Origin of the sequence: Actimicrobium sp. CCC2.4 (genome assembly GCF_034347385.1) — a bacterium.
In the GTDB taxonomy this organism is placed as follows: Bacteria; Pseudomonadota; Gammaproteobacteria; order Burkholderiales; family Burkholderiaceae_D; genus Actimicrobium.
In genome coordinates, this window is the sequence record NZ_CP133777.1 from 230,687 (window position 1) to 288,217 (window position 57,531).

Consider the following 57,531-nt stretch of genomic DNA (forward strand, 5'->3'; position numbering starts at 1 on the left):
GGACAGCCCGACGCAACTTGCCCGCGAATTCAATGTGCGTTTTACCGGCGGACCGATCACCGTGCATGCAGCCCGCAAATGGCTGGGCGGTGAAGCGATTCCGACGCAGGAAAAACTGCGTACGCTGGCACAGTGGCTTGGCGTACCTGCCGAGTGGCTGCGCTTCGGTGGCGGCGAAACGGTCAACGGCGAAACCGCCGACCCGAGCGCGCGCTTTGAATCGGCCGACGTCAAGCTGATTGCCGATTTGCAGCGGCTCGATGAAACACACCGTGCCATTGCGCGCGAAATCGTCCGCCTGCTGGTACGCATCAACCGCCCGGCCTGACGATCCTGTTGCCGGATCAGGCCTGTTGCCGCAGCTGATCCAGGTAACGCATGCCGGCGATGGCGCGACTGCCGTACCATGACAGCATCTCGCCATCGACCAGCAATACCGGCTTGCCGATCTGCTGTTCCAGACTATCGACATGCGCGTCAGTGAAACGATAAGGTTCGCTCGACAGCAGCACCAGATCGATGTCGCGGACCAGTTGATCTGACCACGAGAACACCGGATACCGCGCGCCATCCGTTTCGGGCGTCGCCACCCACTGCTGCCAGCCAATGCGCTCGAGCATGCGCGCAATGTAGGTATCGCGCGACACCGTCATCCACGGATCCTTCCAGATGCAATACAGCACCCGCTGAGGCCGCCCCCGGCCCAGCGCCGCGATGGCGCAATTGAATTGCGTGCAAAGGTCTTCGGCAGTTTCGCTACGACCGAAAATCGTCCCCAGCAATCGATACAAGGCCAGGTTGTCATGCGGTCCGAGCGGATGGGTGACGATCACGTGAGGCACGAAGCCGGCCAGCGTGTCGACCGTCGGTTTTTCGTTTTCGTCGATGTTGACGATCAGATGAGTCGGTGCCAGCGCACGTAGCTTGCCGATGTTGACATCCTTGGTGCCCCCGACCTTCGGTATGTCCCGCACCAGTTCCGCCGGGTGGATGCAAAAACCGGTACGCCCGACGATCCACGGTGCCAGCCCGAGCTCACACAGCAATTCGGTCACCGACGGCACCAGCGACACGATGCGCGGCGGCTGCGCGGCATCGACCACCGGATGCACGACGCCCATCGCATCACGGGTGCTGTTTTCCATTTCCATGCTTGTCTCCTGTTGACGCCGGCGCCATGCCGCAGTCCAAAAAAAAGCCCGCGCTCTTACGAGCTGCGGGCCGGACCGGACACGCTAACGTGCGGTTTATTTTTTTGCGGCGCGCTCGGCCAGGGCCTTGGCCACCAGCGCATCCATCACTTGCACGGTCGACGCAGCGAGCACCGGCTCGGGCTGGCGTCCGCCCATCGCGGTACCGACGATCGATGGCGAAGTGATGTACTTGCCATCGATGGCGATGGTGGGTACGCCGTCAATTTTGTAGGCTTCCTGCAAAACCAGGGCGCGCTTGACCTTGCTCTGCATGCCGAACGAATTGTAGGTCGCGGTAAATTTCTGCTTGTCGATGCCTTGCTTGCCGACGAAATCAAGAATGCTTGCATCGGTATCGATAGCCTGACGTTCAACGTGGATGGCATTGAAAATCTTGCGCTGCATTTCTTCGGATTTGCCCATGGCTTCGAGCGCGTAATACAGCTTTTGCTGCGGAATGAACGATTCGCGGAAATTGATCGGTACGCGCTTGAACTCGATCTTGTCGCCTTGCTTCTTGACCCATTCGGCCAGCGTCGGCTCGAACACGAAACAGTGCGGGCATGAGTACCAGAAAAATTCAGTGACTTCGATCTTGTTGCCGCTATCGGTCGGCTGGGCGCGCTCCAGCGTGCGGTATTCAGCGCCGCTTTGGGGTGCTGCCGGACTGGCGATCGCACTGGCCATGGTAAGACCAAGGCCAAGGCCAAGCGTGGCCAGCAAACGGGGAATGAATCGGATTAAACGCATACAACTCCTCAAGGGGTTTTGGGGGAACGTACGACAGCCACATCGACACCGCTATCGGTGAGCTTGCTGCGGGCGCGGTTCATGGTGTCGAGCTGGCTGAACGGGCCGATACGGACCCGGTAAAAAGTCCCATTGTCGCTCAGCCTTTCGGTAATACGGGCTTCAACACCAAGTAGTGCCAGTTTGGCGCGCGCGCTTTCGGCATCCGCCTGTTCACGGAAAGCACCTGCCTGCAGAAAATAAGTCCACTTGTCGTCGACTTCGGTCTTGGCTTCTGCAGGCTTGGGCGCGTCGGTCATGCGCGATTTTTCAGCCGCACCCGGCAGGCTGGCTTCCTTGGCCGCCGCATTCTTTTCGGCTTGTGGATCAGCGCTGTTTGGCGGAACCGGTTCGGCCACGGGCGGGTTGGCCAGCTCGCGCGCGGCTTCCCTGGCGGCGGCCTTGTTGCCGTACATCGGCTTGTTCGGGTCGCTGACCTGACCGGGAGTCAGCTCAGCCCGGTCCGGCTTGCCGGTCTTGTTGAGAAACGGCAGCGTGGTCTTGTTGATGGTCATGGCGACGGCGACAGCAATGCCGAGTCCGACGATCAGGCCGATGATCAAGCCGAGCAGCGTGCCGCCGGCTTGCCGGAAAAGGGAGGGATGACGGTGCGGGTTGGAATGTTTTTGCATGCTAGTCAGGTTACATCCTCATGGGTGCAGAAACGCCGATCAGTGACAGACCGTTACGCAATACCTGGCGCGTGGCCAGCAGCAGGGCCAGGCGCGCCATGCGGGTTGGCATATCGTCGACCAGTACGCGTTCGGCATTGTAATAACTGTGCAGTTCGCCGGCCAGGTCGCGCAAATAAAACGCCACCTGATGCGGGCCGAGTTCTTCCAGTGCATGCTCGAGCGCTTCCGGATAATCGGCCAGACGCGCCAGCAGCGACGCTTCGCGCGGGGCCGTCAGCGGCGACAGGTCGACGCCATCGAGCACGCTTTCATCGCCGCCCCATTGCGCCAGCACCGAGCAGATCCGGGCATGCGCGTACTGGACGTAGTAGACCGGATTTTCATCGGACTGGGCCCGTGCGAGATCGACATCGAAAATGAATTCGGTATCGGCCTTGCGCGAGATCAGGAAAAACCGCACGGCATCGCGGCCGCGGGTCAGGTCACGTGGCGCATCGTTCGCGGCGTCCGTGTCGGTGACTACCTCGACCTCGCCGCTGGACCATTCGATCAGGTCGCGCAAGGTCACATACGACCCGGCGCGCTTGGAAATCTTGACCTCTTCGCCATCCTTCATGACCGTGACCATCTTGTGCAGCACGTAGTCGGGATAGCCTTTCGGGATGCCGAGGTCGACGGCTTGCAGGCCGGCCCGCACGCGGGCGATGGTGCCATGGTGATCGCTGCCCTGGATGTTGATGGCGTTGCCGAAACCGCGCTGCCATTTGACGATGTGATAGGCCACGTCCGGCACGAAGTACGTGTAAGTACCGTCGGATTTTTTCATGACGCGATCCTTGTCGTCGCCATAATCGGTGGTGCGCAACCACAGCGCGCCATCGAGTTCATAGGTCTTGCCGGCCTTGATCAGCGCATCGACGGCGGCATGGACCTTGCCGTCGCCGTACAGCGAGGATTCGAGATAGTAGTTGTCGAACTTCACGCCGAAGGCCTGCAAATCGAGGTCCTGTTCGCGCCGCAAATACGCGACGCCAAACTGGCGGATCGATTCAAGGTCATCGACATCGCCGCTGGCGACCACGGGTGCGCAGTCAGCCGCCGAGACGGTGTTTCCGGCCAAAAAGTCGCGTGCGATGTCACCGATGTAGTCGCCGTTGTAGGCCGGTTCCGGCCAGTCGGCGTCGCCCGGTTTGAAGCCGCGCGCACGGGCCTGGACCGACGCCGCCAGCGTGGCGATCTGCACGCCGGCGTCGTTGTAGTAGAACTCGCGCATGACGTCGTAGCCCTGCACGGCGAACAGCGCCGAGAGCGCATCGCCCAGTGCGGCCTGACGACCATGGCCGACATGCAGCGGACCGGTCGGGTTGGCGGAGACAAATTCGAGCAGGACTTTACGGCCGGTGCCGAGCGTGCCACGACCGTAACCGGCGGCTTCCTGCAGCACCGTGTGCACGACTTCCTGCCGTGCTGCCAGCGCCAGGCGCAGGTTGATGAAACCCGGTCCGGCGATCTCGACCGCATCGACCAGACCGGTGCGGGCCGGGTCGGCCAGCAGCGCAGCGACCAGTTGCTGCGCCAGTTCGCGCGGATTTTTTTTCAGTGGCTTGGCCAGCTGCATCGCAATATTGCAGGACACATCGCCGTGGGCAGGGTCGCGCGGACGCTCGAGGACCACCGTCGGCTGCAGGTCCGTACCGGCAATCAGGGAGGCCAGGGCGGAATTGAAAAGGGCGACGACGCGTTGTTTCTGGAGAGCGAGCATGAGTGTGTGCGGGGGCGGAGAAGACGGAAACCGATTATACCGACGCCACTGTCAGCTGCCTAACTTGTCGCGGCAGTAGCTGCCAAGAAAGCGTTGCAGCTGAAACTCGTGCGGCAGCCAGGACTGGCCGGACAAGCCCGCAGGATCGCGAAACAGATAGGTCTGCACCGCGATCAACTCACCGTCGCCGGTGGTCGCCTGCACGCCGATGCGGTGATAGCCGTCGCCTTCGAAATGGTCGAGTGCCGCCAGGTCGGCCGCATCGATATCGCGATAGATCAGCCCGGTCACGCTGCCGCCGGCCTCGATCACGATGCCGGGGTAGGTGTCACCGCTGACTGCATAGCGCTGGTGACCGTCAATGCGGGCCGGCTGCGACACATAGGTGCCGCGCACCACGCGCTGCCAGACTTCGGGAAACATCAGCGAACCGTAAGTGAAAACGTGAATGGGCATCGTGCAGGCCAGGTCAATGTCGGGGCCTCATTCTGCCATGCCGGTACGGGGTGCAACGCGGCCCTATTTGCGCGCCACCACATTGAGTCCCGGCCGGAGGTCGACCGCGTCGATGTAGCCGATGCCGCCCGGCGTACCCTGCACGTAGCTGATGACATCGGCCGCAGTCGCCATTTCGGCAGGCGGCGTGCCCTTGCCGATGTAGCGCCGCACGGTCCAGTAGGCGTCGTATTTTTCGTCGTCCTGATCGAGAAATTCGTGCAGGAACCGGGTGCGCACCAGCGAGCCCTGCTTCATCGCCACCGGCGTGACGCTGACCCCGGCCACCGCAATGAATTTTCCGGTATAGATTTTTTGTACGGTCAGCGTATCCATCTTCGGCACATTGCTGTTGCCGATGACGACGATGTCAGCCGCCCATGCAGGCAGCGCCAGCAGCGCCACGCAGAGTACAACAATACGAAATATGAGTGTCATGGTCGTCTTCTCAGAATACGAAGCTGTAGGACAAGGACAGTACATTGACCACCTGGTTGCCGGATTCACCGCCGGGGGGCGCATCGATCAGGCCGGAAGCGAGTCCGACACGGGTACGCGCCCATTCCGCCTTGAGCTTGCTGGAGGGACTGAGCCGGTACGAGGTGCCGGCCGCCCAGGTGGTCTGGTCGTATGGCGAGAGGCCATCGGCACCGGCGCGCTGCGACGCATTGATCCGGGCCGCTCCGGGGATGAAGGCCGGTACGCGGTTGGTATTGACCTTGCCATATAAATCGCGCACTTCCGGCTTGGACAGCAAACGGCCGACGCTGACGTACGGCGTCCATGCACCGACTGGCCGCAACACGGCGAGGTAAGCGCCCTGGGTATTGGACCCTGTATTCACGCCGAGCACATTGCGCCGCACATATTCGCCGACTAACCGGAAATCTGCGCCGACAGCCACGTCGGCTCCCAGCGTGTAGGTCGGGCTATGGATTTCGCCAACAGCGCTCAGTCCCGGTCCCGGCATTTGCGACGACACCTGGTAGTAGCCAATGCCGGGCGCGATCGTCACGAACGGATACGTCACCGGAAAAAACTGCCCGTCGGTAGTCTTGACGCGCACGTCGTGCGCACCGATGCGAAACAGGTTGTCGTCCTGCTGGAAAGTCAGTACCAGCCCGCGCGCGTTGACCCTGACCGGCGTGGACGCCCTACCAGACAAACCGGCGGCCGGATTGTCGCGCAGGTAAGTACGAAAAGTGGTGTTGGTCGATCCGACATAGCCATCAAGCGTCCATTCGCCAACTGCCGAGTTCCAGGTCTTGCTCACCGCCAGTCCATCAACATCGGTTGTCGGCGAGGTCGAATACACCTCGGTGGGCAGCTGGGCAAAATCGAAGGTGGTGCCGACATCGGTACTTTCGCTGCGCAGGTACAGCGGCACGCGCAGGCGGCCGGCACGCACCAGCCAGTCGTTGCTCGGACGCCAGGACAGGAAGGCCCAGCTGATCGTGGCATCGGTGGCGCTATCGCTTTTGAGCGATGCCGCGACCTTGCCTTGCACGGTGGCGCTGAACTGGTCATTGATGCGGGCATCGACTTGCAAGCCCAGCACGCTGTCGCGCCTGAAGGTGCCGTCGTTATCGACGAAACGCTGGTAGTGGTAAGGCTGGTCAGAACGGCTATAGCCGACCGTGCCGAAACCCGAATAGGACAGGTCGACGGCAACCGCAGGCCAGGCCATGAAGACTCCCGCGACCAGCACGACCGGAGCACGAAGCACGAGACGGAGATTTTTCATGGCGAATTCTTTTCGGGACAGGCCGGTGGCAAAGTAGAGGTTCATGCGTGATCCATCCATTCAGCGGCGATACGCTCGAATTCCGGGCGGATGGCGAGGAAAGCATCGACCACCTCCGGATCAAAATGCAGGCCACGGCCAGCGACGATGATGGCAGCGGCCTGGTCGCTGTGCATCGGCTCCTTGTACGGACGACGCGAGCGCAGCGCATCGAAGACATCGGCCAGTGCCATCAGCCGCGCCGCCAGCGGAATAGCCTGCCCGGCCAGGCCGTCGGGATAGCCGGAGCCGTCCCATTTTTCGTGGTGCGAACCGGCGATGTCCTTGGCCACGTCGAGGAAATGTCCCCGCTCGCCCATGTGCACGCCAGCGCGCACCAGCATGTCGTAGCCGCAGCGTGCATGGGTTTTCATGATGGTGAATTCGTCGGTGGTGAGCTTGCCGGGCTTGAGCAGGATATGGTCGGGGATGGCGATCTTGCCGATATCGTGCAGGGGTGCCGACTTGCTCATCTGCTCGATAAGACCCGGCGTCAGGCGCTCGCGATAGTGCGGCAGGCGGGCCAGTTCGACACCGAGCAGGCGCACGTATTCCTGGGTGCGGCGGATGTGATTGCCGGTGGTTTCGTCGCGAAACTCGGCCAGCGAAACCATCACGCAAATGGCCGCGTCCTGCAGGTGATTGATCTCCGACAGACGCTGGTCGACCTGTCGCTGCAGCCAGGCATTGCGGTCTTGCAGGAAGGCTTGCCATGACTGGATGTCGAGGTGGGTCTTGACGCGGGCGGCGACGATGGGCGGACTGATCGGCTTGTGGATGAAGTCGACGGCACCGGCGGCGAAACCTTCTTCCTCGGCGGCGATATCGGTGCGCGCCGTCAGAAAAATCACCGGGATGTGTCGCGTCACCGGGTTTTCCTTGAGACGCCGGCATACCTCGAAGCCATCCATCTCCGGCATCATGATGTCGAGCAAGATCATGTCCGGCGGCGACGCGGCGGCCAGCGCCAGCGCCTTGGCTCCGTTGCTGGCCACCTTGACGCGATACCGGTCCTTGAGCATATGGGTCAGCAGGCTCAGATTGAGCGGGGTGTCATCGACGACAAGAATGGTCGCGCGTTGCTTGTCGGAGGGGCTCATGCGGCATCCTGCTCAGGGTTGGTCTCGGCCAATAGGGCCAGTGCGGTATCAAACTCGAAATTCTGCAGTGCCGTGTCGATGCGCTGGCGTCGTGCCGGCGAAAGCATGCCGGCGAGTTCCCGGCCCTGCTGCTGCCACAGGTCGATGGCATCGCTATCGCCTTCATCAAGCAACTTGCACAACTGGCGCAGGGTGTCCGCTGCCGGCATCGGCAGCGCAGCACGGACGCTGTCAGCAGCCTGCACCGCGAAAAACGTATGCAGTCCGGCCAGCAGCGGCGTGATTACCTGGGCCAGCCGCGCCTGCGCGCGGGCGGCCTCATCGACATCCCGTGCAGCGCACGCCAGCTCCAGAGCACTGGCCGGTTGCCGTAAGTCGGCCATGCCCAGCGTACCGGCCAGTCCCTTGATCGTATGCGCCAGCATTTCAACTTGCTGCCACTGCGCATCGGCCAGCAATTGCACCAGACGCGCATTGCAGTCCGTGTAGCTGTCGGCGAACATTGACAGCAGTTGCCGGTACATCGATGCCGAATCCGCCGAGAAGCGCACGCCCTCCATCGTGTCGAGTCCGGCAATACGTGGCAGCGTCGTCCGGCCATCCGCCGCACGGACCACCGGCACGGCATCGGTCGGCGATGCCAACCGCGGTATCGGGTAGTGCCGCGCCAGCATCGCACACAGCATCGCCGGCTCGACCGGTTTGCTGAGATGGCCATTCATGCCGGCGGCGGTGCAGCGTTCGCGCTCTTCGAGCATCGCGTGCGCGGTCATTGCAATGAGCGGCAAGGCTGCGTAGCGCGGGTCGGCACGCACCTGCGAACTCGCTGCGTAACCATCCATCACCGGCATCTGCAAGTCCATCAGCACGACATCGAAATGATCCGCGGCAACCGTCGCCAGCAGGTCAAGCGCTTCCTGTCCATTGGTCGCCAGCGTCACGCAGGCTCCCCGGCTTTCGATCAGTTCGATGGCCAGTTGCTGATTGATCGGATTGTCTTCGGCCAGCAGCACACGCATGCCGCTCAGGTCATTGCCCGGCCGGTCGTCGGCGTCCGGCGGGCGCAGCACCTCATCGCCGCTGGCCAGCGGGAAGCGCGCGGTGCAATGAAAACGCGCGCCCTGTCCGTCACGACTTTCGGCCCAGACCTGACCGCCCATCAGCTCGATGAATTTTTTAGAGATGCTCAGCCCGAGCCCGGTACCACCATATTTGCGGGTGGTCGATCCATCGGCCTGGGTGAACTCCAAGAACAGGTACGTGAGCTGCTCTGCCGACAAGCCGATACCGGTATCGGTCACGATGAAATGCAGCAGTACGTCGTCGTCGCCGCGTTCGTCGATGCGGGCGTCCAGCGTGACGCTGCCGTGATCGGTGAACTTCACTGCATTCGACAGCAAGTTGGTCAGCACCTGCGACAGGCGCAGCGGATCGCCGCGCAGTGCGCCTTGCCGCCCCAGCAGTTGCGGCTCGGTGATGACCGAGGACAGCACCAGACCTTTGTCCAGCGCGGGCTGGCTCAGGAGCCCCAGCACATTGCCGATCACGTCCTCGAGCAGGAACGGCACGTGTTCGAGTTCCAGCTTGCCGGCTTCGACCTTGGAAAAATCGAGGATATCGTTGAGCAGGCGCAGCAGCGACTTGGCAGCCAGATGGGCCTTGCTGACGTAATCATGCTGGCGCGCCGTCAGGTCCGAGCGCAGTGCCAGATAGGTCATGCCGATGACGGCATTCATCGGGGTCCGGATTTCGTGGCTCATGTTGGCCAGGAACATGGATTTGGCCCGCGTCGCGTCTTCGGCTTTCTGGTTGGCCGCCTCGAGCGCATGCTGGGCTTCCTGGCGCAGCTGGATATCGCGCTCGATCGATGCGGCCATGCCATCAAACGTCGCGCCCAGCGACACCAGTTCGCGCACACCTTGCGCCCGATGCCCGCCCGGCATACCGTCGGCCGTGATGCGCGCCGAATAATCGCCGTTAGCCAGGCGTCTGGCCGCTGTCGACAGCACGGCGATCGGACGCAGTACCTGCCGGCGGATGACTTCCGACGCCGCCAGGATCATCAGAAACGTGAAACCGACGCTGCAGGACATCAGCAGGATCCAGCGCTCGAGGTCGTGCGTGGCCAGCGAGACCGACTCGTTGGTGCGCGCGTTGGTCAGCGCACCGAGCGTTAGCACCGACCTGGCCAGATCCGCCTTGAGCACGTTGTAAGGGGTGCTGTAGACCAGCTGGTTGGCGTAGCTCAGGTGCGCTTCGCCGTCCGACACGAATTGCTGCGTGGCCGGATCGAACAATCCCTGGGTCGCGGCAAAAGCGGTTTGCTCCATCTGCTTCATCGCGTCGGTGGCGGCATAAACGACGTTGAGCGCCTTGAATTCGTCGGGACTGAAACCGAGCGATTTCATGCGCCCGGAAAACGATATGCGCAGCCCCTGGACTGGCATCTTGTGCACTGTTGTGCCGGCAATCACCGAATCCCAGTAGGCACCGGAGTCATAGCTGGCCGGCTGCGGTTTGTCGCCTTCGCGGATCGCCAGGATGTCGTAGTAGTAGGTTAGGTAGCGTGCTTCGCCGGTGCTGGTATAGGTACGCACCAGGCTGGTCAGCTGTTCGGTATCTTCCTTGAGTTTTTCGGCCAGCGATATCGCATCCTGGCGATGGGCTTGCGCCGTCACGACGCTGTCGTACGACTGCTTGATCATGACCAGAAAGACGGCATTGGCAGCCAGTGCCAACATCACCACCAGCGAGAACCAGAAGGATAGTTTTTTGAGTTTCACGATTTCTGCTTTTCGGTGCACGCCAGAGTCCCCTGTTCCGGCCGTCAGCGGTGGCTCCACCGCTTGTCAATCAAGCGGAAGTACCAGTCAGCAAGCGGTCAAGCGCCGACATGGCCGTACATGTCGAAGCACTTGAAACGAATTCATTACGGGCAGAGAACAGGACAGCGCGAGCATACCAAACAAGCGTAGAAATTTCTTTAAAACAATTGTGCGCTGGCAATACTTTTAGTAACTACAATTTTGCTCTTGCTAAGTGCCGGGAGTGCAAAACGTCGCATTGGCGATCGCAAGCACCGCCGGCCACATCGTAGCGTGGGCACGATGAGGCCGTGCCCCATATGCATCAACTTAACGTGATAAGCATCGTAGGGTGCAATAACCGCAGGGCATTGCACCGAATGCACTGCTTGCGGTTGATGAAATTGCAGGTGCTCCGCCACGACCAAGCCGGGAGCGGCGGAGCACAGACAGTTTTATCAACCGCAATCGGTCCATTCGGTCCATTCGGTGCTACGGCTTGGCGATACGGAGTGGCATCCGTTTAGGCAACCGCACCGCGTGGGCACGATGAGGCCGTGCCCACCCTACGCTACCTCGCCTCCGGTGGAGGCCGCCAGAATGGCAAACCATTCTTCGCGCGTCAGCACCAGCTGCGTCGCCGCGACTGCTTCGGTGATCGCGGCGATGCGGCCGGAACCGGTCAGCACCAGTGGTCGCGACGGATGGCGCAGCACCCAGGCAGTGGCGATGACGGCCGGCGTGACGGCGTGGGTCTCTGCGATCCGGGCCAGCACGGCACGCACCCGCAAGCCTTGCGCATCCGCTGCGCCAAACAAGCGCCCGCCCGCCAGCGCCGACCAGATCATCGGTGCGCAACGCAAGCGCTGGGCCTGATCGAGGGTGCCGTCGTCGAGTGCCGGCACGTGCAGCACCGATAGTTCGATCTGATTGGTCACCAGCGCATGGCGCGACGCCAGCAGCTCAAATTGCGCCGGCGTGAAATTGGATGCGCCGAAGTAGCGCACCTTGCCGGCTCGCTGCAAGCAGCCAAACGCTTCGGCGACTTCATCGGCCTCCATCAGCGGATCGGGTCGATGGATCAGCAGCAGGTCCAGATAATCGGTACCGAGGTTGTTGAGTGACTGCTCGACCGACGCGATCAGGTGCGCGCGGCCGGTATCGTAGTGCTTGATGGTGTGCGACGGACGGTTCGGATGGACCAGCCGGATACCGCATTTGCTGACAATCTGCAGCCGCTGGCGCAAGCCGGCCGCCAGCGCCAGCGCTTCGCCAAATAGCGCTTCGGAAGTGTAGCCGCCGTAGATATCGGCCTGGTCCATCGTCGTGATTCCCAGAGCGACGGCTTGCTCGACCAGTGCCAGCCGCTGCGCAGGCGTCAGTTGCCATTCACCCAATCGCCACAGCCCCAGCACGATCCGCGATAACTCGGGACCGTCGGGTGCCAGCACGATGCGGGGTGCCAGCATCACCACGCTTTCAGGATGTCAGCCCGCTTGGCCTGGTATTCCTGTTCGGTGATCAGGTCTTGCGCACGCAGGCGCTTGAGGCTTTTCAGGCGTTCTTCCTGCGCGGCATAGTATTTATCGTCCTGAACTACCGGGGCCGCCATCATCTGCACGGGCAACGCCGGTGCCATCAGCACGGCCGGCGTGCCGGTCTGCACCGGCGTCATCAAGGGCACCACGACCCAGTCACTGCGCACATGGTGCATGCCATCGGCGGCCAGACGCACCGGCGAGGCCGCAGTCCGGCTGCCGAAGTCGAAGGCGCGGCGCATGCGGGTGGCGCGATAGCGGCCAATGAAATCAACGCGCGCCTCGCCGAAGATGATGTTCAGTCCGTGCTGGTCGATGAAGGCACGGCCACTGTTGCCGAGCTTGCTGCCAAACAATCCGCTGTTGCCGCTGCTGACAATGAAGAACAACACATCCTGCTGCGGACCGGCCTTGGCCAGTGCCGCCGCGAGGCCGCGCGCGAGGTTGCGGGCACTGTCGTCGCCGAACACGGCCACGGGCTTGTTCTTGCCCTCGACCTTGAGCAAGGCCAACGCGCGGCTGACGCTATCGACGGCCAGCACATGCGGCTGCAGGTTGGCCGGCGCATTGCCGGTGGACAAATAGATCTGGTCGAATTCGCCATCATTCCAGGCCAGATCGCCCGGCACGCACGAGGGACACGCCTCGTAACTGGAGCCTTCGACCGCGGCCAGCGCAAACGGCATGGGCACTGTTAGCGCCAGGCCCAGCAACACGGGTAAACAACGCGAGGACATCGAGGAAAGCAAAGGGCGCATGACTACTCCGTTAGCAGGTAAAGCATTTCAGGAAAATTCGAAAGGAAGCCGGATCTGGCGCTACGACTACAGGAAGTTTGTTTTCCGTGACGATTGCCAGCAAAAATTATGTACTTGAGTTACCTGTAGTATTAATACACTAATTTTACAACACGCAGTTGATCAAGTCGCCATCATCCAGGCGTAATAGCGTTTTCTCCTATGAAAATTGACCGCGGTTACCCCATGCTCGCCGCATAACAGGCTCCCCTTCAGCAAAAATTCCCAAAAGATAATGCTTAAACTTTAGCAAAACTACAAAGAACTGCTAGAATAATCCACAGCGAACTACAAAAACAGTTGGGCAAAGCACAATTCCTTGCTTTTCAGCACTGCAGTGCTTTTGTAGTTTCACTAGATTTTGTGCGATAGCCTCTGCTGCCTCACACGATCTGACGACAAGAATCCGGACTGATACCGGTGCACAAGGCGCTGCAAAGCATCGCCACATGTTTACAACAAAACCAATCTGGAGACGAGATGACACGCATTCTGAAGACCTTGCCGGTGGCAGCCGCTTTGGCACTGACCGCATCGCTGGCACAAGCCGCACTACCGATTGATTTCGGTGGTTATTTCCGTTCCGGTTTCGGAACCAGCAGCGAGGGTGGCAAGGAAGCTTGCTTCGGGCTGGCTGGTGCCGGTTCCAAATATCGCCTCGGTAACGAGTGCGAAACTTACGGCGAGCTGGCGTTCGGCGGCGAAGCCTTCAAGGGCGAAAACGGTTTCAATATCCGCATCAATACCCGGCTGGCATTCGTGCTGCAGCAAAACAAGGATTTCGAGCAGTACAGCCCGGCCTGGCGCGAAGCCAATGCGATCGCTGAAAACATCGGTACCGGTGCGTTCTCGAAAGCCAAGGCCTGGGTCGGCAAGCGTTTCTATGATCGCCAGGACGTGCACATCACCGATTACTACTACTGGGATAACAGCGGTCCGGGTGCCGGCCTGGAGAACATCGACCTGGGCGGTGCCAAACTGGCCTACGCAATCGTGCGCAATGCGTACACCAACGATGCCGCGCCTACTGCCAACGACAACAAGCGCACGGTCCTGACCCACGATATCCGCTTCTCGGAAATCAAAACCAACAAGGATGGCGCACTGACCGTCGGTGTCGAGTTCATGCAAAAGCGCGATGCCGCCGGCGCTACCGTCTCCACGCCTAGCGGCAACCTGCTCACGCTGCTGCACACCCAGACCGGCCTGTTCGGCGGCTACAACAAGATCGCGCTGCAGCACGGTACCGGCAGCGGTGCCGGCACGGGTGGCGTCAACTTCGGTGCCAACAAGGATGACAAGGTCACCCGCATCACCGAACAGATCATGTTCCAGCCAGCCGGCACCAAATGGTCGGGCATGGGCACCTTCGTCTACGAGAAGGCCGAAACCCTCACCGGCGACAAGACCTGGATGTCGGCCGGCGTACGTCCGGTCTATCACTTTGCCGACAACATGAGCATCGCCACCGAACTCGGCTACGACCAGGTCAAGCCGGATGGCCAGGCCACCCGCAAGCTGACCAAGCTGACGATTGCGCCGCAACTGACGGCCGGCAATGGTTTCTGGTCACGTCCGGCGCTGCGTGCGTTCTACACGTACGCGAAATGGAATGATGCGGCACAGGCGGCGGCCGGCGCAGGGTCATCCCTGTCCAACACCGGCGTGTTCGGGGCGACGACCAACGGCAGCACGGTAGGCTTCCAGGTCGAAACCTGGTGGTAAGTTGATCAAGAGCCGCAGCGATAACACGCTGCGGCTTTTTTGCTTTTCGGGCTAGCAAAAATAGCCTCGAAGCAACAATCAGGCGTGCCGCGCCACCGTGGCGGCACGCCGTTTCAAGAAGGCGTTCCATGTCCAATCCCCTCATTGCACCCCGTCCTTCCGGGTGGTGGCGCAGCGCCGTCATTTATCAGGTCTATCCGCGCAGTTTTTCCGACAGCAATGGCGATGGCATCGGCGACTTGCCGGGCATTACGGCGCGGCTCGATTACATTGCCGGCCTGGGTGTTGATGTGCTCTGGATTTCCCCCTTTTTTACGTCGCCGATGAAAGACTTCGGCTACGACGTCAGTGATTACTGCGATGTCGATCCGCTGTTCGGTACCCTCGCTGATCTCGATGCGCTGATCGCCCGCGCGCATCAGCTTGGCCTGCGCGTGATGATCGATCAGGTCCTGTCGCATTCATCGGACGCCCATCCGTGGTTTGCCGAAAGCCGCGCCAGTCGCGATAACCCGAAAGCCGACTGGTATGTCTGGGCCGATCCGCAGGCCGATGGCACGCCGCCGAATAACTGGATGGCGGTCTTCGGCGGTTCGTCCTGGCAGTGGGATACGCAGCGCCGCCAGTACTACCTGCATAACTTCCTGAGCTCGCAGCCGGACCTCAATTTCCATTGCGTGGCGGTGCAGGATGCGCATCTGGCCAGCCTGCGTTTCTGGCTCGAGCGCGGCGTCGATGACTTCCGGCTTGATGCCTGCAATTTCCATTTCCATGACCAGCAATTGCGCAGCAATCCGCCGGCCACAAGGCGCGATACCAGCACCGTCACCGACGTCAATCCGTACGGCATGCAAGCCCACGTCTACGACAAGACCCGCCCGGAAAACCTGGCCTTCCTGGTGCGCCTGCGCGCGCTGCTCGACGAGTTCGGCGCGACCGCCGTCGGCGAAGTCGGGGCCGACGATTCGCTCGCCGTGATGGCCCAATACACCGCCGGCGACGACAAGCTGCAACTGGCCTACAGCTTCAATTTGCTGACACCGGAATGTTCGGCCGCGCACATCCGCGCGCAGATCACGCAGTTCGGCGAACGCGTTGCCGATGGCTGGGCGGCCTGGCCGATCGGCAACCATGACAGCATCCGCGTGATGACCCGCTGGGGTGGCACGCAGCCGTCGCCGGCACTGGCCAAGGTCTTGCTGGCGATGCAGTTGTCGCTGCGCGGCACGCCCTGTTTGTATCAAGGCGACGAGCTGGCACTGACCGAGGCCGATGTCCCGTTCGCGCAATTGCAGGACCCGTACGGCATCACGTTCTGGCCTGCATTCAAGGGCCGTGACGGCTGCCGTACGCCGATGCCGTGGCAGGCCGATGCGGCGCATGCGGGCTTCAGCACCGGACAACCGTGGCTGCCGGTGGCACCCGAACATGCGCGCTGCGCGGTCGATGTGCAGGATGCCGATCCGGCCTCGCCGCTCAATTTTGCCCGCAACATCCTGGCGTGGCGGCGCACCCAGCCGCAACTGGCGCTGGGCGCGATCGCCTTTTTTGATGCGCCGGAACCGGTGCTGGCATTGCGCCGCGCGCTGGCGGGTTCACCCACGATCATTGCCGCATTCAACCTCGGTGATACGCCGGTCACGTTCGACTGGCCTGCGCTGCACGGTGCCCGCGTGCTCGACGGGCACGGCCTGACAGGTGCGGTCAATGGCACCACGATGACCTTGCCGGCCTTCGGCGGCTGGTTCGGCACGCTCGACGGCGAGGCCGGCTGATGGCCACCCTGACCCTGGCGGGCATCCGCAAATCCTACGGCGCTGTCGAAACCCTGCACGGCATCGACCTCAGCATCGCCGATGGCGAATTCATTGTTTTCGTCGGCCCCAGCGGCTGCGGCAAGTCGACGCTGCTGCGCGCGATTTGCGGCCTCGAAGACATCAGCGCCGGCGACCTGCATATCGGCGAGCGCCGCGTCAACGATATCGCGCCGGCCCAGCGCGGCATCGCGATGGTGTTCCAGAGTTATGCGCTGTATCCGCACATGAGCGTGTTCGAGAACATGGCGTTCGGCCTGAAGCTGGCCGGCCACGACAAGACCGCCGCGCGCGACGCAGTCCTGCGCGCAGCGCAAATCCTGTGCATCGAACCGCTGCTCGAACGCAAACCGAAAGAGCTGTCGGGCGGCCAGCGCCAGCGTGTGGCGATCGGTCGCGCCATCGTGCGCAAGCCCGACGTGTTCCTGTTCGACGAGCCGCTGTCTAACCTCGATGCCTCGCTGCGAGTGCAGATGCGTATCGAGCTGGCCAACCTGCATCGCGAACTCGGCGCGACGATGATTTATGTCACCCATGACCAGGTCGAGGCGATGACGCTGGCTGATCGCATCGTGGTGCTCAATGCCGGTCGCATCGAACAGGTCGGTGCGCCGCTGGCGCTATACCACCAGCCCGACAACCTGTTCGTGGCCGGCTTCATGGGTTCGCCGCGGATGAATTTTTTCAAGGGCCGGGTGCAGGCGTCGAGCCCTGCCGGAATGACGCTGGCAGTCGGCGAACGGGCACTGCTCGAGAGCACGTCCAGCCGCAACTTGCCGGTTGGTGCGGCTGTCACGATCGGGGCGCGACCGGAACACATCACGCTGGGCGATAACCCGGACGGTATCCCGACGCGTATTCATGCGATCGAACACCTCGGCGATGTCAGCTATCTGTACGTGATGGTGGCCGGCAGCGACGAGCCGCTGGTGGTGCGCTGTGCGCCGGAGCAGGACTGGCAAGTGGACCAGCACACGGCGATGACGATCACGCCGACGCGACTGCACGTGTTCGATACCGACGGCAAGGCCTGCCGCTAAACGGGCAGCCAACGAATAAACAGGCCGGATGCGTCACGCGGGCCGCATCCGGTGGTGGTACTAACAGCCTCGACTTTCCTGGAGAAGACTTTGCCTATTTCAATTACCAAACGAACATTCGTTGTTGCCGGCCTGATGCTGGCAACCGTGGCCGGCACCGGCAATGTGTTTGCGGCCGAACCCGGCAAGCTGCTGATCTGGATCAATGGCGACAAGGGTTACAAGGGCGTGGCCGCCCTCGGTGCAGAGTTCACCAAAAAGACCGGCATCGTCGTCACCGTCGAGCATCCCGAAGATGCGCCCAACAAGTTCCAGCAAGCGGCCGCTGCCGGCAAGGGTCCGGACATCTGGATCTGGCCGCACGACCGGCTGGGCGAATGGATCGCCGGCGGTCTGCTGCAATCGATCGAGCCATCGAAAGCAATGCGCGACGGCATCGACCCGCTCGGCTGGAAAGCCTTCACGGTAGGCGGTAAGACCTGGGGTTATCCGATGTCGCTGGAAGCGGTTGGCCTGATCTACAACAAGGACCTGGTAAAGACACCGCCAAAGACCTTCGAGGAAATCGTCGCACTCGACAAAAAGCTCGCCGCCAGCGGCAAGAAAGCCATCCTGTGGGATTACACGAATACCTATTTTAGCTGGCCCCTGATGGCGGCCGGCGGCGGCTTTGCGTTCAAGCCGAAGGCCGATGGCAGCTTCGATGCCAGCCAGACCGGCGTCAATAATGCTGGTGCCATCGCCGGCACCAACGCGATCATGGCGCTGATCAATGGCGGCGTGATGCCGACCGGTGCCGGCTATGCCGACATGGAAGCCGGCTTCAATCAGGGCAAGATAGCGATGATGATCAACGGCCCGTGGGCCTGGGATAACGTGCGCAAATCGAAGATCAACTTCGGTGTCGCTGCCATCCCGACCGTCGCCGGCAAGAAGGCTGCCCCGTTCGTCGGCGTGCTCGGCGCGATGATTTCAAAAGCCAGCCCGAACAAGGAAGTCGCCACCGAATTCCTGGAAGCGCAGTTGCTGACCGTGGCCGGCCTGAAGGTCGTCAACGCCGATGTGCCGCTGGGCACGCCGGCCAACAAGGCGCTGTTCAACGAGCTCAAGGGCGACCCGAACATCCAGGCCACGATGGCCAGCGCGCAGGCCGGTGTGCCGATGCCGAACAATCCGGAGATGGGGCGTTTCTGGTCCTCAATGAAGTCGGCGCTGGAGAACATCACGCAGGGACGGCAAAGCACGAAGGAGGGACTGGACGCGGCGGCCAAGCGGATTCTGAGCGGCAGCTGATTTGCTGCGGTTCATCCACGTACCGCAGGAATTTGACCAGCACGCCGGCCATTGCGGCGCTGCTGGCACCTGCCTCCACCACCACTATTGCAAAGAGTCCTTTCGATGACAGGTCGCACCGCCCTACGGCACGCACTCGGCCCCGCCCTGCTCGTGTTGATCCTGCTGATCGGCCTCTACCTGGCCACGCTGCTGTACACGACCGGCCAGACCGTGCTCGCGCTGGTTTTTCTTGGCGCGCTGGCGCTGACCGGTTTCATTTACACCTCGCCGCGCGCGTATGCGTATCGCTATCTGTTCCCCGGGATTGGCGCTGCAGTCGTGTTCGTGCTGTTCCCGCTGATCTACACAGTAGCGATCGGCTTTACCAATTTCAGTTCGACCAACCTGCTTAGTTTCGAGCGCGCAACCCAGTACCTGCTTGACGAAACCCGTCGCGGCGAAGGCAGCAACTATGCGATGACGCTGCACGCCGATGGCAATGCCTTCCGCGTACGCTTGCAACAGGCCGACAGCGAACTGGTCTACGTGACGCCGGCGCTGGCGCTACACAAGAAACCGCCTGTCACGGTGGCGCTGGAACCGCTCGCGCAAACATTGCTGAGCGCGCCGCTCGGTATCCGCGACCTGATTGCCCAACAGCCCGGTCTGAAGGTGCTAACCCTGACCTTGCCGGATGGAAGCGCGCTGCGCAGCACCGGCCTGCGCCAGTTCGCCGCCACTGAAAAAGTCTGGCAGCGACAGCCTGACCGCACCCTGAAAAACAGCGCCAGCGGTGCGCTGCTGATACCCGACTTCAAGAGCGGTTTTTACCGCGACAGCGCCGGTGTCGCAGTCCAGCCCGGCTTCAAGGTCAACGTCGGTTTCGATAATTTCACACGCGTATTCACCGACCAGGCCTTTCGCGGACCGTTCCTGCGCATCTTCGTCTGGACCGTCGTGTTCGCCGCGATCACGGTACTGACCACGCTCAGCCTGGGCATGGTGCTGGCGGTCCTGCTGAACTGGGAATCGCTGCGCTTTCGCGGGCTGTACCGCACGCTGCTGTTCCTGCCGTATGCAGTGCCGGGCTTCATTTCCATCCTGGTATTTCGCGGCCTGTTCAATAATAATTTCGGCGAGATCAACCTGATCCTCAATGCGCTGTTCGGCATCCAGCCGGCCTGGTTTTCGGATACCACGCTGGCCAAGGTGATGATCCTGATCGTCAATACCTGGCTCGGCTATCCGTACATGATGGTGCTGTGCATGGGGCTGATCAAGGCGATTCCGGCCGACCTGTACGAAGCCTCGGCGCTGGCCGGGGCCGGACCGCTGACCAACTTTTTCCGCATTACGCTACCGCTGATCATCAAGCCGCTCACGCCATTGCTGGTGGCGTCGTTCGCCTTCAACTTCAATAATTTCGTGCTGGTCAGCCTGCTCACCGGCGGACGGCCGGACTTCCTCGACACGACGGTTCCGGCCGGCACCACCGACTTGCTGGTGTCGTACACCTACCGGATCGCATTCGAGGATTCCGGCCAGAACTTCGGCCTGGCGGCGGCGATTTCGACGCTGATTTTCCTGCTGGTGGCAGCGCTGTCGGTGGTCAACATGAAGCTGGCGCGGGTCGACAAGCCGTGATGCATCGCTCACTGCAACGTACTTCGAGGAGTTTTTCATGGCTGTCGTAACCGACCGTTCCAATCGCTGGCGCGTGGTGCTCGCGCATCTGGCCGTGATCACGCTGATCTGCCTGGTGCTGTTTCCGTTTTTGATGATCTTGTCGATCTCGCTGCGACCGGGCAACTTCGCCAGCGGCAGCCTGATCCCGACCGAGATCAGTCTGGATCACTGGCGCCTGGCGCTCGGGATGTCGTACCAGGGACCGAACGGGGTGCTGGTCGAACCGGATTTTCCGGTGCTGCGCTGGCTGTGGAATTCAGTGAAGATCGCGACGATGACAGCCACCATCACACTGCTGCTATCGACCACTTGCGCGTATGCCTTTGCGCGCATGAAGTTCAAGTTCAAGTCGACCGCGCTGGCCGGCCTGCTGTTGCTGCAGATGTTCCCGGCGGTGCTGGCGCTGATTGCGATCTATACGATCTTCGACATGATAGGCACCTATGTGCCGTGGCTTGGCATCGATAGCCACGGTAGCCTGGTGCTGGCTTACACCGGCGGCATCGCGATGCATATCTGGACCATCAAGGGTTACTACGACACCATCCCCGTCGAGATCGAAGAAGCCGCCAAGGTCGATGGTGCGACCCCGTGGCAGGCCTTTCTGTATGTGCTGCTGCCGATGGCGGTGCCGATCCTGATGGTGGTTTTCCTGCTCGCATTCATCGGCGCGATCATCGAATATCCGGTCGCCTCGGTACTGCTGCACGAACAGAACAACCTGACGCTGGCGGTCGGCTCCAAGCTGTTCCTGTATGAACAAAAATACCTGTGGGGCGACTTTGCCGCAGCGGCCATCCTGTCCGGCCTGCCGATCACGGTGGTGTTCCTGCTGGCGCAGAAATGGATGATTTCAGGGCTGACCGCCGGCGGCGTCAAGGGATGACGGCGCTGATCGGGGAAACCGGAATTGCGTCGATGTCCGCACCGGCTGTCAAGAAAAGTTTCCCTTAAAGAAAAAGTGTCGCATCTGCCCAAAACCGGCCTGAAACACTTTCTCTGCGGCGATCGCGTCGCTATCATCACGGCTACAAAAAGATTCCATTCCTAGTTTCCATTAAACGGGAATGGAGCCATAACACTAGAACCCTCCCCCAGGAGAAACGCATGAAGAAGCCCGCCTTCGTCGCGGCCGGTCTGTTGGCCGCGCTACTCGTCTCTACCACTGCCGGCGCCACTGACCTGGCCCTGACTGCCGACCTGGGCACTACCGGTGTCGGTCTGCACATGAGCATACCGCTGCAAAAAAGCCTGAATGCGCGCGTCGGTTTCAATGCCCTGAATTACTCGTATGCCGGCAGTACCAGTAACGTGAATTACGATTTCAAGCTCAAACTCAATACGGTCGATGCACTGATCGATTACTTTCCGAGCGAAGGCAGCTTCCGCCTGACAGGCGGTCTGACTTACAACGGTAACAAAGTTGATGCGATCGGCAAGCCGAGCGCCTCCGGCACCTATATCCTCAACGGCAATACCTACACTACCGCCAATGCCGGCCAGCTTGACGGCAAGATCGACTTCCGCAAAATCGCACCATATCTCGGCATCGGCTGGGGCAATCCGACACGCAAGGAGAGCGGCTGGGGCTTCTCAGCGGACGCTGGTGTATTGTTTCAGGGCACTCCGAATACGTCGCTGACCAGCAGCGGCTGCACCGCACCAAGCAATATCTGCAATCAGCTCAATGGCGATCTCGAGGCTGAAAACGTCCGCCTGCATGACAAGGTCAATGACCTGAAGCTGTATCCGGTCTTGCGCGTCGGTGCCAGCTACCGCTTCTGATTGTTGCATCGCCCGGTATCATCGGCTGCGGTTGATGGAACCGGACAGCATGGAATGTGACTGATGTGGCTTCGGCATCCGCCGAACTCATCAAGGACTTCATGCATGGACGCCATCACGAACCGGATACGTCAGTACCGGCAACAATCAAGCAATCAATCTTCCTCCGGTGCGGCCGAGCCGCTATTGCCGACGACGCCGTCGGGTCAGGGCACCCTCGCTGCCCATACGGGCGGCGGACTGCGCAACCGGCTGCAAAACCTCATTGCCGGCCGAACCAGCCGCATCACCAACTTGCTATCGACCTATGGCCTCGCGACCCCGGCGCTGCGGCGCTTCTCTGACCAGGATGTGAGCGCTCTGACCGGCGCGCTGGGCATACTGGCACCACCACCGCAGAGCGCGCGCGCCACCACACAGCACATCCTTAATGCCTGTGCCATCGGCTCTGCGAACCAGTTTTCGGCAGTGGTCACGCTGATCAGGCACAAGGTTATCGACCCGAACCGGATAGGCACTGCGCGCACCAGCCTGCTCTGCCATCTGGCAGCGCACGGTGCGCAGGACGCCAGCGAGCGAGGCATACCATTGACCGAACGCATTTTCCTGCTGGTCGTTCACGGGGCCAGCCTGTACCAGCTAAACCATCGCCGCCGGCTACCGCTGGAAGTGGCGTGGTCGAGGCCGGACAGCGACGGCATTGCGGCGGGATTGGCATTGATCGCGGCCGGCTTCACGCCGCTGATCCGCGATAGCGCAGGCAAGACCATCTTGCATCGTGCTGCCGCGCAAAACAATTTGCCGCTACTGCGCGCCTGGTGCCAGTCAAGGCTGGCGACCAATCTGCGCGACGACTACGGCCAGACGCCGCTGATGGATGCCGCCGAACAGAACCGCAGCGAGAGCATTGAAGTTTTACTCGGCCGGCGTGGCACAGAGCTCAACGCGACCGACAGGGATGGCATGACTGCGCTGCACCTGGCGACAGCATCCGCTAGTGTCGCGGCTGCCGGAATGCTGTTGCGGCATGGTGCCGATCCGTTTAGCCAGACCGGTATGACAATCACGCCATTTGAGGTGGCCGGAATACTGGCGACGCAGTACCGGGAACCGCAGATGCTGAATCTGATGTCGCAATACCAGTAAATTTTTTGCGCGAGAGGGAACCGGTTGAAAAAAGTCTCCACTTACGGTCAGTTCCGGCGTGGGCCGGACATCTTTGAAAGAGGCGTAGTGTGTTTCCACAAGTTGATCGATCCCAACCCGTTTCCCCGCGAGCAAACAGCAGGCCTGCCCCGACCAGTTCCACGATGGCCGCATCACCGCCAGTGGCAGGCACGGCCGCTGCCACAGAGCGCCGACCGGCGATGCACGAATCAGCAACGCGAGCCGGGCTCTGCTGCTGCTGGGGCACGCCGGCCACCCGCGATGCCACACCCGCAACGGCACCCTTTGCCGTCCGCAACACCACCGCAACAGGCGACATCCAGGATGCGCTCGCGATACTCAACGCCCCCTCCCGGAACGGCGATGCCACCGGCCTCTTGCTGGCCCGGGCCATCATCGACGGCAATGCAATAAAGTTCGCTGCGGCCATGACGCTGGCAAAACATGGCGTGATCGACCTGAATCAACCGTTCCTGACAAGCAGCCGGGCCAGCATGTTGCTCGAACTCGTCAACAAACCCAATGCATCACGTGCCGGCGTTGAATTTCCTGCCAGCGAATTCATTACGCCCCGCAATCGCATCACGGCGATGGTGGCACACGGTGCCGATCCCGATCATCCGCATTTCAGTGGCGCACGACCTTTGGAAGTCGCATGGCGCCAGGGCACCCCCGAAGGCAACGAGGTGGCACAAGCACTGCTCGATGCCGGTGCTAACCCGCTCAAGCACGACGGCGATGGCCTGACCATGCTGCACCGCGCAGTGCTCGGCGACAACATGAATCTGATTAACAACTGGCATGCCGCCGGGCTGCCTTCAGATGCGGTTTCCCGTGAGCACCGCGTCACACCGCTGATGCTCGCCGCCAGCGAAAACAACCTGCCGGCCACCCGCGCACTGCTCGCCGGTGGTGCCAACGTCATCGCCCCCTGCGAAGGTGGCCAGACACCCTACAGCCTGGCGCTGGATCATGCGATGAACAGCGGCGACGACCGCATGGCAAGACTGCTGCAGCAGCATGCCCTCGCCAGCGGCATCCCGGAAGCAGTACTTGAGCTGGTCGTCAACCGCGCCCGCTGAACCTCACACCGTATGTGAAATTACCGGTGCAACCGGACCGCCGTCTTCATTGAGGCGATCCGATTCGAGGCCACTGGCTGACGCGATGTGATTGAGAATGCCACGCTTGGCCTGGCGCTGCAGTTCGGCAAACGGGCTGGTGCGGTTGAGTGATACGCCGACGGCCAGCATGTCGATGAGCAGCAGCAACAGGATGCGCGAGACCATCGGAATATGCGCGGCGCTGCCTTCGTCATGCTCGACGGCCAGCGTCAGATGGGCCCGCCGCGCCAGTTGCGAATTGGCCGGTGCCAGTGCGATCACGGTGGCACCGCTGGCCATCGCCGCTTCGACCGTCGCAGCCAGATGGCGCAATTTTCCCGAGTTTGAAATGATCACCGCCACATCGCGTGGCCGCAGCATCGAGGCGGACACTTCCTGCACTTGCGGGTCGGTCGCCGCCGAAGTCGGGATGCCAAGCCGGAAGAACTTTTGCTGCGCATCTTCGGCCACCAGACCGCAACTGCCGAAGCCGTAAAAATCGATCCGGCTGGCCTGGCTGAGCGCCTCGATGACCGCCGTCAGCGACTCGGCATTGAGGTTATCGCGCACTTCCAGCATCGCAGTAATCGTGTTGTCGACCACCTTCACGCCCAGATCCAGCGCCGAATCCCCGACATGCACCTGGCTGTGCGCCACCGGCACCGTGCCGGTCACGCCCGAGGCCAGCTTGAGCTTGAAGTCGGCCAGACCCTGGCAACCGAGCGAGCGACAAAAGCGAATCACGGTCGGCTGGCTGACTTCGGCGCGACGCGCGATTTCGGAAATCGGTTCGTTCATCACCACGCGCGGATGCGCGAGGATCAGGCTGGCGACTTTCTGTTCGGCCGGCGAAAAACTCGAGCGTGACTTGCGGATGCGTTCCAGGATAGGAATCGCATTGCCGCCGCCGAGATGCTCGGACAGGATCGCCGCCACGCCCACGAAGGCCGGATACGGCGCGGTGATGACGAAGGTCGGGATCTGGCCCAGGTAATCGCCGAAGCGGCCCTTGTCTTCAAAACGGGTGCGGAATGACGAGCGCGCAAAGTACTCGCCCAGATGCGGCACCACGCCGCCGCCGATGTAGATACCACCCAGCGTGCCGAGCGTGACGGCGACGTTCGAGGCGACGGTGCCGAGCATGCCGCAAAAGCAATCGACCACTTCGAGACACAAGGCATCGGTCCCCGCGAGGGCGCGCTGGATGATCTCCGGCGTGCCGAGCGGTGCCGCAGCGACCCCGTTGCGGGCGGCCAGTGCCTGATAAATCAGGACGATACCGGGCCCGGACACCAGCCGTTCGGCCGATACGTGTGGCCAGGTTTTCCAGCAATACTGCAGCACCGCGAGCTCGCGCTCGTCGGCCGGCGAAAACGTCACGTGACCGCCTTCGCTGCCCAGCGCCAGCCAGCGTCCGGCCGTCGGTATCAGGCCGCCAACGCCGAGACCCGTGCCGGCGCCGACCAGACCAATCACGCCGCCCGGACGGCTGGTGCCCTGGCCGACCGGCGACAGGTGGGTTTGCTCCAGATGCGGCAGCGACATCGCCAGTGCGGTGAAGTCATTGACGATCAGCAGCGTGTCGAAATTGAGCCGGCGCCGGGTGGCTTCGATCGAAAACGCCCAGTGATGATTGGTCATCTTGATCTCGTCGCCCTGTACCGGGTTGGCGATCGCGATGGCGGCATGGCGCACGGTCGGCTGGCCGATTTCGACCAGATAGGCTTCGACCGCGATGGCGAATTCGGCATGGTCGGCGCAGCGCAGCACGCGGATCGCCTCGATCTGGCCGGGCGCACGTTCCAGCGCAAAGCGGGCATTGGTGCCACCGATATCGGCGAGCAGACGCGGACCGTCGAGATACATCGCGCTTTGCGCGTCACGGGAATTAGCAGGCACTGTGGAAGACATGAAGAATCACTTTCGGATGGGCGATCAGCAGTGCCAGCGGGCCTGCATCGTTGAGGGTATCGGGGAGGTGGTCAGGGGTGCCCTGGACCAGCGCAACAAGACGTTCGAGTGTGGCCAGCTTGTCGGCACCGCTGGACCAGACATAACAATGGTGCTGGCCGATCAGCGCCTGCAGCGACAGGCCGACGCGGGCATGGGCAGCGGCTTGCGGTTGCAGCGCCACATAGCGCGCGCTGGTCTGACGTGCGTCATTCCATTGCGGCGCATCCGCAAACAGCGAAGCGGTATGGCCATCGTTGCCGAGGCCGAGAATGACGACGGCGGCCTGCGCCAGCACGGGGTTGGCGTTGGCCGTGATGGCCGATTGCTGCGCGACCGGCCATTCAGCGGTGGCCGCAGCGGCCAGCGTGTCGTCGACCAGCGGCACCCAGCGTGCGGCGGCGGCGGCGTTCACCAGCAGATGGCGCGCCACCAGCGCCGAGTTCGAATCGGCATCGGTCAGCGGCACGCAGCGTTCATCGACCAGCGATACATCGATCTGCGCCCACGGCCATGGTTGCGCGGCCAGAAGCCCAAATAGCGGCAGCGGACTGCGCCCGCCGGACACTAGCAACAGCGCGCGCGGCGAGTTCACCAGCGCGTGCTCCAGATCAGCGCGAACGGCTTCGGTGAGCGCTTGCGCGGCAGCGGCGGCTTCGTCAAATAAGTGAAATTGAATGGTCATCAGCGTTCCTCAGGCCAGGCAAAACCGGCACGATAAAGTAAAGCGCTGGACGACGCCGGACCCCAGGTGCCGGCCGCATACGACTTCGGCGGCTGGCTGCTGTTGTCCCACGCGCTCAGCAAGGGTTCGACCCATTTCCAGGCGGCTTCCTGTTCATCGCGACGTACGAACAGCGCAAGATTGCCGCGTATCGCGTCGAGCAGCAGGCGCTCGTAGGCTTCGGCGCGCGGACGCTTCGAGGCTTTGTCCAGCGCCAGGTCCAGCACCACCGGTTCGAGGTACATGCCGTCGCCGGGCTGCTTGCCCAGGCAATGCAGCTGTATCGATTCTTCGGGTTGCAACTTGATCACCAGCCGGTTCGAGACTTCGCTGGTCAGCCCGATCGGCAGCGGCAGGATGGCGTGCGGTACCGGCCGGAAGGTAATGACGATTTCGGCCATGCGTTGCGGCAGCCGTTTGCCGGTGCGCAAAAAGAAGGGCACGCCGGCCCAGCGCCAGTTGTTGATTTCTGCCTGCAGTGCGACGAAGGTTTCGGCACACGAATCGGCTTCGATACCGGCCTCGTCGAGATAGCCGGCCACGGCATTGCCGCGGATCGCACCCGAACCATATTGACCGCGCACGGCCTTCTGTTCGACGTCGGCCGGCGAGAGCGGCTTGAGCGAGCGCAGCACACGCAGTTTTTCATCGCGCACGGCATCGGCATCGAACGAGGTCGGCGGCTCCATCGCGACGATGCACAGCAATTGCAGCAGATGGTTTTGCACCATGTCGCGCAGCGCGCCGGTGTCATCGTAAAACCCGCCGCGTCCTTCGACACCGAGTTCTTCGGCAATCGTCAGTTGCACGTGGGCGATCGATTCGCGCCGCCAGAGCGGTTCGAACAGCGAATTGGCAAAGCGCAGCGCCATCAGGTTTTGCACCGACTCCTTGCCGAGGTAATGGTCGATCCGGTAGATCTGGTTTTCGGCGAAGACGCGGGCGACCGCATCATTGATCTTGCGCGACGACGCCAGGTCGGTGCCCAGCGGTTTTTCGAGCACCACGCGGGCTTGCGTCAGGTCGATGCCGCTGGCGGCCAGGTGGGCGCAAATCGGTTCGAACAAGGCTGGCGCGGTGGCCAGATAAAACACCCGCACACCGCTGGCTTGTTGCAGCCGCTCTGCCAATGACTGATAGGAGGCGGCATCGAAAGCATCGATGGCCAGGTAATCAATCCGCTCCAGAAAACTTTCCCAGCCGGCATCGTCCGCCGCCAGGTGGGCACCAACGCGCTGGCGCACGCTGGCAATAAAAGCCGCCCGGTCCATCGCTTGCTGCGCCACGCACAGGATCTTGCCATCGGCGTGCAGCTTGTCACCACGGTGCGCGGACAGCAGCGCCGGCAGTATCTTGCGCATCGAGAGATCGCCGGTACCGCCAAACAGGACAAAGGTAAATGCGGGATCGTGTTGCATCGGGTCGGCTCCAGCTGGCTGTAATAAATAAAAACTTATATTGCAATCTTAATGTAGCATTACTACAATTACAAGGCGCAAGCGGCTCTTTGGGGCAAAGTTTGAAATAAAATTCAGCTTCCCATGTAGTTTTACTAGCTAACGACCTTGATGGTAACAAACCATTGTTACCACAAGGTGGCGTAATTTCAGGTTTTTCGGACAGCGGCACTCAGACCGCCTTTGCATCACCACACAGGAGACACCGCATGAAACTGAACCACCTCGTCACATCCCTTCTCGCTGCCACCGCCCTGATGTCTGCGACCACGGTCGCGCAGGCCGCCGAAGTCGAAGTACTGCATTACTGGACTTCGGGCGGTGAAGCCAAGTCGGTCGCCGAACTGAAAAAAATGATGGAAGCCAAGGGCATCAGCTGGAAGGATTTTGCGGTGGCCGGCGGCGGCGGTGAAAACGCCACGACCGCACTGAAAGCCCGCGTCATCGCCGGCAGTGCGCCGACCGCGGCACAGATCAAGGGACCGTCGATCCAGGAGTGGGGCCGCGAAAACGTGCTGGCCAATATCGATGCGGTAGCCGTCACCGAAAAATGGGATGCCCTGCTGCCGAAAGTGGTCTCCGACGTGATGAAGTACAAGGGACATTATGTTGCTGCACCTATCAATGTGCATCGGGTCAACTGGCTCTGGATCAACCCTGAAGTCCTGAAAAAAGCCGGTGCCACGACGCCGGCCAACTTCGATGAATTCTTTGTCGCCGCCGACAAGATCAAGGCCGCCGGCATGATCGCCGTAGCGCATGGCGGCCAGCCCTGGCAGGATGCCACCGTGTTCGAATCCGTCGCCCTTGGTGTCGGCGGTGCCGAGTTCTACAAGAAGGCGCTGGTAAACATGGATCAGGCGGCACTGACCGGCCCGACCATGATCAAGACCTTCGATACGCTCGGCAAGATCAAGACCTACATCGACAAGAATTCCCCGGGCCGCGACTGGAATCTGGCCACCGCGATGATCATCAACGGCCAGGCCGGCATGCAATTCATGGGTGACTGGGCCAAAGGCGAATTCACGGCGGCAGGCAAGGTCGCCGGCAAGGATTACCTGTGCGTCGCTGCACCCGGTACCGCGAAAGCCTTCACCTTCAATATCGATTCGCTGGCGATGTTCCAGGTTAAGGACCCGGCCACCCAGAAAGCCCAGCTGGTGCTGGCCAGCACCATCATGAGCCCCGAGTTCCAGGAAGTCTTCAACCTGAACAAGGGTTCGATCCCGGCCCGTGCCGGTGTCCCGCCTGCCAAGTTCGATGCCTGTGCGCTCAAATCGATGGCTGATCTGGACATCGCCAACAAAGCCGGCGGACTGGTGCCGAGCATGGCGCATGGCATGGCGGTGAACGCCGCCACGCAAGGTGCGATCACCGACGTGATTGCCCGCTTCATGAATTCGACGATGAGTTCGCAAGACGCCGTGGCTGCACTGGCCAGAGCCGCAAAAACCAAGTAAGCCCCGCTGCGGGCACGAGAACCTCGTGCCCGCGCTGACATCGATGATTTCCCCCATTCCTTATCCGTGACAACTTTGCAGGAGCCCTTCATGACGACCCTCGCCGCGCCCCGGCCAGCGCCCCCCAAGCCCCATGGCAGCAGCCGCATCGCGGCCATTGCCGACGCGTGGTTGCCGCGACTCGTGCTGGGCCCGACCGTGCTGGCATCGCTGGTCTTCGTGTACGGCTTCATTTTTCTGACCGGCTATCTGTCGCTGACTGAATCGCGCCTGATGCCGAACTTCGAGTACGCCGGTTTCGGCCAGTACGCGGCGCTGTTCGAGATCGATCGCTGGTGGGTATCGGCCGCCAACCTCGGCATTTTCGGTGGCCTGTTCATTGTGTTCTGCCTGGCCATCGGTCTCGGCATGGCAGTCTTGCTGGACCAGAAAATCCGTGCCGAAGGCGCCCTGCGCGCGATCTACATGTACCCGATGGCGCTGTCGTTCGTCGTCACCGGCACCGCCTGGAAATGGATACTGAACCCCGGCCTGGGCCTCGAAAAAATGGTTCGCGACTGGGGCTTCACCAACTTTACGTTCGACTGGCTGGTCAACTCCGAGATGGCGATTTATACGATCGTCATTGCCGGCGTCTGGCAGTCCTCGGGTTTCGTGATGGCGCTGTTTCTGGCCGGCCTGCGCGGCGTTGACGACAGCATCATCAAGGCCGCGATGGTCGATGGCGCGAGCTTGCCGACGATCTATCTGCGCATCGTGATCCCTGCCTTGCGGCCGGTGTTTTTCAGCGTGTTGTTGGTGCTCGCACACATCGCCATCAAGAGCTTCGACCTGGTCATGGCGCTGACTTCCGGCGGCCCCGGCAACGCGTCGGATGTGCCGGCGATCTTCATGTACCAGTTTTCGTTTACGCGCGGCCAGCTGGGTCTTGGTGCGGCTTCCGCGATGATGATGCTGGCCACCGTGCTGGCGGTGCTGGTGCCGCTGATGTACATGGAAACCAAAGGAGCGCGCCATGCACGCTGAACAAAAAGGCTTCCCCGGCATCGGCCGCATCGTGATCTATCTCCTGCTCGCTCTGGTGGCGCTGTATTACCTGATTCCGCTGTATGTGATGCTGACCACGTCGGTCAAGACGCTAGCCGAAATCCGCAGCGGCAATTTGCTTGATCTGCCGATGTCACCATCCGGCGCGGCCTGGGCCAAGGCCTGGAGTGGTGCGTGCACCGGCGTGCGCTGCGACGGACTGCAGCCGTTTTTCTGGAATTCGGTCCTGATGGCAGTACCCGCCGTGCTGCTGTCGACACTGATCGGCTCGCTCAATGGCTATGTGCTGGCGCACTGGCGTTTCCGTTATTCAGAGATCGTGTTCACGGCGCTGATGGTCGGTTGCTTCATTCCGTTCCAGGTCGTGATCCTGCCGATGGCGCGCCTGCTCGGGATGTTCGGTTTATCGAACACGACGACGGGACTGGTGATGGTCCATATCATTTATGGCGTGGCCTTCACGACGCTGTTCTTCCGCAATTATTACGTGTCGGTGCCGGAAGAACTGGTCAAGGCGGCGCGGATTGATGGCGCGGGGTTTTTCATGATTTACCGCCGCATCATTTTCCCGCTGTCGCTGCCGATTTTCATGGTCTGCTTCATCTGGCAATTCACGCAGATCTGGAATGACTTCCTGTTCGGCGTGGTGTTCGGCGGCTCGGATGCGCAACCGGTCACGGTGGCACTGAACAACCTGGTCAACACCACGACCGGCGTCAGGGAATACAACGTCAACATGGCCGCGGCAATCATTGCTGCGCTGCCGACCCTGGTGATCTACCTGATCGCCGGTAAATATTTCGTGCGCGGCCTGACGGCCGGCGCAGTCAAAGGTTAAGGAACAAGATGGCTAGCTTATCGATCCGCAATGTGCGCAAGGTGTACCCGAACGGCGCTGAAGTGTTGAAGGGCATCAACCTCGATATCGAGGATGGCCAGTTCGTCATCCTGGTCGGCGGTTCCGGCTGCGGCAAGTCGACGCTGCTCAACATGATCGCCGGCCTTGAGACCGTCTCCGAAGGCGAGATCCTGATCGCCGACAAGGTGGTCAACGACGTCCCGCCGAAGTCGCGCGATATCGCGATGGTGTTCCAGTCGTATGCGCTGTATCCGACCATGACGGTGCGCGAGAATATCTCGTTCGGCCTGGGCATCCGCAAGGTGCCGAAAGACGAGCAGAAGAAGATCGTCGAGCGCGTCGCCGAAACCCTGCAGATGACGCATTTGCTAGACCGCAAACCGGCCCTGCTGTCGGGTGGACAACGCCAGCGCGTGGCGATGGGCCGGGCGATTGCGCGCGACCCGGCGCTGTTTTTGTTTGATGAGCCGCTATCGAATCTCGATGCCAAATTGCGCGTCGAGATGCGTGCCGAAATCAAGCTGATGCACCAGCGCCTGGGCACCACCATCGTCTACGTCACGCATGACCAGATCGAGGCAATGACCCTGGGCGACCGTATCGCCGTGATGAAAGATGGCGTGGTGCAGCAGTACGGCAGCCCGCAAGAAATTTACGACCAGCCGCAAAACCTGTTCGTGGCCGGCTTCATCGGTTCGCCATCGATGAACTTCCTGCGCGGCAAACTGGCGGCACAAGGTGCCGGTGCGGTATTCGAACTCGAGCATGGCGGCACCATCACCGCGTTGCCCTTGCCGGATAGTTTGCTGCAATCGCCGGGGCTGATGACACGCATCGGCCACGAAGTCATTCTCGGCATCCGTCCGGAACACGTCACCGATGCCGAGAGTGCCCGCAACAACGTCGCCAGCGATGCGTACTGTCCGACCGAAGTCAGCTGCACGGTAGAGATGGTCGAACCGACCGGGCCGGACACGATGGTGTTCGTCTGGTTCAACCAGACCCGCGCCACCTGCCGCACCCATCCGCGCGCCGGAGCGATGCCGCGCGGGGTGATTACGCTGGCGTTTGATTTGTCGAAGGCGGTGTTGTTTGATCCGGTGAGTGAGGAGCGGATTGCTTGAGGGGGGCGTGCTAGGGTGACGCTTGCCGGAATGGTCCGGCGTCACTGCAATGCATGCCTGTATCGGATGCGATGTATCGAAAGTCCCCGTCCCATGCGCCTGCCGACTCTGTTTTCTGTTTGTGTGATGTTACTAGCCAGCGGTGGCAATGCCGCCGCCGATGCACCACCCGCGGTACTGAAATCGCACATCGACCGCGCAATCACGCCATTGATGCAGCAGTACGGCATTCCGGGCATGGCGGTTGCCGTGACCATCAACCACCGGCACTACTTTTTTAATTACGGCATCGCCTCGCGGCAGACCCGGCAGCCGGTCACCGGCGACACGCTGTTCGAGATCGGCTCGATCAGCAAGACGCTGACCGCGACGCTGGCTGCGTATGCCGAAGATCAGGGCCATCTTGCCTTGTCCGATAGCGCCAGCAAGTATTACCCGTCATTGCGCAGGAGCGCCTTCGACAAGATCCGCCTGCTCGACCTTGGCACCCACACCTCCGGCGGACTGCCGCTGCAAGTGCCTGACGGGATCGCCACGACGGATCAGCTGATGACGTACTTCAGGAACTGGCAACCGGACCATGCTGCCGGAACGCATCGGACGTACTCGAATCCCGGCATCGGCCTGCTCGGCATGATTGCTGCCAAGAGCATGAATATGTCGTTCGCTAACGCGCTACAAAAGCGGCTGTTTCCGCTGCTGGGTATGACGCACAGTTACCTCGACGTACCCGCTGCACACCTGCCCGATTACGCGCAGGGCTATACGAAACAGGACGCACCGATCCGGGTCTCACCCGGCGTGCTGGATGCAGAAGCCTATGGCGTGAAATCGACCAGCGCCGACATGCTGCGGTTTCTCGACGCTAACCTGCAGACTGGCGTGACGGACACGGCCTTGCAGCGCGCGCTGGCCCGTACCCACACTGGCTATTTCAAGGCCGGTGACCTCACGCAGGATCTGATCTGGGAACAGTATGCGTATCCGGTTGAGCTGGAGACGCTGCTGTCGGGGAATACCAATGCCATGGCTTACGAATCAGTGAGCGCTACTCCCATCGATCCGCCGCTGCCACCTCAGGCGGCAAGCTGGATCAACAAGACCGGATCGACGAACGGGTTTGCCGCTTATGTCGCCTTTGTCTCGGCTGCAAACATCGGGATTGTGATGCTGGCAAATAAGAATTATCCGGTGGCGGCGCGGGTAGAGGTGGGTTATCGGGTGATGGAGGGATTGGCGGGATTGGGGTTGGCGGAGACACGATTTACGGAGTGATTCTCGAAGAGTCTGTCTGTAATGGTTGTTGTCGAGGGTATTCGTACATCAGTAAGAGAAGGTCTGAACGATCTCTTGGCAGGCTTGGAATATGTCACCCTTAGCTTGCTCCAAATAACCTTGCATCTCAACATCTATGCGCCGCAAGTATTCCGGAGTGTAATTCAATCGCACTCGACCAACCGGATAAGTATCCGTCTCTGATTCGATTCCACGAATCGCCAAGAACACCTCATTTTCCGGATCTCCTACCGAAAACCGGAGCTTACATATACGGCGAATACCTTTGATCAAATTCATATCGCCAACCAACATGGCGTTGGCTACATTTACCAACTCATGCCGCGGCAAATGTAAATGCTCAATTTGAAACACGTTTAATCGCCTCCCAGGGGAAATGGTGCAATGCCCTTCGGTTATTGCACCCTACGACCTAGGCAGTCGATGTAGGTCTTGGTTTAAAACTGAATTCGGCAATCTGTGATCTCGCGTTGACGAGAGAATCGTTCGTACACCTCGCGAACTTTTTCTGTCGTACTTGCCTGACCGAAAAAAAATGAAATTTCTTGGGCTTGTAACGCTACTTTAAACGGAACGAAGCACTGCTCAGTCAGGAAGTCTTCGAACTCGTCTGCGGCTTCCAAATCAGAGCATTTGAGAACCGTACCGAACTCTGTCGTTTCTGTGATCTCAACATCAATCTTTTTCATTATCAGATCATTGGAATACATTTGGAATTTTCATCCTGAGTTAAATCCAAATATATTCTCCAGTTATAAAATAAACGAATAATGTTTTCGTTTATAGTGTGCTGGGCTGGATCGTAATCACCGGAAACCGGCATATATCTAACAAAATGCTCAATCTCATGAGGATAATTAAAATCAGCATATATTTTCTCCACACCTCCTAATGGTCTTCAATTTTTTCTTTATGTTCGAAGAGCCAGTACAAATTTAAAAATAACCATTTTTTATTGATATTATTTCTGATTGTTCGTGCTCAACAGACACTAAGCTGTGAAGCAACTCGCCAACTTTCCAAGCTTCTGATTTTCTTAATTGAGATAACTCAACTATTAGTTGATCTAATTCACAGCATAATCGGTCCTTCGCTAATTCAACGATCCCATACCAGCCTATCATTTGATGCTCGTATCCCCAAAGAGCATCATGCCATGACAATGACGTATGCCTTCGGATAAACGCATATGATATTGGCATTAAATTCAATTTAGGGCCTCTTCATAATTCGTTGATTTGGAAATCCTGTAATGATGCCACCCTCAATAAACCGTTGATGTGTTATCACGCCTGCCGGATCACGAATATATTTATAAATACCATTTTTACAATTAAGTACACTAACCACTTGCGGTAATATTCGATCAACACAATCTCCGCCACTGATTTTTATAGAAAATATTTATGCCTTAACAAGACAATTATTTTTGATTTTTTAGATAATCTTTTTTGTAAATATTGCGATCGTGGTGAGTCATTTACATAAAATAAAATTGGGTGTTTAGGGAAGGCAACTTCTGCAGGCTCATCATCAAAAGGATCCAGATTGCGCTTCAAAACAAAATGTTCACCGGGTGAATTTCCATTTTTGAAATAACTTCCTGCTTGATATGAACTTTCATGATCTTCGAATTTTATATCGAGGAGATCTTCCAGAAGATCTTTTGCTTCGCATAAATTAGTTGATAATAATCCATAGAGATCGTAATTCGCCATGTTATAGAATTATTTTTTATCACTTATTCGAAAATTACTCAGCTGATCATTTTGCTCAAAAATGATCCTTAAAAAGTCTCTGCTTTTGACTCACTGGTTAAACAAAACTAACAAGTTTTTCAGCAATTTTCTGTGTTCGCTGTCGATCAGCCGTTAGTCCCATATGTTCAGTCTCAAGCTATAGTAGATACTCAAGAACTTGGCTACTTGGCTCACGAGCGATTAGCATTAAATAAATTGCAGGAACATAAGCATTGAAGGACATAATAATTCAACCTTTTTTACGTTAGATAAAAAAATCGTTAGTTTTATCGATGTAGGATTTATAAAATTATTTAAATCGAGTGATCTCTAAAGAACATCAAAGAATGGTTGGAATTGTGTCGATAATTGCGCCTCAGGTCCAAATTTTCCGTACTGGGAATAAATCTGTTTCTCTGAATCGAGATCAATCACCTCCGCTTCAAAGTCATTACTGTCCCAGTATGTAATTCTAGCCACTGAAAATGGCGTATCCACATCAAGGCGAGCAGAAGGATTTTCAGAGTTACTGCCAACTGTCAAACGTACCGTTATGAGTTCTCGACAAGGTGTTGCAACAACAGATTTTGCCCAATCAATAAAATCATTCAACATAAATTTCTCCTTGTTAAATCTACTTGATAGCTTGCGATATAATTTCAGTCGCATTTGGCATTTGAGGAACAGATTGCCCTTTTCTGAGCGCCAAACGTCCTTCTAATGAATTTGGCCCAATTATTTTAGACCAACCCTGGCTGGTCTCTTTTAAAGATGAAGTTGGCACATTGAACTCAACATAGACGCTTCCCGGCCTAGCCTGATTAACAAAAGCAGAGGGATTTGCCGGCACAGCTACATGCGTGGTGCCAGAGAAGCTTTCTTGCACTTTTCCGGATACGCTCATTGAGGCGGCTTCCGCCGGTGACATCCATCGCCCAACTCGCGTAGTACCTACATTTACAGCACTGCTACCCCAATTGGTAATTCCCCCATTTTGCCGCCCGCCACCAGCCCCCGCACTCCCACCCGGCGTCGTCCCCGACGGATTCATCACCATACCGCCAAGAATGGCCGCATCCTCGTCCGACATCCCCGCCGTGGTTCCTTGCAGCGTACAGGCTGCCACCGCGTTTTGCACGTCGAGCGCACGACGCAAGTACGCATACGCGGCGTCGACATCCCCATCGACCCGCGCTTGCGTCGAGAGTTCGCGCAGCGCTGCCGAGCTTTGTGCGGGACTGCAAGTGGCCGGGCATTGCGCTGCCAGTCCGAGTACGTCGATCGCGCCTAGCGGGTTGCCGTTGACGTAGCCGTAGGTATTGAATCCGCCGTCCAGCCCGATCGGATCGGATTGCAGATAGCGTCCGGTAGCCGGGTCGTAATCCCTGAAAATATTGTAGTGGCGATCGGTTTCAGCATCGGCGTAATGGCCCGGCAAGCGCAGGTTCAGCGTGATTTTTTGCGTTGTGATGGTGGCTAGTCCGAAGGCGCTGTAGCGGGCTTGCCATACCACCTGCTGATGCTCGTCGGTGGCCAGTTGCGGTGTGCCGAGGTGGTCGGTGTGGAGCGCGTACAGCCGGCTGTCGGTGGCCTCGTCATGCCAGCCGATCCAGCTACGCAAGGCGGCCAGTACACCGGTCGGGGCGGGCGCGTAGGCCAGTTGTGCGACGGGCATCTGGTTCAGGTAGACGGTGTGCGCCGTGACGCGACCACTGTCGTCGATTTCGCTGGCGAACTGCTTGCCCTGATAGAGGAAGTAGGTGGTGCGCGCTTTGCCGTGGGCATCGAAGGTAGTTTTGCTGACGCGCTCGCCGGTCGCGTTGTAGGCGTAGCGGGCAACCGGGCCGGCGGCCGTGTCGACATCGCGCAAGCGTCCGGTGACGTCATAGCGCAGCTGCTGCAAGCCGATGGTCAGCGGATTGCCGGCGGCGTCGTAGTCGTAACGACTATCCCGGTCGCCCTGGCGGATCGATGCGAGGCGGTTACTCGCGGGCTGGTAGGCAAGCGTTTGCCGGTCCGCCCCGGTGAGGCGGTTGCCGACGGCGTCGTAGGTCCAGCGGGCTTTTTCGAATGGCGTGTCGACCTGGTCCAGTCGGTCAAGGGCGTCGTAACCGTAGCGTTCGTCGTGCTGTGTGGCGCTGGCCGCTGTGCTGCGCGTGATACTGGTAATCCGCCCGACGCGGTCGTAGCGCACCTGCTGCGCATACAGCGGGTGCTTGCCGGCCACCGTCACACCGATGCGCTGACCAGTTGCCGGAGCGCTCTGGTATCGCGTTGCCACGCCGTTGCCATGCGTAAAGCCGGTTAGTCCGGTGAACGGATTGAGGCTGATACCGGTGGCCAGCGCTCGCGTGCGGTGGCCATCAGCACTGACGAGGTCGAGGCGCTGCGGGCGGCTGGCGTGATCGAAGGTCAGCGCCAGCGTTTCGCCCGATGGCAACGCCGCGCGGTCGAGGCGGTTGAGGCTGTCGTAGTGATAGCTGGTACTGAACCGCAACGGCGCACTGCGCTCGCGTGTGAGCCAGTCGGTGCGGACAGTCACGCGGCCATTGTCGTCATGCTGGAACCGGGTGCTTTGCTGCGGATGGGCGATCTCGATCAGGCGGTCGCCGTGATAGCGGTACGCGGTGCGAACGGCACCGGCGCGACCGGCGCTGGCCTCCAGGATGAGCCGGCCGGCGGCATCGTATTGATAGCGCCTCGAGTTGCCGTTGGCGTCGGTGCGCAGGATCAGCTGGTCTGCGGCGTCGTAGCGGGCTGTACGGGTGCCGCTGTCGGGACTGTCGACACGCACCGTCCGGCCAAAATCATCGACGATGCGGTGCGTGGACGCGCCGTTCGCATCGGTGAGCCGGTCGACCAGCGACGTGCCGGGCAGGTAGCCCGGGCGGGTCACCGCCGGTGCAGGTCCGTCGGCGTTCTGCAGCACTGCTGCGATCCGGCCGGCTGCATCGACCTCGTAAGCCGTCTTGCGGCCGAGTGTATCGGTATGGCTGGCCAGCTGGCCGGTGACGGCGTCGTAGGCGAATTGCGTGACCGCCTGCGCAGGATCGGTCAGTTGCGCGAGGCGGTGCTGATCGTCGTAACTGTAGCTGCTGACGATGTTGGCATCACTACCGAGCAGGCGGGTTTGCAGCAACTGACTTTCGGTGTCGCTGACTTCGCTGGAGGTATTGCCGTCCTGATCGCGCAGTCCGCGCTGGCGACCGGCAGCATCCCGCAAGGCGTCGACCCACGAGCCATCGGGACGGATCAGCCGTTGCGGCAGACCGGCAGCGTTGTAGTTGATCTGCGTGACGAGCTCGACCGGCGATGCGGCCGCGTCGAACCAGCGCGGCGGCGCGGGATGCAAAAACTGCGTCAGCCGGATCAGCTGGCCGCGGGCATTGCGGGCGACACCAGTGACGACAGGCGGATGGATACCGTCGCTGACCGTAACCTGATCCGGATGGCCGGTGGCCGCGTGCCGCAGCGGCGTGCGACGGTTACCCGGTGCAATCGTCTCGACCAGAAAATCGCCGCGCGCGTCGTAGCGCCATTGCGTGACATCCGAATCGGTCGGACTGCCGGTGGGACCGTTCGGCAGCGGCCCATCGATGGCGGTGGGCAGGCTGCGGCCATTGATGACGGTGTAGCGGAAGCTGGTCGTGCGACTGATCGCCGTGGCGGATGTCCCGGGTTCCCAGCCGCTTTCAGTCACCTCCAGCGGCTGGCCGGCGGCGTTGTAACTGATCTGCGTGACGACTTCCTGTCCCGGCACCACGCTCGGGCGCGCGACTTGCGTCGGGCCGAAGCCGGTATCGCTGTGGTACTGGAACCGCGCTTGCCTTTGGGCCGGTTGCGGCTGGCCATTTAGGTAGACGATCCGATCGATCGCCAGCGTACGGCCGACATGGTCTAGCATCAGGTGCACGCCGGACAGCGGCTGACCCGCGGCATTGAGCCGCGTCGTTGCGGTCAGCTGGCCGAGCGCATTGTAGGCATAGCGGATATTGCCTTCGCTGCACAGGCGGCAGCCCGGACCGCGCACTTCCAGCACCTGATGCCGGTCGCCGACGACCGCGTGGCGGTAAGTGGTGCGCTGGCCGAGGCTGTTGGTCAGGACCGTTTCGGTGCTGCTGGGGTAATCGAGCGTGACCTTGTCGACGTCGCCGGCATGGGTGCTCAGGACCGCCTTGCCGTCGACGTTGTAGGCGTAGCTCGAGAACCGTTCGCTGCCGATGCTGATGCCGGTCAGCAGGGTCGGATGCTGCGGGTCTTCGTAGTGATAAGCGCGTTGCTGGTCGGGGCCGGTGACGCCGGTGAGGTTGGCCAGCGTGGTGGAAGGATTGACGGTCGCCCCTGCCGGTAGCGCGCTGCCGTAGGCGTAGGCGAAGGTGCCGACCGGGCTGAGTATGGTCTGTACGCCGCGGAAACGGTGCCGGTCCTTGCGCAGCGTTTGCCGGTCCGGATACCCCAGCCGCAATTGCCGCCCTTGCGGGTCCGTCACCGTTTGCAACAGGCCGTCGTCGTCGTGCGTCATGCTGACGAACTGCCCGCCGGGCACCCGGATCATCTCCAGCCGTCCACGCGCCGTGAAGGTCAGCTGGCGGCCATCGACTTGCGTCCACAGATAGTCGTTGCCGCGCGCGCCGCGCCGGATGACGACGGTGCCATGGGCCGGATTGCCGGTGCTGCAGCGGCTCGGGTCGAGCGGATCGCGGCTGAAGCTCAGATGGGTGCCGTCGGCCAGGACGATTTGCAGCGTCTTGCCGGCGACGTAGAGCTCGGTTTCATACGACAGTTTCCAGCCGCGACCGAGGATGCCATTGGGGATGCGCGGGCCGCTGAAATCGCTGTTGTAGTAGCGCACCAGCTCAAGACCGAGCACGCCGGGCAAGGCCGGCATGTCGACTTCGCGCTGGAACTTGTTGCCGGTGGTGAGGTTGATCGGATTGCCGGCGCAGCCTGTGCCGGGGTCGCCGGTGGTGCCGGCGAGGTTGGTGCATTGAGGAGTCGCGAAAGCCGCATGAACAGCACCGGAGAACAAGGCGCACAGCAACAGGAAAATGACATTGAGGTGCTTCATTGCGGGAACTCCACGACGACACGGCGATTCGCTTTCAGGCATTCCTGCTGCGCGGCCAGCGCCATGCCTGTACAGCGGGTCGGGTCAATGACCGGATTGCTGGCACCGAGACCTTCGGACTTGATGGCAACGCCGGCCAGTCCGTGCACAAGAAAATACCTGCGCACCGCATCGGCCCGCGCTTGCGACAAGGCCTGATTGATCCCGTCCGGACCGATCTGGTCGGTGTAGCCGAGCACGTTGATGGCACTGACGCCAGCGTCGCGGGCATAGGCCACAAGCGCATCGAGGCTGGCCATGCCGGCTGCAGACAAGTTGCTGCTGCCGAAGGCAAACAGCACGTCGGCCGGCAAGGTCGTGCGCGCCGCTACCGGACAATCACGCACCGGACAATGTCCATCGATGCAATCACTGCCACCGCCGCTGCCGGTGCCGGTTCCCGGCGTGACGCTGGTGCATCCGGTGGCCGGGCAATCCGGTGCGGGTGACGGGTTGGCTGGAGGATCGACCGGTCGGCCGTTATTGCCGGCACCAGGCAGCAAAACCGGGTCCTGCTCGTATGCGTCGGATTGCATCTGCAGCGTGATCTGGCTGACCATCGGGATACGGCCGGCGGCAATCAGCTGCGTTGCAAACGTATCGGTGCCGGCATCCTGCGCGGCCAGATACGCCGCATAGAGCGAGCGCACCAGCGGGATGCTTGGCGTGTAGCCGTGCGTGATCTACAGCTTGATGAGGTTGGCATCCTGGATGCTCTGGCCGGAAGTCGTGCCGATGGCCGCGCCCTTGAAGGCCTGGCCGCTATTGGGAATGACGCGCTTGCCGTTCGGATTGGTGCTGGCTAGACGATCGTCGTGCCAATCGGCAAAGCTCTCGCGGGTGGGATTTTGCAGCGTGATGCGGACGTTGGCGTCGACGTCGCCGCTGGCTTTGACGAGCGCCGCAGCGAGTTTGTCGGCGCTGGTGCCGCCACCGTACATCGGCACCAGCGCCTTCGCGTAGGCATCACGGATAGCGCTCAGATCGGCATGCTGCACGCTGCCGGCACGCGCCGCCATGAAGGCCGCATGGTGCATCTGGTTGCGGACGAAATACACCATGCCGTATTGCAGGATGGCCAGGCCAAGCAAGGTGATCAGCGGCCCGATCACGGTGAACTCGATCATCGACAGGCCGCGTTGGCGGGAGGCGGAATAAAAAGGAAAGGGCATGACAGGCTAGGCACTAAACGAATGGACAGGAAGCTCCATTTGCCATGCCATCCAGTGCCCGCACAATGACTTCCGGCAGCGTTAGTTCTGGCCACCATTGACGCTGATTACCTGGGGCAAAAACCGCAACAAGATGTTGTGTGGCCGCCCCGCTACTAGCCGATCAGAAAATTCGTCGGCCGCGTTCCCGGCAGCGCGGCACCACCGGTCTCGTCCTTCAAGGCGACGCCCGACAGCCGTCGCCGGAAAGCTTGCGCCAGCAGATAGTGCAACTTGTCGGCTGCCTCGGCATGACGCAAACCGGCTGGCCGGACATTCGAAATGCAGTTGCGGCTGGCATCGGTCAAGCCCGCACGCGGTTGCCAGGTCAGGTACAAACCCATGCTGTCCGGTGCACTCAGCCCTGGCCGCTCGCCGATCAGCACGACCACCATCTGCGCACCCAGCCGTTCGGCGATCTCGTCACCGATGGCCACGCGGCCCTGTTCGACGATGCACAGCGGCGCCACCGACCAGTTTTCTGCAGCGGCTTGCGCCAGTATCAGCGCGAGGAAAGGCGCCGCATTCTGCATGATCGCGTGCGCGGACAAACCGTCGGCAATCACGAACGCGAGGTCATGCCGGCCCGGCTCGAGCAAGTTGCGCGAGGCAGCATCAAGCTGGCGACCCAGGTCCGGCCGCTGCAAATACGTGATCCGGTCAGCCGCCGCGCTGTGCAATAGCAGGCAGGGCCGGCCGATGTCTTGCGCCAGCCGAGACGCATCAAGCGCCAGATGCACCGCGTCGCGTGCCTGCGCATGCGCGAGCTGGAACGCCAGATGGGCGCTGGTCGGCAGGCTCGCGCCAACCCGGCCCAGCGCGATGCGGGCATCGGTGAACTGGCGCAGCGCCTGCCACGGATTGCCAACTACGAGATCGGTGTCATCGCTCATTGCGTCAGCCTCGCCAGCGCCTGACTGAATGCCGCCGGCAAGGTTGCTGCCAACCGGCCGTCGCGGGTGATCTGCATGTGCTCGAGCCAAACTGCAAATTCGGGGGCCGGCAGCAAACCCTGCGTGCGGCGCAGGTACAGCGCATCGTGGAACGACGTGCTCTGGTAGTTGAGCATGATGTCGTCCGAACCCGGTATCCCCATCACAAAATTGCAACCGGCAACACCAAGCAAGGTCAGCAACACATCCATGTCGTTCTGGTCGGCTTCGGCGTGATTGGTGTAGCAGACATCGCAGCCCATCGGCAGCCCGAGCAGCTTGGCGCAAAAATGGTCTTCCAGTCCGGCGCGGATGATCTGCTTGCCGTCGTACAGGTATTCGGGTCCGATGAAGCCGACCACGCTATTGACCAGCAGCGGCTTGAAGTGCCGCGCCACGCCATGGGCACGCGCTTCGCAGGTTTGCTGGTCGATGCCGTGATGCGCGCCGGCCGACAGCGCACTGCCCTGCCCGGTCTCGAAATACATGACGTTGTCGCCAACGCTGCCGCGCTGCAGCGACAGCGCTGCGCTGCGTGCTTCGGCCAATAAATCAAGCGTGATACCGAAGCTGTGGTTGGCCGCTTCGGTCCCGGCAATCGACTGGAATACCAGGTCGACCGGCGCGCCGCGCTCGATCGCGGCCAGCGTGTTGGTCACATGCGTGAGCACGCAGGACTGGGTCGGGATCGCGTACTGCCGGATGATCTCGTCCATCATCGTCACCAGCCGGATCACTTGCGGCACGTTGTCGGACGCCGGGTTGATGCCGATGACCGCATCGCCGCTGCCGTACAGCAGACCATCGAGCAGGCTGGCCGCGATGCCGCTGGCGTCATCGGTCGGATGGTTCGGTTGCAGGCGAGTGGAGAGCCGGCCGGGCAAGCCGAGCGTATTGCGGAAAGCCGTCACGACGCGGCACTTTTGCGCGACCAGGATCAGGTCCTGGTTACGCATCAGCTTCGACACCGCGGCGGCCATTTCGGGCGTGATGCCGGGTGCCAGCGCAGCCAGCGTAGCCGTGTCGGCGGCATCGCCCAGCAGCCAATTGCGGAAGTCACCCACCGTCAGGTGGCTAACCGGCGCGAACGCTGCCGCGTCATGACTGTCGATGATCAGGCGCGTGACGGCGTCGTTTTCGTACGGCACCAATGCTTCATTGAGGAAGGTCGATAGCGGCAAGTCGGCCAGCGCCATCTGCGCGAGCACGCGTTCCTGGTCGCTGTGCGCGGCAACGCCGGCCAGCGCATCGCCGGAACGTGCCGGCGTGGCCTTGGCCATCAAGTCCTTGAGGTCGCGAAAGCCGGCCGTGACGCTGCCGGCGCTGTGCGTGTAGCGATGGGTGTGCGCCATCAGTGTTCTCCGGCCCGTGCGATCGCGTCGGTACGCTGCCGTCCGGTCAGCCGGAAATACCCGTAACCGAGCAACAGGAACAGCACGAAAATCCCGAAGATCAGCGGGTTGTAATAGATCATCGTGCCCATGCAGACCAGCGCGCCAAACAGCGCAAAGGCCGGAAAGTACGGGTAGAACGGCGCACGGAACGGCCGCACCATATCGGGTTCGGTGCGACGCAAACGGAACAGGCTGAGCATGCTCAGGATGTACATCAGGATCGCGCCGAACACCGCCATCGTAACGATGTTGGCCGTGAGCGTCTGGCCGCCGATCTTGATAAATTCATCGCTGAAGATCGCCGCGATACCGATGACGCCGCCGGCCAGGATGGCACGGTGCGGCGTCTTGAAGCGCGGATGCACGCCGGCGAAATACGACGGCAGATAGGCTTCGCGCGCCAGCGCAAAAATCTGCCGCGAGTAGCCGAGGATGATGCCGTGGAACGAAGCGACCAGCCCGAACAGGCCGAGCCAGACCAGCATGTGCAGCCAGCCGCTGTTGTCACCAACGATCATTTTCATTGCTTGCGGCAGCGGGTCGTTGATATTGGCCAGCTTGGTCCAGTCGCCCGCACCACCGGCAAACACCATCACGCCGATGGCCAGCACGACCAGCGTCAGGATGCCGGTAATGTACGCAATCGGGATCGAGCGACGCGGATCTTTGGCTTCTTCGGCAGCCATCGCCACGCCTTCGATCGCCAGGAAAAACCAGATCGCAAACGGAATCGCGGCGAACATGCCGGGCACCGATGCGAGGCTGAAACTGTCACTGCCCGACCAGCCGCCCTTGGTGAAATTAGCCAGCGAAAATCCCGGTGCGACCACACCCATGAAGACCAGCAGTTCGAAGATCGCCAGCAGCGTCACGGCCAGCTCGAAGGTCGCCGCAATCTGTACGCCGACGATGTTGAGCGTCATGAAAATCAGGTAAGCACCGAGCGCAGCCATCTTCGGATCAAGACCGGCAAATTGCACGTTCAGGTAGGCACCGATGGCCAGCGCGATGGCCGGTGGCGCAAAAACGAATTCGATCAGCGTGGCGGCACCGGCGAGGTAGCCGCCGGTCGGGCCGAAGGCCCGTTTGCTGTAGGCGAACGGCCCGCCGGCATGCGGTATCGAGGTGGTCAGTTCGGTGAAGCTGAAGATGAAGGTGACATACATCGCCGCAATGAAGAGCGAGGTGATCGTGAAGCCGAGCGTGCCGGCAGTGGCCCAGCCGTAGCTCCAGCCGAAGTACTCGCCGGAGATCACGAGGCCGACTGCAATACCCCATAACTGCAGCGTACTCAATACCGGTTTGAGGACGTGGTGCTTGCCTGTTGCGGAAGAGGCGTTCATGGCGGGTTCCCGGTCGGTGGTCGGCATCTTGTCTGCCGGTTGGCAGGCAAGGTACAAACGCGGTCTCGACTATACCGGCCGATGGCCATCGCGCCATAGCGGATTCGGCCGGTGGTGTCCGGAGACTCGCGTGCTTCGCGACTTCCTACAACCGATTCAGGCGCTGTCCTATGCAGAAGGAAAAACGAAGCCGCTACCCTGTCGCACAGACAATTCAACCGAAAGCACGCCCATGAACATCAACGCCATCGTACGTCCTGCCGTACTGCTCGCCCTGCTCGCCGTGTCGCTCGCCGGCTGTAGCAAAAACACGGTACCCGAACTGCTCGAAAAAAAATCTTCCGAATCGGTGGCGCTGCCGGTATCGGAAATCCCGCCGCAGCCAGCCGGCATGGCGCCGCAACCGGCCAACCCGACACCGCCGCTCGCCGCCGATAGCGGCAATGCAAACGGTCCGTCCCAGGCCAATCCGCGTATGCTTAGTGCTGCACAGGAATCCGCCACCATGCCATTGCCGGGACAAGCGGGGGACCATTCAACACCGGCGCCGATCAGCAGCAAATGATGACTCGCGGGCACACACCGCCGGCATCGATCACCCTGGAGTAGCCGATATGCCCAAGACCAAAACCCCGCCCCCCGACGAACTCGAGATCGACGGCGACGATGAAGTGCTGGCCGAGTACGAAACCCGCCAGCAACTGGAACCCGATTCCGAACGCTGGAATTCGCTCGACAAGGACGACCCGAGCGACATGCTCGGCGAGTCCGATCCGGCCCCGCCGGAAGGACGCTAGGACGTACCGCCAGCCGGCAGCATCTGCCGGTTGCTGATCCACTGCGTTGTACCCTGCACCTTGCCGGTAATGTCACCACCGCTGGCCTGCCGCACATACGGAATGGTCCACGAAGTTGGCCGCCGTTTGCCGGCGGCCAGCGGCATTGCCGCGCGCGGATCCAGCCACGTGAAGCGCGGCGTGCTCGATCGGATCAGCCAGAGTGGTCCGTCGCCGGCAGCTACCGGCATTGGTGCAAATCCGGATTCGGCTAAGCCGCTGCCGATCCAGCCGCTGCTGCGGGTATTGACACGCACGCCAGCCGGACCGATTTCCAGCAGTGGTATCCCGTCGGCATCGAGGATGCGCACCGGCTCGTGGCTATCGTTGGCCAGCATGAACGCCGGCACCGGTCCCTGCAATACTTGCAGCAAGACCCCGGGGGCGAGTTCAGGGGCGCTGGTCAGACGTGCTTCGGCATGTCCGCTGACGGCTGGCATGGTCTGAAAATGGCCGCTCAGGAATTGCGTCCGGCCAGCCAGGCGCAACGGTATTTTCCAGCTTTTGAACGCCACCGGCAAAGCGCTGTCACGCGCCTTGTGCGGCACTTTCAGCGACTCGGTATCAAGCCGCGCATCGAACCAGCCCCAGGCCGGACTGCGGCTGACGGCTTGCCAGTCTTCCGGCAAACGTTCGCCTTTCTTCAACTTCGTCAGCCGCTCCGGCAACGGCGTGCCGCTGGTCGAATAAAAGCGGTACCAGTCCGGCGCGTTGATATTGGCCTCGGCGCCGGCCGGCCCCAAGCGCAGGAAAGCAATGCCGTCGCTGCCGACCACTTCGACCGGTATGCCGCTGGTGTTTTCGAGCACCAGTTGCGGTGCCAGCGTCTTGCGCAATTCCACCCGCATCTTGCCCAGCGCCGCCGGCACCGCATCGATCGTCACGATCACATCCTCATTACCGCCGCCATGCGACCACGCCAGTGGCGCGGCCATCAGCAGCAGTGCCGCCAACAGGCCACCCTGCAGTATTTCTGCGGGCCGGCGCATTACCGGGCCACGGCGTTGATATGCACCGGGGTCGATGTCGACGGCACCACGGTGCCATCAGCGGCCGTCTTGCTGATGAACAGCATGTAATTTCCGGCAGGCAGGACCGCGGCATTGGCCGGCAGCTTGATCTGCACCGTGTTGCCGGTGCGGGCCACGATCGGGATTTCAACCGAACGCTGATCGGCATCGATCAGGTGGGTCAGGTCCGTGAACCGGATCAACTGCACCTTGTCGATTAGCGCTGCCTCCTTGGTCGTGACCGTGAACAGACTGCCCCGCTCGGCATTGACCGGTGCAACGGTGGTGCTGGTAATCACCGGACGATCGGTGCGGCTGACGTAGGGCGGGCTGTAAATTTCGAAACTCGGATCGCGACCGTCGTTGGGTGAAAAGCCAAGGCCCTGCAAGTTGATCGCCGACAGGTAGGCCGTCGTGATCGGAGCGTGACCACCGATCAGCACGCGACCATCGGGCATCAGCGTGGCGGTGTTGTGGTAGGTGCGCATCCGGTTGGCAGTGGCCATCGGCTTCCAGGTTTCGGTGACCGGATCGAAGCGCTCTGCGCGACGGGTCGCCACATCCAGGCCGGGCAAAATCACGCCATCGCGGTCGGCGCCGTTAAACACCATCACCGATTGATCAGGCAGCATCACGCCAGTCGAAAACCAGCGGCGCTGGTTCAGTTTGCCGGTCAGGCGCGACGAATACGCCATCCCGCCGCCGCTCAGGTCGACCGAATCGATCCGGCTGCTGTCGGTGGCGAGATAGGTCCCGGGACTGGTACCGGCAAAGGCCGTCAGCGTGCCGCCGGAGGTCAGAAATTCGGCGCGGCTGTAGTTGCCGTTCTGGTCGACTTTCAGCGGCAGCATGATCGAGTGGGTGGTGCCGCGCAGGCCGGAGCCGATGGTTTTTTCAACCACCCGGCGATCGACTGCGAAACCCAGCGTGCGACCCAGCGTGGTGACGAGTTGTTCGGGCGACGTGAAGGTCTGGCCGACCAGCGTTTTCAGGAGCGTCTGCAGGATCAGCGGGTTGGTCGGATTCAGGCCGGCCGACAACTGGCTGGCACCCTGCTCGTTGAGTCGCAACGGGAAACCGGCATAACCCATGTCCGTCCAGCTTTTGGACGTCGGGCTGTAGGCCCCGACAATATTCCACAGTGGCTGGTCATACGACTGGCCAAACGGATTGAAGACTTGACCGCCTGCGTTGTAATACACCTGACCGTTGGGCAGCAGATGCAGGCGCGGATACAGCGGCAGCGAGCGCTGGGCCAGCCCGCCGTTGTCGGTCCAGACGGCCTTGTTGACGTCGAAGGTTTCGGTCTGCACGACGTTACGGCCGGACTGGTACGGTGACTCCGGATAGATCGGTTTGACTACTTTGGTCACGCCGCTGGCGACGAACACATCGCTGTTGGCCAGCGTGACTGCGGTCGGATACCAGCGCCCGAAATTCATGCTGGCGGTCTGGGTCCAGGTGTTGTTGCGCGGATTGAAGATGCGCGCATTCTTGAGCCCTTCAAGTTCGAGTACGCCGACCGGCAAGCCGTCGATGCCCGGCTCGTTGTAATAATCGGTGCCACCGATGGCGAGAATGCGGCCATCAGCCAGCGCCGTGATATCGGCGCAGAACAAGGCACCATTGGCACCGGTCTGGCCAACCAGCACGCCACCAGGTATCAGTGGTGTGGGCGTATTGCCGTTCGGATTGGCACCGGCATCGACCGGCGACGGCTTGATCCAGGTCGGCTTATCGCCGGCACCGAGCGACAGCACGCGGGTCTGGTCATTGACTGTCGCAGCGGCGAACTCGGCGAAGGCAGACACCTGCACATTTTCAGAGCCTTCGAGCGCATCGAAGTACAGGAAGCGACCGTCATACAGCGAGATCAGCGTGCCGGCTGCCGGCTTGCAGTTCTTCACGCCGGCGCTGTTGGGGATGCATTTTTCGGTCGTCACGGTCTTGTTGATGGTTGGCTCGTCGAACGGCGCACTGAAACTACCGATGCAGGAAGCGGCGGCGGTATTGCAGCTGGCAGGGATGGCGCTGTCGAGCAGCCCGGCCTGGGATATCGACCACGGGGAAAACGCCAGTAAGACACTGACGGCGAGCGTGTTCAGTTTCGGTTGCATGATGATCTCCGGTGTTGTGATTTTTTTTCATGCTAGCAACCAATCAGGCCAGTAAAAATAGGCCGTCCTACTCATTTCGTCAGTGGCGATGTTGCTGCATCCGGGTGTGCCAGCCGGATCCCCATGGCCGACACTTTGCTGGTGGCCTGGGTCCGGTTGCTGACCTGCAGTTTGCGAAACAACGCTTCGATCTGGTTCTTGATCGTGTGCTCGCTACGCTGGCAGATGTGCGCAATTTCCCAGTTGGTCTTGCCTTCCCGCATCCAGTACAAAATCACTTGTTCGCGCCCTGTCAGCTGTACCGGTGGCGCGCCGCCACCAAAAACATCGACCATCAGTAACGCCCGCGTCAGCGCCACATGCATGTGCGGCGTCAGCAGGTCGAGCAGGTAGCCATGGCGGGCCGACAGCTTTTCCGGGATTTGCGAAAAATTGAAATAGGTCGTGTGGGTACCACTGAGGTCCCGCAGACCATGGGCCGCGATATTGCCGAGGTGGTAGTCGAAGAACACATCGCTCCACAAGCCGCGCGCAACGTCATCGCTGACTGCCGGGTCGTACAGTTGCGGCGTGTTGCCCTGGTGCCAGCGCGCCATGATCGGACTCTGGAAGCTGCCATCAGGTTGCCGGAGCAACTCGAAATACGACAAGGGCCAGTTCTCGACGATGACCTTGCGAATCAACACGGCCGGTGCCTCGATTGCCGCCATGCCGGCAATCATCATCCCGTGCGGCAGCAGGGCTTGCAGTGGCCCATCGGCCCAGGCACGAAAATCATCTGGCGTCTGCACCCCCAGCAAGTCCTGCAGAACATGTAACACCACCGGGAATTCGTCCGGATCAAGCCGGTACAACGGCGCGACGGGCGGCAATCGGGCGGTGCTGACAGCTAATGTGGCGCGGATCATGCGATCTCCTTATGCCAGTCCGGACAGATACCGGCCAGCTTATTTTTATCCTCTTATTGAGGTGTGATGCAGGCGATACGTTGGCATCATGCAAACGGATGCACCACGGACTCCTTATGACCGTGTTAAGTTCCGACACATCATCTGCCAGCGCGCCTTGCTGACCGATCCATTGCGTCACTGACTCCAACGGGAAGCTTTCATGACCATCACCGAATTGCTGGAACAGGATTTCGACACCATCCCGGTACTGATCCGCCATCACGCGCGCGTGCAGCCGCAACACATCGCCTTGCGCGACGCGGAACGTGCGATGGACTATGCGACCGTCGATAGCTGGATGGACCGTATCGCCGCTGCCTTGCAGCGCGATGGCGTCGCCCCGCGCCAGGCCGTCGCGCTCTGCGCCGCCAATTCGATCGAGTACGCGCTGGTTTTTCTGGGCTGTCTGCGCGCCGGACTCGCCGTCGCACCGCTGGCACCAAGCGCCGGCCCCGACGCGCTGACGGCGATGCTGCAGGATGCCGGCGCGCAGCTGGTCTTCATCGATGCCGACGCCGGCGTCACGCTGGATCAGGCCGCCACCCCGGCGACTCTGCCGCGCATCGCGCTGGACCGGCTGGCCGACTGGGCCGCACCGGCCGGCAGCACGCCGCAGCCGGTCGATGCGCAGGCGGACTGGGCCTTCAATATCATTTATTCGTCCGGTACCACCGGCACGCCGAAAGGTATCGTCCAATCCAATGCGATGCGCTGGGCCCATGTCCATCGGGCCACGCTGTCGGGCTACGGTCCGCAGGCCGTCACGCTGCTGGCCACCCCGCTGTATTCGAACACCACGCTGGTGTGTTTCCTGCCCTCGCTGGCGCTGGGCGGCTGCGTGGTACTGATGCCTAAATTCGATGTCGCCACCTATCTCGCACTGGCGGTCCGCTATCACGTCACGCACACGATGCTGGTGCCGGTGCAGTACCAGCGCATCATGGCCTACGCCGGTTTTGACCAGCATGACCTGAGCGCTTTCCACATGAAGTTCTGCACCAGTGCGCCATTTTCTGCGGCACTGAAAGCCGATATCGTGCGGCGCTGGCCGGGTGGGCTGGTCGAGTACTACGGCATGACCGAGGGCGGCGGTACCTGCATGCTGGCAGCGCACGAGCATCCCGACAAGCTGCATACGGTCGGCCAGCCGGCACCGGATCACGATATCCGCTTGATCGACGAAGACGGCATCGAAATCGCACGCGGCGAAACCGGCGAAGTGGTCGGCCGTTCACCGGCGATGATGACCGGCTATTTCGGCCAGCCGCAAAAGACCGCCGAAGCCGAATGGATCGCGCCCGATGGGCGCCGTTTCATTCGCACCGGCGACCTCGGACGCTTCGACGACGCGGGTTTCCTGACGCTGCTGGACCGCAAGAAGGACATGATCATTTCGGGCGGATTCAATATCTATCCGAGCGATCTTGAAAGCATGCTGCGCCAGCATCCGGACATCGCCGACGTCGCCGTCGCGGGCGTGGCGTCGGAACGCTGGGGCGAAACACCGGTGGCATTCGTGGTCCTGCGCGCCGCAGCGAACGAGTCAGCAGAACAAGTGCTGGCCTGGCTGAACCAGCGCGTCGGCAAAATGCAGCGACTGGCGGCGGTGGAATTGGTGGCCGAATTGCCGCGCAGCGCGATCGGCAAAGTGCTCAAGCGCGAGTTGCGCGACCGCTTCAACAGCAACGCCGTCGCCTGAGCAACGCCAAACAAGATTGAACCTACAGCGTGAGGAATGATCCAAATGGAAACATTACTGGACAACACTCATGCTGAAATTCATAGCGAGATGGAAATTCCTGCTTGCCGCCCTGTTTGCCGTATCACTGGCCGGCTGCGCCGTCGTGCCGTATCAATCCTCCGGTTATATCGCGACCGGTAGCACGCCGTACCAGAGCCAGTACGGCTACCGCGGCGGCAATCCGTATGGCGACTTTTATGGCACGCCGTACAGCACCTTTGGCAGCTCCGGGGTCGGGATCGGGCTGCAGTATTACAGTGGCGGCGGACGCAGCCACGGCTACCGGGGTGCGCACCGCTCCCGGTCCGGTGCGTCACATCGTGGTGGATGGGGTCGTCACAGCGGCGGACATCGCGGAGGCGGACACCGGGGACGCTAGACCCATGCCGAACCCGCGCGCCCACCGATTGTCACGAAAAGACAACTTATGCTATACCTCTGGTCTCGATTCTTGAAAGCAACTCCCTTCAGAGATCAGACGGACAAGGGGACAGACCGTTCTCCAATGAAAGGCAACAAGCATCATGCTGGCTCAACAATTCTGCCCCATCCCCGCCGACGAACCTGAACGCATCGCGCGCGTGCGGTCCTTCGACATCCTCGATACCCCGCCCGAAATCGAGTTCGACGCCCTCACGCGCGTCGTCGCCCACGCGTTCAATGCGCCTATCGCCGTGATTGCTCTGATGGACAGCGACCGGCTCTGGTTCAAGTCCAGGCTGGGACTGGACGTCCCCCAGCTGGACCGGAAAATCGCTTTTTGTGCCCATGCCATCATGACGCCCGATGCGCCGCTGGTGATTGAGGATCTGGCCGGCGACGCGCGCTTTATCATCAACCCGCTGGTCAGCCGCGCTCCCCACTTGCGCTTTTATGCCGGTGCGCCGCTGGTCGATGACGGCGGTCATGCACTCGGTACGATCGCCGTGATCGATACCCGGCCGCGCCCGTTCAATGATGCGCAACGGAAGATCCTGATGGATTGTTCGAGGCTGGTGATGACTGCGCTGCAGGGACGCCGCCGGGCACTGCTGCTGGAGCGACTGGCGATGACGGATTACCTGACCGGCTTGCCCAACCGGGTCCAGTTCGACCAGGCCATGGCAACCGAAATGCAGCACGCGCAACGTTCCGGAAAACCGTTCAGCCTGCTGTGCCTCGATCTCGATGGCTTCAAGGGTGTCAATGATCAATTCGGCCACGCGGCCGGCGATGAAGTGCTGTGCGAAGTGGCGCGACGGCTGCAGCGGCAATTGCGGCTGGGTGATACGGCGGCCCGCCTCGGCGGCGACGAATTTGCCATCGTCACGCGCGATGCCGACAGTGCTGCGGTGACGACATTGGCACACCGGTTGACGGAGTCCGTCCGGCTACCCATCGAGCTGTCCGGCGGCAACCGGGTGACGCTGGGGATTTCGGTCGGGATTGCGTCCTACACCAGCGATGTCACGTCGGCGCAGCTGCTGCTGGCGCGCGCCGACAAAGCCCTTTACAGCATCAAGAATCAGCTGCGCTGAGCTGCGGCAGTATGCCGCCCTGCTTGATCCAGACCAGGCATCCTTGCGCACCGGCCTGTGCCTGCAGGCTCGCTGGTGCCGGCAGGCGCAGCCAGGACTGCACGGCAAAGGCTTCGCCGCTCTCTGCAAAACTGCCTTCGAGTACCAGCACTTCGACGCCTTCCGGATACGATTGACGGATCATCGAGCCGGCGGCCCAGCGTTCGATCTGCACGACTTCGTGCTGATCGACGAACAAGGCTCGCACGGACACGCCGGCCCGCTCCGGCACCGGCTGAAAATCGTCCGGTCCGGCCGCCAGCCGCACTGCGGTCCGGTCATCCGGATCGAACTGCCTGAGCTTGACGAGAATCGTGCAACCCGGACCGGAGTGCGGCGTGTGCTGCGACGTCGGCGGATTGCGCACATAGGTGCCCGCCGGACAATCGCCATGCTCGTCGCTGAACACCCCGTCCAGCACCAGAAACTCTTCGCCACCGCCATGCACATGCGCGGTGAACTGGCTGCCGGCGGCATAGCGCACGATCGAGGTGGCACGGGCGACTTCGTCACCGATGCGGTCGAGCATGCGCCGCTCGATGCCGGCCACCGGCGACGCGACCCACGGCAATTGCGCCGCATGCACGGCGACGCGGAGGCTGAAATCGGCATTGAGCTGCATCATGATCAGGATGCCTTGACGCCGGGACGCGCGGCGATGCGGGCGCGCCATTCATGCAGGCTGGCCAGGTCGGCAGGAATCGCGATCTTCGCAAAATCGGCAAAGCCCGGACCAACGAAGGCGGTGATGTCGGTGCTCCCGGCGATCATGGTGCCATCATCAAGTTCGAGTACCGGCACGGCCGCCGACGGATTTTTGGCCACGAAGGCCGGTAATTTGTGTTCGCCTGCCGGGACATTGACATGGACAAATTCGACACGGTCAGTCAGGCCTTTTTCAGCCAGGGCGATGCGTACGCGGGCGGGACTCGGGAACCCCTTGAAATCGTAAATCTTCATGTTGGTAGCTCCGGCAGGTGAGCTGCAAAGTCTACAAGACTCCGGCGGCAGACGTACGACAGCGCCGCAGAGCCGCCTACAACAACTCTTCGGGTGCCAGCGGCGAGAGCAGCCAGAGCCCGAATTCAAGCAGGCTGCTGACATCGGGCTCGCTGGTGTAGACCACTTCGACACCGTCATCGGTGGCCACCCATTCCAGCGCACCGGTGCGCGCCGACAGGCGCAGCCGGTAGACACTTTCGTCGTGGTCGGCCCTGAGCAAACCATCGATTTCAGCGGCCAGCACGGGGCTGTCGATGACCAGTCCCATTTCGGTATTAGTGCGCGCCGAGCGGGCATCCAGATTGAGCGAGCCGATGAACACGCGACGCTGATCGACCACAACCACCTTCGCGTGCAGGCTGGCATGCGACGAGCCGAACAGGCCCAGGCGGTTGCGCTTTTGCGCGCCGGTTGCACTGAGCTCGTACAGATGCACGCCCAGTTCCAGCATCGGGCGCCGATACCGGGCATAGCCGATATGCACCAGTGCCGAGTCGTTGGCCGCCAGCGAATTGGTCAGCACCACCATGCGGATACCGCGCGCAGCCAGCCGCTGCATCGCCGCCATGCCGATTTTGCCGGGCACAAAATACGGCGAGATCACGACCACGTCCGATTGCGCACTCTCCATCAGGCCGACGATATGGTGGCTCACTGTCGCGCCGGCGTCGCGCCCGCTCAGGCCGGCGACTTTATCGGGCGAATCGGCCACCACGCTGGCAGGCGCCCAGGCCAGCGCCAGCCTGCCGGCATCGATCTCGGTGGCCAGCGCAGCATGACCGAGCGGATCACGCACTGCCTCTACCGCCGCCACAAGCGCGGTCGGCGGCGATGGCGGCGCGACCTCGACATCAAGCGGCACCGTGCCGAAGACGGTGGCCGGATAGGCGTAATCGCTATTCCAGAAATCGTCGAATACGGCCGACAGCTGCGGCACGATGGCACCGGCGGCAAACACATCGAGATCAATGAAATTGCTGGCCGTGCCCTGCATGAAGTATTCGTTGCCGATGTTGCGCCCGCCGGTGATGGCCATCGCGTTGTCGGCCACGAACAACTTGTTGTGCATCCGGTGGTTGACCCGGTTCAGATCGCCCAGCGACGCCAGCACGCGGGTGAACAAGCGCGAACGACCGCCGGCAAAGGGATTAAAGACGCGCACCTCAAAGTTCGGACGGGACGACAAGCGGGCCAGCAAGTCATCCTGTCCCTGCGTGGCGATATCGTCGAGCAGTACCCGCACCCGTACGCCGCGCTTTGCCGCCGCCAGCAATTCGCGCCCGATCGCACGACCCGACTCATCGCCATGGAACAGGTAGTACTGGACGTCGAGGGTGCGTTCGGCGCGGCGCGCCAGCGCGATGCGGGTGTCGAAGGCAAAACTGCCGGTCGGCAGCAAGCGAAAACCCGACTGTTCGCCCGCCGGCAGCGAGGCCAGCACGATCTGGCCGAGGCGGGTGTCCTGCGGCGTGGCCAGCGCCACCGACGGCGTCCGGTGGACCTGTTCGGGCAGCGTGGCACAGCCGCCCAGAAGCAGCGCCGCAGTCAACAGCAGCAGAGAATTTTTCATCATCGGTCGGTCACAGGATTACAGGATTACGACGGCAGCATCAGGGAACGGCGCGCGCGCCGCGACGCGTGTTGCGGGCATTATCGCGGAAGACTGACTGGCACGGGTCGGTGCCCGGATTGGCACCATCCCACAGGGCCGTACCGACAATGCTCAGCCCGCCGGTGGCAATCGCCGCGCCGAGCCGTATCAGCGCCGACGGCGTGCCGGTTGGATCGAGCATGACGAGCGGACGGTCCAGCGGACCACTGATGCGCACGTCGCCGGTCAATGTCGCCAGGCCGATCGCGATGCCGGACCGGGCCCGCACGCGACCGTGCAGGTTCACGGTTTCTGCGCGCAAATCGAGGATGCCGCTAGTGAGCAACTGGCTGGCCTGGCTGCGCACACCCACCAGCGGACTGGCGGCAGCACGACCGTCGACGAAGACGAGGTTGGCCGCGGCACATTCGAGCAGGATCCGGTTGTCATCGCGCACCGAAAAAATCGGCGTCAGTCCGGTCAGCAGGGCTTCGGCCTGCGCACCGGAACGACTGATGATGGTGGCCGGCCCGACGCGGACGCGGACCGGACCGCTCAACGATGCCGCCATCTCTTTCATGTTGTCGCCAT

At 61.2% G+C, this 57,531-nt stretch carries 53 protein-coding genes (2 of these 53 only partly in view); 20 read left to right on the forward strand and 33 right to left on the reverse strand.

Annotated features, from left to right (window positions below):
- A protein-coding gene (locus RHM62_RS01130) for a hypothetical protein (protein ID WP_009664555.1) crosses the window boundary here: on the forward strand, positions 1-328 show its 3' portion. Its footprint begins 74 nt before the window's first position; 328 of the gene's 402 nt are visible here — the last part of the coding sequence; its start codon lies beyond the left edge, outside the window; it ends in the stop codon at positions 326-328.
- Positions 329-344: 16 nt separating this feature from the next.
- On the opposite strand, the gene RHM62_RS01135 is transcribed toward RHM62_RS01130, so the two are convergent.
- From RHM62_RS01135 to RHM62_RS01185, 11 genes are all read right to left on the reverse strand, one after another.
- The gene (locus RHM62_RS01135) at positions 345-1,151 is read right to left on the reverse strand and encodes a helical backbone metal receptor (protein WP_322123758.1); all 807 of its coding nucleotides are present in this window, start codon (positions 1,149-1,151) and stop codon (positions 345-347) included.
- A gap of 96 nt (positions 1,152-1,247) precedes the next feature.
- A complete protein-coding gene (locus RHM62_RS01140; protein WP_322123759.1) occupies positions 1,248-1,943 on the reverse strand; it encodes a thiol:disulfide interchange protein DsbA/DsbL in 696 nt (231 codons plus the stop codon).
- Positions 1,944-1,951: 8 nt separating this feature from the next.
- Entirely contained in the window at positions 1,952-2,614 is a 663-nt protein-coding gene (locus RHM62_RS01145; RefSeq protein ID WP_322123760.1) for an SPOR domain-containing protein, read from the reverse strand.
- A gap of 10 nt (positions 2,615-2,624) precedes the next feature.
- Complete coding sequence (gene argS / locus RHM62_RS01150; RefSeq protein ID WP_322123761.1) at positions 2,625-4,379, reverse strand: arginine--tRNA ligase; 1,755 nt, start codon at positions 4,377-4,379, stop codon at positions 2,625-2,627.
- Between the two features lie 51 nt (positions 4,380-4,430).
- Positions 4,431-4,835 (reverse strand): gamma-glutamylcyclotransferase family protein, encoded by a 405-nt coding sequence (locus RHM62_RS01155; protein ID WP_322123762.1) that lies wholly within the window; start codon positions 4,833-4,835, stop codon positions 4,431-4,433.
- A gap of 63 nt (positions 4,836-4,898) precedes the next feature.
- Positions 4,899-5,312: a hypothetical protein gene (locus RHM62_RS01160; protein WP_322123763.1), complete on the reverse strand. Its 414-nt coding sequence runs from the start codon at positions 5,310-5,312 to the stop codon at positions 4,899-4,901.
- Between the two features lie 10 nt (positions 5,313-5,322).
- Positions 5,323-6,663, reverse strand: coding sequence for a hypothetical protein (locus RHM62_RS01165; RefSeq protein ID WP_322123764.1), 1,341 nt, complete (start codon positions 6,661-6,663; stop codon positions 5,323-5,325).
- The gene (locus RHM62_RS01170) at positions 6,660-7,757 is read right to left on the reverse strand and encodes a two-component system response regulator (protein WP_322123765.1); all 1,098 of its coding nucleotides are present in this window, start codon (positions 7,755-7,757) and stop codon (positions 6,660-6,662) included. Before RHM62_RS01170 ends, RHM62_RS01165 begins: the two co-directional genes overlap by 4 nt.
- Positions 7,754-10,540 carry an ATP-binding protein gene (locus RHM62_RS01175; protein WP_322123766.1) on the reverse strand — a complete coding sequence of 929 codons (2,787 nt, stop codon included), beginning with the start codon at positions 10,538-10,540 and terminating at the stop codon, positions 7,754-7,756. The genes RHM62_RS01170 and RHM62_RS01175 overlap by 4 nt, the downstream gene beginning before the upstream one ends.
- Before the next feature lie 587 nt (positions 10,541-11,127).
- A complete protein-coding gene (locus RHM62_RS01180) occupies positions 11,128-12,030 on the reverse strand; it encodes an aldo/keto reductase (protein WP_322123767.1) in 903 nt (300 codons plus the stop codon).
- The gene (locus tag RHM62_RS01185) at positions 12,030-12,857 is read right to left on the reverse strand and encodes an SHOCT domain-containing protein (protein WP_322123768.1); all 828 of its coding nucleotides are present in this window, start codon (positions 12,855-12,857) and stop codon (positions 12,030-12,032) included. Before RHM62_RS01185 ends, RHM62_RS01180 begins: the two co-directional genes overlap by 1 nt.
- Before the next feature lie 519 nt (positions 12,858-13,376).
- Here RHM62_RS01185 and RHM62_RS01190 point away from each other — a divergent pair.
- The 9 genes from RHM62_RS01190 to RHM62_RS01230 all read left to right on the forward strand — a co-directional run bounded on the left by RHM62_RS01190 (position 13,377) and on the right by RHM62_RS01230 (position 24,470).
- A complete protein-coding gene (locus RHM62_RS01190) occupies positions 13,377-14,621 on the forward strand; it encodes a carbohydrate porin (RefSeq protein WP_322123769.1) in 1,245 nt (414 codons plus the stop codon).
- 128 nt (positions 14,622-14,749) lie between these two features.
- Complete coding sequence (locus RHM62_RS01195; protein WP_322123770.1) at positions 14,750-16,396, forward strand: alpha-amylase family glycosyl hydrolase; 1,647 nt, start codon at positions 14,750-14,752, stop codon at positions 16,394-16,396.
- On the forward strand, positions 16,396-17,475 hold the full coding sequence (locus tag RHM62_RS01200; protein ID WP_322123771.1) for a sn-glycerol-3-phosphate ABC transporter ATP-binding protein UgpC: 1,080 nt from the start codon (positions 16,396-16,398) through the stop codon (positions 17,473-17,475). The genes RHM62_RS01195 and RHM62_RS01200 overlap by 1 nt, the downstream gene beginning before the upstream one ends.
- 90 nt (positions 17,476-17,565) lie before the next feature.
- A complete protein-coding gene (malE, locus tag RHM62_RS01205) occupies positions 17,566-18,768 on the forward strand; it encodes a maltose/maltodextrin ABC transporter substrate-binding protein MalE (protein WP_322123772.1) in 1,203 nt (400 codons plus the stop codon).
- A gap of 105 nt (positions 18,769-18,873) precedes the next feature.
- Positions 18,874-20,394 (forward strand): maltose ABC transporter permease MalF, encoded by a 1,521-nt coding sequence (malF, locus tag RHM62_RS01210; protein WP_322123773.1) that lies wholly within the window; start codon positions 18,874-18,876, stop codon positions 20,392-20,394.
- Positions 20,395-20,431: 37 nt separating this feature from the next.
- Positions 20,432-21,322, forward strand: coding sequence for a maltose ABC transporter permease MalG (gene malG, locus RHM62_RS01215; RefSeq protein WP_322123774.1), 891 nt, complete (start codon positions 20,432-20,434; stop codon positions 21,320-21,322).
- A 221-nt stretch (positions 21,323-21,543) separates the two neighbouring features.
- On the forward strand, positions 21,544-22,221 hold the full coding sequence (locus RHM62_RS01220) for a hypothetical protein (RefSeq protein ID WP_322123775.1): 678 nt from the start codon (positions 21,544-21,546) through the stop codon (positions 22,219-22,221).
- A 105-nt stretch (positions 22,222-22,326) separates the two neighbouring features.
- On the forward strand, positions 22,327-23,367 hold the full coding sequence (locus tag RHM62_RS01225; protein ID WP_322123776.1) for an ankyrin repeat domain-containing protein: 1,041 nt from the start codon (positions 22,327-22,329) through the stop codon (positions 23,365-23,367).
- A gap of 221 nt (positions 23,368-23,588) precedes the next feature.
- Entirely contained in the window at positions 23,589-24,470 is an 882-nt protein-coding gene (locus RHM62_RS01230) for an ankyrin repeat domain-containing protein (RefSeq protein ID WP_322123777.1), read from the forward strand.
- A 3-nt stretch (positions 24,471-24,473) separates the two neighbouring features.
- Here the strand turns inward: RHM62_RS01230 and RHM62_RS01235 are convergent, their stop codons facing one another.
- Genes RHM62_RS01235 through zwf form a run of 3 tightly spaced genes read right to left on the reverse strand, consistent with a single transcriptional unit; the run spans position 24,474 to position 28,583 of the window.
- On the reverse strand, positions 24,474-26,402 hold the full coding sequence (locus tag RHM62_RS01235; RefSeq protein ID WP_322123778.1) for a glucokinase: 1,929 nt from the start codon (positions 26,400-26,402) through the stop codon (positions 24,474-24,476).
- Positions 26,380-27,126 (reverse strand): 6-phosphogluconolactonase, encoded by a 747-nt coding sequence (gene pgl, locus RHM62_RS01240; protein WP_322123779.1) that lies wholly within the window; start codon positions 27,124-27,126, stop codon positions 26,380-26,382. The genes RHM62_RS01235 and pgl overlap by 23 nt, the downstream gene beginning before the upstream one ends.
- Positions 27,126-28,583 (reverse strand): glucose-6-phosphate dehydrogenase, encoded by a 1,458-nt coding sequence (gene zwf, locus RHM62_RS01245; protein WP_322123780.1) that lies wholly within the window; start codon positions 28,581-28,583, stop codon positions 27,126-27,128. Before zwf ends, pgl begins: the two co-directional genes overlap by 1 nt.
- Before the next feature lie 248 nt (positions 28,584-28,831).
- Here zwf and RHM62_RS01250 point away from each other — a divergent pair, with 248 nt between their 5' ends.
- The 5 genes from RHM62_RS01250 (at position 28,832) to ampC (ending at position 34,390) form a co-directional block, all read left to right on the forward strand.
- Complete coding sequence (locus tag RHM62_RS01250) at positions 28,832-30,085, forward strand: ABC transporter substrate-binding protein (protein WP_322123781.1); 1,254 nt, start codon at positions 28,832-28,834, stop codon at positions 30,083-30,085.
- A gap of 90 nt (positions 30,086-30,175) precedes the next feature.
- Positions 30,176-31,111: a sugar ABC transporter permease gene (locus RHM62_RS01255; protein ID WP_322123782.1), complete on the forward strand. Its 936-nt coding sequence runs from the start codon at positions 30,176-30,178 to the stop codon at positions 31,109-31,111.
- Entirely contained in the window at positions 31,101-31,970 is an 870-nt protein-coding gene (locus RHM62_RS01260; protein WP_322123783.1) for a carbohydrate ABC transporter permease, read from the forward strand. Before RHM62_RS01255 ends, RHM62_RS01260 begins: the two co-directional genes overlap by 11 nt.
- Before the next feature lie 8 nt (positions 31,971-31,978).
- On the forward strand, positions 31,979-33,115 hold the full coding sequence (locus RHM62_RS01265; RefSeq protein WP_322123784.1) for a sn-glycerol-3-phosphate ABC transporter ATP-binding protein UgpC: 1,137 nt from the start codon (positions 31,979-31,981) through the stop codon (positions 33,113-33,115).
- A gap of 93 nt (positions 33,116-33,208) precedes the next feature.
- Entirely contained in the window at positions 33,209-34,390 is a 1,182-nt protein-coding gene (ampC, locus tag RHM62_RS01270) for a class C beta-lactamase (RefSeq protein WP_322123785.1), read from the forward strand.
- Positions 34,391-34,438: 48 nt separating this feature from the next.
- On the opposite strand, the gene RHM62_RS01275 is transcribed toward ampC, so the two are convergent.
- From RHM62_RS01275 to eat, 12 genes are all read right to left on the reverse strand, one after another.
- Complete coding sequence (locus tag RHM62_RS01275) at positions 34,439-34,765, reverse strand: hypothetical protein (protein WP_322123786.1); 327 nt, start codon at positions 34,763-34,765, stop codon at positions 34,439-34,441.
- Positions 34,766-34,848: 83 nt separating this feature from the next.
- Positions 34,849-35,100, reverse strand: a complete 252-nt coding sequence (locus tag RHM62_RS01280) for a hypothetical protein (protein ID WP_322123787.1) — start codon at positions 35,098-35,100, stop codon at positions 34,849-34,851.
- A 2-nt stretch (positions 35,101-35,102) separates the two neighbouring features.
- Positions 35,103-35,294: a DUF2247 family protein gene (locus RHM62_RS18995; RefSeq protein WP_416172281.1), complete on the reverse strand. Its 192-nt coding sequence runs from the start codon at positions 35,292-35,294 to the stop codon at positions 35,103-35,105.
- 52 nt (positions 35,295-35,346) lie between these two features.
- Positions 35,347-35,613: a DUF2247 family protein gene (locus RHM62_RS19000; protein ID WP_416172307.1), complete on the reverse strand. Its 267-nt coding sequence runs from the start codon at positions 35,611-35,613 to the stop codon at positions 35,347-35,349.
- A gap of 189 nt (positions 35,614-35,802) precedes the next feature.
- On the reverse strand, positions 35,803-36,129 hold the full coding sequence (locus RHM62_RS01285; protein ID WP_322123788.1) for a hypothetical protein: 327 nt from the start codon (positions 36,127-36,129) through the stop codon (positions 35,803-35,805).
- Positions 36,130-36,480: 351 nt separating this feature from the next.
- On the reverse strand, positions 36,481-36,765 hold the full coding sequence (locus RHM62_RS01290) for a hypothetical protein (protein WP_322123789.1): 285 nt from the start codon (positions 36,763-36,765) through the stop codon (positions 36,481-36,483).
- 19 nt (positions 36,766-36,784) lie between these two features.
- On the reverse strand, positions 36,785-41,218 hold the full coding sequence (locus RHM62_RS01295) for an RHS repeat-associated core domain-containing protein (protein WP_322123790.1): 4,434 nt from the start codon (positions 41,216-41,218) through the stop codon (positions 36,785-36,787).
- On the reverse strand, positions 41,215-41,907 hold the full coding sequence (locus tag RHM62_RS01300; RefSeq protein ID WP_322123791.1) for an OmpA family protein: 693 nt from the start codon (positions 41,905-41,907) through the stop codon (positions 41,215-41,217). Before RHM62_RS01300 ends, RHM62_RS01295 begins: the two co-directional genes overlap by 4 nt.
- Positions 41,908-41,940: 33 nt before the next feature.
- Entirely contained in the window at positions 41,941-42,429 is a 489-nt protein-coding gene (locus RHM62_RS01305) for a TadE/TadG family type IV pilus assembly protein (protein WP_322123792.1), read from the reverse strand.
- A gap of 155 nt (positions 42,430-42,584) precedes the next feature.
- Positions 42,585-43,361, reverse strand: coding sequence for an ethanolamine ammonia-lyase subunit EutC (gene eutC, locus RHM62_RS01310; RefSeq protein ID WP_322123793.1), 777 nt, complete (start codon positions 43,359-43,361; stop codon positions 42,585-42,587).
- Positions 43,358-44,752: an ethanolamine ammonia-lyase subunit EutB gene (locus RHM62_RS01315; RefSeq protein ID WP_322123794.1), complete on the reverse strand. Its 1,395-nt coding sequence runs from the start codon at positions 44,750-44,752 to the stop codon at positions 43,358-43,360. Before RHM62_RS01315 ends, eutC begins: the two co-directional genes overlap by 4 nt.
- Complete coding sequence (gene eat, locus RHM62_RS01320) at positions 44,752-46,137, reverse strand: ethanolamine permease (protein ID WP_322123795.1); 1,386 nt, start codon at positions 46,135-46,137, stop codon at positions 44,752-44,754. The genes RHM62_RS01315 and eat overlap by 1 nt, the downstream gene beginning before the upstream one ends.
- Positions 46,138-46,369: 232 nt before the next feature.
- Between eat and RHM62_RS01325 the strand changes: the two genes are divergently transcribed.
- On the forward strand, positions 46,370-46,702 hold the full coding sequence (locus tag RHM62_RS01325) for a hypothetical protein (protein WP_322123796.1): 333 nt from the start codon (positions 46,370-46,372) through the stop codon (positions 46,700-46,702).
- Between the two features lie 49 nt (positions 46,703-46,751).
- On the forward strand, positions 46,752-46,934 hold the full coding sequence (locus tag RHM62_RS01330) for a hypothetical protein (protein WP_322123797.1): 183 nt from the start codon (positions 46,752-46,754) through the stop codon (positions 46,932-46,934).
- Here the strand turns inward: RHM62_RS01330 and RHM62_RS01335 are convergent.
- From RHM62_RS01335 to RHM62_RS01345, 3 genes are all read right to left on the reverse strand, one after another.
- Positions 46,931-47,962, reverse strand: coding sequence for a hypothetical protein (locus RHM62_RS01335; protein WP_322123798.1), 1,032 nt, complete (start codon positions 47,960-47,962; stop codon positions 46,931-46,933). The genes RHM62_RS01330 and RHM62_RS01335 overlap by 4 nt on opposite strands.
- On the reverse strand, positions 47,962-50,100 hold the full coding sequence (locus RHM62_RS01340; RefSeq protein WP_322123799.1) for a galactose oxidase-like domain-containing protein: 2,139 nt from the start codon (positions 50,098-50,100) through the stop codon (positions 47,962-47,964). Before RHM62_RS01340 ends, RHM62_RS01335 begins: the two co-directional genes overlap by 1 nt.
- A gap of 71 nt (positions 50,101-50,171) precedes the next feature.
- Positions 50,172-51,008 carry a helix-turn-helix transcriptional regulator gene (locus RHM62_RS01345; RefSeq protein ID WP_322123800.1) on the reverse strand — a complete coding sequence of 279 codons (837 nt, stop codon included), beginning with the start codon at positions 51,006-51,008 and terminating at the stop codon, positions 50,172-50,174.
- A 202-nt stretch (positions 51,009-51,210) separates the two neighbouring features.
- On the opposite strand from RHM62_RS01345, the gene RHM62_RS01350 reads away from it, so the two are divergent.
- From RHM62_RS01350 to RHM62_RS01360, 3 genes are all read left to right on the forward strand, one after another.
- Positions 51,211-52,749 carry a class I adenylate-forming enzyme family protein gene (locus tag RHM62_RS01350; RefSeq protein ID WP_322123801.1) on the forward strand — a complete coding sequence of 513 codons (1,539 nt, stop codon included), beginning with the start codon at positions 51,211-51,213 and terminating at the stop codon, positions 52,747-52,749.
- A 70-nt stretch (positions 52,750-52,819) separates the two neighbouring features.
- Positions 52,820-53,170 (forward strand): hypothetical protein, encoded by a 351-nt coding sequence (locus tag RHM62_RS01355; RefSeq protein ID WP_322123802.1) that lies wholly within the window; start codon positions 52,820-52,822, stop codon positions 53,168-53,170.
- A gap of 145 nt (positions 53,171-53,315) precedes the next feature.
- Entirely contained in the window at positions 53,316-54,308 is a 993-nt protein-coding gene (locus RHM62_RS01360) for a sensor domain-containing diguanylate cyclase (RefSeq protein ID WP_322123803.1), read from the forward strand.
- Here RHM62_RS01360 and RHM62_RS01365 read toward each other — a convergent pair.
- The 4 genes from RHM62_RS01365 to RHM62_RS01380 all read right to left on the reverse strand — a co-directional run.
- Entirely contained in the window at positions 54,289-54,972 is a 684-nt protein-coding gene (locus tag RHM62_RS01365; protein ID WP_322123804.1) for a cupin domain-containing protein, read from the reverse strand. The genes RHM62_RS01360 and RHM62_RS01365 overlap by 20 nt on opposite strands.
- A gap of 2 nt (positions 54,973-54,974) precedes the next feature.
- Positions 54,975-55,307, reverse strand: a complete 333-nt coding sequence (locus RHM62_RS01370) for a glutathione S-transferase (protein WP_322123805.1) — start codon at positions 55,305-55,307, stop codon at positions 54,975-54,977.
- A gap of 76 nt (positions 55,308-55,383) precedes the next feature.
- Positions 55,384-56,922: a phospholipase D family protein gene (locus RHM62_RS01375; RefSeq protein WP_322123806.1), complete on the reverse strand. Its 1,539-nt coding sequence runs from the start codon at positions 56,920-56,922 to the stop codon at positions 55,384-55,386.
- 37 nt (positions 56,923-56,959) lie between these two features.
- Positions 56,960-57,531 carry the end of an AsmA family protein gene (locus tag RHM62_RS01380; RefSeq protein ID WP_322123807.1) on the reverse strand. The gene runs 1,381 nt beyond the window's last position, so only the last 572 of its 1,953 coding nucleotides appear in the window; its start codon lies off the right edge, out of view; its stop codon occupies positions 56,960-56,962.

Excerpts from the sequence above, each read along its gene's own strand:
- RHM62_RS01330 (WP_322123797.1), top strand. The coding sequence starts at position 46,752 with ATGCCCAAGACCAAAACCCCGCCCCCCGACGAACTCGAGATCGACGGC.
- RHM62_RS01200 (WP_322123771.1), top strand. The coding sequence starts at position 16,396 with ATGGCCACCCTGACCCTGGCGGGCATCCGCAAATCCTACGGCGCTGTC.
- RHM62_RS01250 (WP_322123781.1), top strand. The coding sequence starts at position 28,832 with ATGAAACTGAACCACCTCGTCACATCCCTTCTCGCTGCCACCGCCCTG.
- RHM62_RS01165 (WP_322123764.1), bottom strand. The coding sequence starts at position 6,663 with ATGAACCTCTACTTTGCCACCGGCCTGTCCCGAAAAGAATTCGCCATG.
- RHM62_RS01145 (WP_322123760.1), bottom strand. The coding sequence starts at position 2,614 with ATGCAAAAACATTCCAACCCGCACCGTCATCCCTCCCTTTTCCGGCAA.
- RHM62_RS01360 (WP_322123803.1), top strand. The coding sequence starts at position 53,316 with ATGCTGGCTCAACAATTCTGCCCCATCCCCGCCGACGAACCTGAACGC.
- RHM62_RS01325 (WP_322123796.1), top strand. The coding sequence starts at position 46,370 with ATGAACATCAACGCCATCGTACGTCCTGCCGTACTGCTCGCCCTGCTC.
- RHM62_RS01370 (WP_322123805.1), bottom strand. The coding sequence starts at position 55,307 with ATGAAGATTTACGATTTCAAGGGGTTCCCGAGTCCCGCCCGCGTACGC.
- malG (WP_322123774.1), top strand. The coding sequence starts at position 20,432 with ATGGCTGTCGTAACCGACCGTTCCAATCGCTGGCGCGTGGTGCTCGCG.
- RHM62_RS01230 (WP_322123777.1), top strand. The coding sequence starts at position 23,589 with ATGCACGAATCAGCAACGCGAGCCGGGCTCTGCTGCTGCTGGGGCACG.
- zwf (WP_322123780.1), bottom strand. The coding sequence starts at position 28,583 with ATGCAACACGATCCCGCATTTACCTTTGTCCTGTTTGGCGGTACCGGC.
- RHM62_RS19000 (WP_416172307.1), bottom strand. The coding sequence starts at position 35,613 with ATGCCAATATCATATGCGTTTATCCGAAGGCATACGTCATTGTCATGG.
- pgl (WP_322123779.1), bottom strand. The coding sequence starts at position 27,126 with ATGACCATTCAATTTCACTTATTTGACGAAGCCGCCGCTGCCGCGCAA.
- RHM62_RS01195 (WP_322123770.1), top strand. The coding sequence starts at position 14,750 with ATGTCCAATCCCCTCATTGCACCCCGTCCTTCCGGGTGGTGGCGCAGC.
- RHM62_RS01135 (WP_322123758.1), bottom strand. The coding sequence starts at position 1,151 with ATGGAAATGGAAAACAGCACCCGTGATGCGATGGGCGTCGTGCATCCG.
- RHM62_RS01190 (WP_322123769.1), top strand. The coding sequence starts at position 13,377 with ATGACACGCATTCTGAAGACCTTGCCGGTGGCAGCCGCTTTGGCACTG.
- RHM62_RS01315 (WP_322123794.1), bottom strand. The coding sequence starts at position 44,752 with ATGGCGCACACCCATCGCTACACGCACAGCGCCGGCAGCGTCACGGCC.
- RHM62_RS01160 (WP_322123763.1), bottom strand. The coding sequence starts at position 5,312 with ATGACACTCATATTTCGTATTGTTGTACTCTGCGTGGCGCTGCTGGCG.
- RHM62_RS01295 (WP_322123790.1), bottom strand. The coding sequence starts at position 41,218 with ATGAAGCACCTCAATGTCATTTTCCTGTTGCTGTGCGCCTTGTTCTCC.
- RHM62_RS01365 (WP_322123804.1), bottom strand. The coding sequence starts at position 54,972 with ATGATGCAGCTCAATGCCGATTTCAGCCTCCGCGTCGCCGTGCATGCG.
- RHM62_RS01155 (WP_322123762.1), bottom strand. The coding sequence starts at position 4,835 with ATGCCCATTCACGTTTTCACTTACGGTTCGCTGATGTTTCCCGAAGTC.
- RHM62_RS01235 (WP_322123778.1), bottom strand. The coding sequence starts at position 26,402 with ATGTCTTCCACAGTGCCTGCTAATTCCCGTGACGCGCAAAGCGCGATG.
- RHM62_RS01140 (WP_322123759.1), bottom strand. The coding sequence starts at position 1,943 with ATGCGTTTAATCCGATTCATTCCCCGTTTGCTGGCCACGCTTGGCCTT.
- RHM62_RS01280 (WP_322123787.1), bottom strand. The coding sequence starts at position 35,100 with ATGAAAAAGATTGATGTTGAGATCACAGAAACGACAGAGTTCGGTACG.
- RHM62_RS01265 (WP_322123784.1), top strand. The coding sequence starts at position 31,979 with ATGGCTAGCTTATCGATCCGCAATGTGCGCAAGGTGTACCCGAACGGC.
- eutC (WP_322123793.1), bottom strand. The coding sequence starts at position 43,361 with ATGAGCGATGACACCGATCTCGTAGTTGGCAATCCGTGGCAGGCGCTG.
- RHM62_RS01220 (WP_322123775.1), top strand. The coding sequence starts at position 21,544 with ATGAAGAAGCCCGCCTTCGTCGCGGCCGGTCTGTTGGCCGCGCTACTC.
- RHM62_RS01375 (WP_322123806.1), bottom strand. The coding sequence starts at position 56,922 with ATGATGAAAAATTCTCTGCTGCTGTTGACTGCGGCGCTGCTTCTGGGC.
- eat (WP_322123795.1), bottom strand. The coding sequence starts at position 46,137 with ATGAACGCCTCTTCCGCAACAGGCAAGCACCACGTCCTCAAACCGGTA.
- malF (WP_322123773.1), top strand. The coding sequence starts at position 18,874 with ATGACAGGTCGCACCGCCCTACGGCACGCACTCGGCCCCGCCCTGCTC.
- RHM62_RS01185 (WP_322123768.1), bottom strand. The coding sequence starts at position 12,857 with ATGCGCCCTTTGCTTTCCTCGATGTCCTCGCGTTGTTTACCCGTGTTG.
- RHM62_RS01170 (WP_322123765.1), bottom strand. The coding sequence starts at position 7,757 with ATGAGCCCCTCCGACAAGCAACGCGCGACCATTCTTGTCGTCGATGAC.
- RHM62_RS01290 (WP_322123789.1), bottom strand. The coding sequence starts at position 36,765 with ATGTTGAATGATTTTATTGATTGGGCAAAATCTGTTGTTGCAACACCT.
- RHM62_RS01340 (WP_322123799.1), bottom strand. The coding sequence starts at position 50,100 with ATGCAACCGAAACTGAACACGCTCGCCGTCAGTGTCTTACTGGCGTTT.
- RHM62_RS01335 (WP_322123798.1), bottom strand. The coding sequence starts at position 47,962 with ATGCGCCGGCCCGCAGAAATACTGCAGGGTGGCCTGTTGGCGGCACTG.
- RHM62_RS01355 (WP_322123802.1), top strand. The coding sequence starts at position 52,820 with ATGCTGAAATTCATAGCGAGATGGAAATTCCTGCTTGCCGCCCTGTTT.
- RHM62_RS01305 (WP_322123792.1), bottom strand. The coding sequence starts at position 42,429 with ATGCCCTTTCCTTTTTATTCCGCCTCCCGCCAACGCGGCCTGTCGATG.
- RHM62_RS01350 (WP_322123801.1), top strand. The coding sequence starts at position 51,211 with ATGACCATCACCGAATTGCTGGAACAGGATTTCGACACCATCCCGGTA.
- RHM62_RS01180 (WP_322123767.1), bottom strand. The coding sequence starts at position 12,030 with ATGCTGGCACCCCGCATCGTGCTGGCACCCGACGGTCCCGAGTTATCG.
- argS (WP_322123761.1), bottom strand. The coding sequence starts at position 4,379 with ATGCTCGCTCTCCAGAAACAACGCGTCGTCGCCCTTTTCAATTCCGCC.
- RHM62_RS01225 (WP_322123776.1), top strand. The coding sequence starts at position 22,327 with ATGGACGCCATCACGAACCGGATACGTCAGTACCGGCAACAATCAAGC.
- RHM62_RS01255 (WP_322123782.1), top strand. The coding sequence starts at position 30,176 with ATGACGACCCTCGCCGCGCCCCGGCCAGCGCCCCCCAAGCCCCATGGC.
- RHM62_RS01285 (WP_322123788.1), bottom strand. The coding sequence starts at position 36,129 with ATGGCGAATTACGATCTCTATGGATTATTATCAACTAATTTATGCGAA.
- RHM62_RS01260 (WP_322123783.1), top strand. The coding sequence starts at position 31,101 with ATGCACGCTGAACAAAAAGGCTTCCCCGGCATCGGCCGCATCGTGATC.
- ampC (WP_322123785.1), top strand. The coding sequence starts at position 33,209 with ATGCGCCTGCCGACTCTGTTTTCTGTTTGTGTGATGTTACTAGCCAGC.
- RHM62_RS01345 (WP_322123800.1), bottom strand. The coding sequence starts at position 51,008 with ATGATCCGCGCCACATTAGCTGTCAGCACCGCCCGATTGCCGCCCGTC.